We start from the raw sequence: 56306 nt of genomic DNA on the forward strand, positions 1-56306 counted from the left end.
CCGAACCATGCTAGCCACGCATGCCAGCCATGCAAGACAATCGTTGGTCGCATGGCGCATGCTCCCCTAGCGTCGTTCCCATGACAGCGATCACCGTTCTGGGCACCGGCCGGATGGGCACCGCCCTCGCCATCCGCCTGTACGAATCCGGTCACCAGGTCACGATCTGGAACCGCGACCAGTCCCGCACCACCGCGGCGGCCGCGACCGGTGCCAAGGTCGCCACCACGCCCGCCGAGGCGGTCGCCGCCGCGGACCTGGTGATCACCATGCTCACCGACGCTCGCGCCGTCGAGGCGGTCCTGTTCGGAACGAACGCCGCAGTGGCGGCGCTGCGGCCCGGCACCGTCCTGGTGCAGATGTCGACGATCGGTCCGGTGGAGACGACGGGGGTCGCGGACCGGCTGCCGGACGGGGTGCACTTCGTGGACGCCCCGGTCGGCGGAAGCGTCGACGCCGCAGCGGCCGGCACCCTGGTCATCCTGGCCGGCGGCACCTCCGAGGCGCTGCAGCGGGCCGAACCGGTCCTGCACCACCTCGGCACCGTCCGGCGATGTGGTGCGGCCGGCGCCGCGAGCAGCGTGAAGCTGATGCTGAACACCGCGATGCTGACCGCTCTCGGCGCGCTGCACGACACCCTGCTGACCGCGGAAGGGCTCGGCATCAACCGGGCCGTCGCGGCCGAACTGCTGACCGCCGGACCGCTGGGCGGAGCACTGCGCCGCGCGACAAGCACCACTGCCGACTTCCCGGTCGCCCTCGCCGTCAAGGACCTGCACCTGACGCACGACGAGCCGGCCGGCCGCCCCGTCGTCGCCGCCACCCTGCGCCTGCTCGAAGCGCTCCCCGACCACACCGCCGACCTGGCCACCCTGATCAACCCCGCCTGATTGTCAGCCCGGAGGACTTCGTGAAACTCACCCTCGACAACCCCGCCTCGGTGGCCGCGCCCTACGCGGACCGGTTCGCGAACGTCGCCCGCCTGGACCTGCCCGGCGGCGCCCTGCTCACCCTGGCCGGCCAGGTGGCGGTCGACGACGCCGGCGCGGTCGTCGCACCCGGTGACACCGGCGCCCAGGCCACCCGGATCTTCGAGATCATCGGCGGGCTGCTCGCCGCGCACGGCGCCGGGTTCGGCGACGTCCTGCACGTCCGGACGTACATGATGGATCTGGCCGATCTCCCGGCCTACGCCGCGGTCCGGCGCCGGATCTTCCCGGCGGACCCGCCGGCCAGCACCACGGTCCAGGTCAGCGGACTGTTCCTGCCCGGCCTCACCCTGGAGGTCGAAGTCGTCGCCGCGGCACCCGACCGCGGAACCGTTTAGCGCCCGGCCGAGTCACAGGTGGCATGCGGCCGACTTTGCCCACCGTTATCGCCCTCGTGACACTGCTCGGCTGCGCCGCCTGCGACTCCGTTGTCCCCGGCGAACCCGACAACGACCCGCCGATCACCACCACCCCGCCGGCCGTCGAGTTCACCTCGGCCGTCGAGGTCCGCGACCGGGCTGTCCACGTCACCTACCGGCTCACCAACCGCTCCGGCACCGACCTGATCGCCCTGAACCGCGACTCACCCGCCGGCGTCTACATCACCGGCTCCGGCCCCGGCCAGGTCACCATCGCGGAACGGGTCTTCCCTCGCCCCGACACCACAACAATGACATGGTACGTATCTCCGCAGGTCAGCGGCACCGTCCTCGCACCCGGTGACACCACCGGCGACGACTTCACCGTCCCGCTCCCGTTGGAGCGCCGCCACCCGTACGGCAACGACTACGGCGACGGCGTGATCCCGCTGCCCGACCCGGTGACCGAAATCCGCTTCTGCCTGGGTGTCATCCGCCCGGCCGACCTGCCCGTCCCGGCAGCTACGGCCTCGGCCGCCCCGGGATCCGCGCACCCCTCGGTCGTCCTGCCGCACCTGGGCGTCAACGCCCAGGTCCAGCACCTGTCCTGCACCGACCCTGCGCCCCTCTGACCGGCAAAAGGCTCCGACCACCGTCCGAGCGGTCGATGAGGGGAACAGTCAAGGACAGGACAGGTGCACATCAGGTATGGACCACCACGTCGAACGCCGGATACCCGGTGCCCTCTACGGGCGTGCCGCCACCGAACTCACCGGAGCACTCCAGCCGACGCGGGATCGCGTCGCCTACCGGACGGCGTACACCCGCCGCGATGACTGGACCCTGCGGGCGCTCGGCCTGCTGCACGTGAGTGCCGCCATGGCCCTGGCGATCTATCTGTTGATGCCGGGGAACCTGCCGGTGCTGAGGTCGGGGAATGCCGCCCTGGCGGTCTGCTCCGTGATCGGGCTGCTCGTCATGGTCGCCATGCAGGTGATCGTGGCGCTGCGGACGCTCGTGCTGACGTTCTTCGCCGCCCGGGCCCGGGACCCGATCCCGATGGTGCCCCCGCCCGGTCTGCGCGTGGCGGTGCTGACCACGATCGTGCCCGGCAAGGAACCTATCGAACTGGTCATGGCCACCCTGCGGGCGATGCGGCGGATCCGGCACGACGGCGTCCTCGACGTCTGGCTGCTCGACGAGGGCGACGACCCCGAGGTACGACGCCGATGCGAACGGCTCGGAGTGCGCCACTTCAGCCGCAAGGGCCGGCCGGATTGGAACCAGCCCAGCGGCGGGTTCAAGGCCCGTACCAAACACGGCAATCACAACGCCTGGCGCTCCGCACACGAGAGCGAGTACGACGTGGTCGCGCAGATGGACCCTGATCACGTCCCCTATCCGAACTTTCTGGAACGGACGCTCGGCTACTTCGCCGACCCGGACACCGCCTTCGTGGTGGCGCCCCAGGTGTACGCCAATCTGACGGAGTCGTTCGTCGCGCGCGGCGCCGCCGAACTCGCGTACCTGTTCCACGGGGTGATCCAGCGCGGCGGGAACGGGCGCGGCGCCCCGCTGCTGATCGGTACCAACCACCTCTATCGGCCCGCTGCCTTCCAGCAGATCGACGGGTACCAGGACTCGATCATCGAGGACCACCTCACCTCGATGGTGATCTTCGCAGCGGCCAACCCGGCCACCGGCAACGCCTGGCGCGGCGTGTACACCCCGGACGTGATCGCGGTCGGTGAGGGGCCGGCGACCTACTCCGACTTCTTCAGCCAACAGAAACGCTGGGCCTACGGGATCTGGCAGATCGCTCGCAACCACTCGCCGACGGTGTTGCGGCGCATGCCGCAGATGAGCCAGCGACTGTCCTTCGCGGCCTTGCAGACGCACTACCCGACCACCGCGATCTCCTGGCTCAGCGGTGTCTTCCTCACCGCCCTGTACCTGGTCGGCGGGGTCACCATCACCCGGCTGCCCAGCGTGATCTGGGCGCTGCTGTTCCTGATCAACGTCGCGGCCGGACTGGCTTTCGTCCAGTTCACCCGCCGGTTCAACCTGGTCGCCCACGAGCGCCGCTCGTGGGGCCTGAGCGGCATGGCGCTCGAGCTGGTCACCGCGCCGGTCTACCTGGCCGCGGCGGCTGCCCAGCTGGCGGGACGCCCGCTCGCCTACGTGGTCACGCCGAAGGGCTCCGCCGCGACCGGCGACACCTGGCGTACCTTCCGGCCACACCTGGCCTGGGCCGCGGTGAGCGGCGTCTGCATCGCCGTCGGCGTGGCCAGGCACCACGGCTTCGTGTCGTTGTACCTCTGGGCCGTGCTGACCATCGTCACCTGCCTGGCGCCGATCGCACATCTGGCACTGGGCCGCTGGTCCCGTGCCCAGCCGGTGGTCGCGGGTCGCCGGGTCGGCCAGCTGCTGATGACCGCGGGGCTGCTCACCGAGCAGCAGCTCGGCGAACTGCTCGACCTGCAGGTGATGACCGACGGGCCGTGGCGACGCCTGGGTGACCTGGCTGTCGAGGCAGGTTACGTGACCACAGCCGAGCTGGTGTCGGCCACCGGCACCAGGCCGGACCGGTCCCCGGATCAGCTGGCTCGGGCGGCCTGACCAGTGGCCGGTCCGGTGGCGGGGAGACGCGGGTCTCCCGGTTGCCGGCCGTTCAGCCGAGCAGGGCCCGGGCCACCGCACGGCCGGAGAGCCACGCGGTCTGGACGCGCGGGCGGCCGAAGGCGTCACCACAGAGCCAGACGCGGCCGTCCACGGCATAAGCGGCGTCGGTCGTGGCCACCGGCTGGGCATAAGTCCAGCGGTGCACGTGCACCTCGGGCTCGGCGGTGATGCCGAGCAGCTCCCCGACGGCCTCGGCGAGAATCGGCCCGGCCGACTCGGGGGCGGTCAGATGCCGGGCCGCCAGCGCGGCGGTCGAGTGAGCGACGAGCACCGGGGCGCCGTCGCCGCGACGGTCCCCGTCGTCGCACACCGTGGCGAGCAGTGGACTCTCGTTGACGAAGGCGCCGCGCAGATCGCCCCACTCACGGGACGGGTAGGTGAGGACGGCAGCGATCACCGGCTGCCAGGTCTGTGCACCTGCCGCAATGGCGATCGCCGGTGGCGGAGCCAGCCGCAGGGCCTGGGGACCGGGCATGGCCAGCACCACGGCGTCCGCGTCCTCGGGGACGGTGGTGATCGGCGTCGACAGCCGTACGTCGAGCCCGGCGGCGAGGTCGGCGGCCAGTGACCGCAGCCCGCCGGGCGCCGCCCACCGCACCGGTCCGGAGGTCTCCTGCCCGCCGGGATAGACCCGCAGGGCGGTGGTCCACGGCCGGGCGAGCCCGCGCGACTCCCACGAGGTGACCTGCGCGGTGAAATCCGGGTCGTCGGCGACCAGGTAGGCGGCGCCGATGTCGGCGTACCGGCCGTCGTACCGCTTGCTGGCCAACCGGCCGCCGGGCACCCGGCCTCGCTCGACCACGCGAACCCGAGCGCCGCCCTCGCGCAACGCCTGCGCACACGACAGCCCGGCGATCCCGGCGCCCACCACGACAACGTCCATGGTCAAGACCCTACCGACCGGCCAGTCACGGGACCTCGGACGAGGCCGTCAGCGAGGGCCGGTGCCGGACAGCGACGCGGGGAATTCCTCGGTGCCGAGGACCCGCAGGAGGTTGAGTCGGTCGCGGGTGTCGGCGTCGGCCGGGGTCAGGACCACCAGCTGCTGGCCCAGGTCCGGGGTCACGAGCGTCTCGCAGTCCATCAGGAGCGGGCCGACCCTCGGGTGGATCAGCGTTTTGCGGTCCGCGCGGCGGACGCCGACCTCGTGTTCGTCCCAGAGCTCGCGGAAGTGGGGGCTGGCTGCCTGCAGCCGAGTGAGCAGGCCGGTGACGACCGGGTCGCCGGAGCGGCGGCCGACGACGGCGCGCAGGTCGGAGACGATCTGGCGGGCGTGGCGATCAATTTCGGACTGGGGGTGACCGGCTCGGGCGTCGGGTTCGGTGAACCAGCGGTAGATCAGGTAGCGGCGGTCGCCGGTGAAGCCGCTGTGGTCGCCGGCTACCAGGATCGAGGTGCGGTTCTGGGCCAGGACCTCGCCGAGGTCGGAGATGACCATGGCGGGGGTGTCGCGGAGCAGGTCGAGCATGCGGACCAGGCCGGCGCGGGCCAGGCGGGCGACGCCGTCGGCGGGTGGTGGCTGGTGGCCGGCCAGGCGGAACAGGTGGTCGCGCTGGTCGTCGGAGAGGCGCAGGGCGCGGGCCAGGGCGGTGAGCAGCTGGGTCGACGGCTGGCTGCTGCGGCCCTGTTCGAGGCGGACCACGTAGTCGACCGACATGCCGGCGAGCATCGCCACCTCTTCGCGGCGCAGGCCGGTGGTGCGCCGGCGGGGTCCTTCGGCGATGCCGACCTCGGCCGGGCGGATCGCCTCGCGGCGGCGGCGCAGGAAGTCGGCGAGCTGGTCACGCTGCATGCCACCATGGTCCCTCGCCAGACCCGGGCGAGACAGGGAGTGGCTCTCCCACGATAAGCGCTCCGCTCCCGCACCCCCGGATCCCGGCGCAGGCTCAACGGCATGCAGACACGAATGCTGGGAAACACCGGTCCGGCCGTCTCCGCCCTCGGCCTCGGCGCGATGGGCATGTCGAACGGCGCCTACGGCGACGCCGACCGGGCCGAGAGCATCGCCACCGTGCACGCCGCGCTGGACGCCGGCGTAACGCTGATCGACACCGGCGACCACTACGCGACCGGGCACAACGAGATGCTGCTCGCCGAGGCGCTGCGGGGCCGCAAGCGCGAGGACTACCTGCTGAGCGTGAAGTTCGGCGGCCTGACCCAGCCCGGTGGCGGATTCAACGGGCAGGACGGGCGGCCGGTCGCGGTGAAGAACCTGCTGGCCTACTCGCTGACCCGGCTGGGCGTCGACTACATCGACGTCTACCGCCCGGCCCGGCTCGACCCGGCGGTGCCGATCGAGGAGACCGTCGGCGCGATCAAGGAGATGATCGACGCCGGGTACGTGCGGCACGTCGGGCTCTCCGAGGTCGGCGCCGAGACGATCCGGCGGGCGCACGCGGTGCACCCGATCGCCGACCTGCAGATCGAGTATTCGCTGATCAGCCGGGCGGTGGAGGCCGAGGTGCTGCCGGTGCTGCGGGAGCTGGGGATCGGGATGACCGCCTACGGTGTGCTGAGCCGCGGCCTGATCTCCGGGCACTGGAACCCGGCCGAGGTGCGCGCCGGCGACCACCGCGGGATGATGCCGCGATTCCAGGGCGAGAACGCCGACCACAACCTGGCCCTGGTCACCGCGCTGCGCCGGATCGCCGAGGCCAAGGGCTGCACGGTCGCTCAGCTCGCCATCGCCTGGGTCGCCGCGCAGGGCCAGGACATCGTGCCGGTGGTCGGCGCCCGCACCCGGGTGCGGCTGGCCGAGGCGCTGCCGGCCCTCGACGTGACGTTCACGGCGGAGGAGCTGGCCGAGATCGAGCGGGCGGTGCCGAAGGGCGCGGCGCGCGGCGACCGCTACCCGTCGGCGTTCATGGCCGGCGTCGGCGTCGGCAACTGACCGGCCGGCCTCCGCGCGGGGCCACGGACCGGCCGGCGTCGGCGTCGGCAACTCGCCGCGGCGCCCGTTGCGGTGGCCGGCTGGCTCTGCGGGGTGTCTCGAGGCGGGGATGACACCCCTGAGGGCCAGCCGGGGTCCGGACGTGCCGACGATAGATTGATTTGCATGCCTCTACTAGACAGGCGGCATGCGAAGAATCTTGGCCGCCGCGGTGGTGGCAAGCACTCTGCTGCTCGGAACGTCGGCTCCCGCCTGGGCCGATCCACCGGAACCGGCGGCTAGCGCGCTGCCACCCGGCTGGTCCCTCGACGGCGCCGACGGACAAAAGCAGGCCCTGACCTGGACCAGCGACCGGCTGATCCCGCCGGGTGACGCGGCTGTCGAGTTCTGGTCCGGTGATCGGCTGCTCGGCCGGGCCGAGGGCGCCGCCGACCTGCGCACGTTCACCCTGCCGCAGGGCCGGTCCGGCCCGCTGAGCGACCTGCAGGTCCGGGTCGGCGGCAAGCGGGTGGACGCGGCCGCGCCGAAGCAGCCCCAGCGCCGCGCGGCGACCGCACCCTCCGCCGGTCCCGCGCAACCGGCGAACCCGGTCGACCCCGGGGTCAAGGGACCGTACGCGACGACGACCGGTGAATACACGCTGCCCGGCGTGCACCTGTCGGACTATCCGGTGCCGGTCGAGATGCAGGCCGTCGTGGTCGCGCCGACGAACGCGCCGGGCCGCCGGCCGCTGGCGCTGTTCCTGCACGGCCGGCACTGGACGTGTTTCACCGGCAACGACCTGGACTCGATCAGCCTGGCCTGGCCCTGCGCCACCGGGTCCCAGCCGGTGCCCAGCTACCGCGGTTACCTGCAGGCGCAGCAGCTGCTCGCCTCGCAGGGCTACGTCACGGTGTCGATCTCGGCCAACGGCATCAACGCGTACGACAACGGCGACGACGACTACGGCGCGCAGGCCCGCTCGTCCCTGGTCCGCATGCACCTCGCGCACTGGGCCGACTGGGCCGGCAGCGGGCGCCGGAACGCACCCGCCATCGTGCGGAAGGCGCCGCGCGCGGACCTGTCGAAGGTCTTCCTGATGGGACACTCCCGCGGCGGCGAGGGCGTCAGCCGGGCCGCGCTGGACAGTCTCACCCCGCCGCCGGCCGCGCAGGACGACTACCACGGCCGGGTCCGCTGGACGATCCGCGGACTGCTGCTGATCGGGCCGACCATTTTCGGGCAGAACCCGCACCCCGAGGTGCCGTCGGCGACGATCCTGCCCGGCTGTGACGGCGACGTCTCCGACCTGCAGGGGCAGCTGTTCATCGACGCGTCCCGGGGCATCGGCGCCGGGCGAGCGCTGCACAGCGCGCTCTACGTGATCGGCGCCAACCACAACTACTTCAACACCGAGTGGACGCCGGGGCAGGCGATCGGGCCGGCCACCGACGACTTCGGCAGCGAAGAACCCGATCCGCTCTGCACGCCCGGCTTCGCTCCGACGCGGCTCACCCCGCAGCAGGAGCAGACGGTCGGCGCCACGTACATCGCGACCGCGGCGCGGCTGTTCGTCGGCGGGGACGACCGGGCTCGCCCGCTGCTGGACGGTTCCGGTGTCCGGGCGCGGTCGGCCGGCCCGGCGCGGGTGCTGACCCACGCGATCGGCGCCCGCCGCACTCCGGTGATCATTCCCAGTCAAGATCTGACGGTACGCAACGCCAAGCTCTGTGACCAGGTCGCCGACCAGCCGGAGAAGGCGTGCCTGGTCAACAACTCGTGGGTCGGTGGGTCGCCGCACTTCGTGGCGTTCGCCGGGCCGGAACCCGAGCGGGTCGCTGTCGCGCTCACCGGCGGCGCCACCGCCACGCTGCGACCGGCCACGGCGATGCCGGTGACCGGATCCAAGGCGCTGGCCCTGCGGCTGATCGTGCCGCCGAACGCTCCCGCCACCTCGTTCGCCGTGACCGTCACCGACGGCCGGGGCCGGCGCACCTCGCTGGGCAGCACCACGGTCACCGGGGTGCCCGGTACCGAGCTGACCACGTCGTACTGGGCGCAGGAGGTCCGGCTTCCGCTGCCGCGCTCCCTGCGTACCATCGCGGGGTTGGAAATCACCCCGCAGGGTTCCGGCCCGGCGTGGCTGATCGACGCCTGGGGATGGCAGCCGGGCAGCCCGGCGCCCCGACCGGCCGCACTCGACCGCGTCGACGTCGGTGGCCTGACCGTCGACGAGGGCGACGCGGGCTCCACGACCTACTCGGTGCCGGTGGTGTCGCACGGCCGGTTGAAGGCCAAGGTGCGGCTGTTCCTGAGCGACCCGGTCACCGGCGACATCCGGTCCTGGGTGGCGGCCGTCAAGCCGGGCGCGTCCCGGGTCCCGGTGCCGATCCCGGTGGTGGGCAACACCACCTACGGCGGTGACCAGCGCTATCCGCTCGCCGCGAAGGCGATCAGCAATGCGGTGGTGGGCGACTACATCGGCGGTCTGCACGTCCGCGAGGACGACCCGGTGCCGACCGTGACGGTCGCGCCGGCCACCGCGGCCGAGGGTTCGCCGCTGACCTGGACGCTGCACCTGTCGGCGCCCGCCGACAGCTATCTCTACCTGCTCCTGGCGCCGCAGGCGCCGGCGACCGGGCCGGAGTTGTCGTCGACCGACGTCGACCCGGAGTGGTTCCAGAACAACTCCGGCGAGGATCCGGAGCCGTCCCGGCCGCTGTCCGGCACCGGCCTGCAGCCGTTCGTCGAGATCGAGCCGGGCACCACGTCGGTGGAGTTCGCGGTGCCGACCGTCGCGGACGGCGTGGCCGAGGGCGCCGAGCACGTCCGCTTCCAGGTGCTGCTGTACCCGCCGGACTTCAGCGACCCGATCCCGGCCGCGATCGCCGACGGCACGCTCACCGACTGACCGGAAACGGCCCCGCAACCGTCACCGGTTGCGGGGCCGTTTGCTCGCGCGATGTCGCGGCCCGGTCCGGGCCGCGACGCGCCTCCCGATCCTGGCTGGTGCTCAGGGGTGTCTCAACGGCGTTGAGACACCCCTGAGCACCAGCCGCTGCCCTAGGCCCCGGCCGGGACCGAGGTCGAGGCGGGCGGGGGGCTGGTCGGGTCGAGACTGCGCACGGCGTCCTCGGCCCGGTCCTCCCGCTCGGCCTCGTCGTCGTCGGCCGGTTCGGTGCCCGGCGATTCGCGGTCCGGGGTGGGCTCGCCGTTCGGGTGGCTCACCAAATAGCGGATCGCGGTGTTCAGCACCGCGAGCAGCGGCACCGCGACCAGGCCGCCGACGATGCCGGCCACCACGATGCCGATCGCGATCGCCAGGATCACCGCGAGCGGGTGCAACGCCACCGCCCGGCCCATGATCAGCGGCTGCAGGACGTGGCCCTCCAGCTGCTGCACGGCGATCACCACGGCGAGCACGGCGAGCGCGGTCGCCGGGCCGTTCGCGACCAGCGCGATCAGCACCGCCGCCACGCCGCTGATGGCCGCACCGACCACCGGGATGAACGCGCCCAGGAAGACCAGGGCGGCCAGCGGGATCGCCATCGGCACCCGCAGCACGAGCAGGCCGATGCCGATACCGACCGCGTCCACGAAGGCCACCAGCACGGTGGCCCGCACGTACGACACCAGCGTGTGCCACGCGTAGTGCCCGGAGCGAGCGGTCGGCACCCGGGCCTCACGCGGCAGCAGCCGGCAGATGAACGCCCAGATCTGGCCGCCGTCACGCAGGAAGAAGAACAGCGTGAACAGCACCAGGAAGAACCCGGTGACCACCTCGCCGACGGTCGCCGCGGTGTTCAGCGCGCCCGTCGTGATGGAGCCCTGGCTCGACGTGATCGTCTCGCGGATCTTGTCGACGTACGTGTTCAGCTGCGCGTCGGTGACGTGCATCGGGCTGTTCGCCAGCCAGCGCTGCACCTCGCCGAGGCCGTCACCGACCTTCGCGGAGAGCGTGTCGAGCTGACCGATGAAGGTCCGCACGATCAGCCCGAGCCCGCCGAAGACCAGCACCAGCGCGGCGATCAGCACGACACCGGCGGCCAGGGATTTCTTGGCTCCTCGCCGGACCAGCGCGGCGGCGGCCGGCTGGAACATCGCGGCCAGCAGCAGCGCGACCGCGATCGGGATCAGCACCACCTGCAGCAGCGCGATGATCCGCAGCAGCAGGTAGCCCGCCACGATGAACAGGATGAACCGCCACGCCCAGGCGCCGGCCGTCCGGACCCCGCGGGGCAGCACGTCGGCGCTGTTCGGTGTCTGGTTGACCAGCACCACCGGCGCCACCGGCTCCTGCAGATCGGGGCCGACCGTGAACGGCGGTGGCACGTTGCGGTTCGCTGCCGCGGCGATCGAGGCCCGGGTACGCTCCCGGACCGTCTGTGTCCAGCTCATCGACTTCCCCTTCGGTTGCCGCTGAGATGCCCGGGGACGTGCGATTTCATGCTTGTCCGGCAGGTTTATGGTCGACGCATGGCTTCGGGTGGATCTTGGTGGCGCGCCGCACGGCTGATACTGATCGCGGCGTGGGTGGTGGCGGCCGGTGCGGCGTGGTGGAGTGCACCCCGGCAGACCGATGTCGAGCGGGCCACGGCGGACATCGCGGCCGGCCGGGTCGTCGCGTACGAGTGGGGTGCGCACTGGAACGACAACGGCCCGGACCGGTGGTTCTCGGTGCCGATGCTCTACGGCGGGGGCACCGCCCCGACCGTCTTCGCCTGGCGCACGCCGGACAACCGCACCCATTGGATCGACACCAACGGCGACGCCACCCAGATCGCCCAGCTGCGCGCGTCGGTGGCCGAGTCCCCGTCCGCCAACGTGCTGGCCCTGAGCACCCTGATCAACGGGATCGGCCTGCTGTTCACCGTGGTGTTCCTCGGCATGATCCTGGCCGGGCGCCCGCCGGTGATCGGCACCAAGTGGTACTGGTTCTGGCTGTTCGCCCTGGTCCCGTTCGGGCTGGGGTTGCTCTACTGGACGTTCCGTGAGGTGCCGTGGACCAAGCCGACCGTGTTCCCGCCGTTGAAGGACGACGGCTCGGAGCACCGGCTGCGCGGCCTGCGCGGTCTGGTCACGGCGTTCCTGATCTCGGTCGCCGTCTCGTTCGCGCTGTACGGGCTCCGGGCACTCCTGGGGGAGGGCATCATCCCCGACCTGCTCTCCCCCTGAAGCGACCCGCTCAGAGCGCGGCGATGAGCCCGGCCAGCTCGGCCGGGCTGGTCAGCATCGGCCAGTGCCCGGAGTCGATGTCGACGGTGTCGAGGTTCTTGACCGGGGTCAGCTCGGGCAGGTCACCGGCGGCGAGCCACTCCCGGGCCTGCTCCGGGGTGAACTCCGGGCAGATCAGCACGACCGGCACGTCGTAGCGTCGCTCGTCGGTGTAGGTGACGACGCCGGTGGCGACGTGCTCCGGGACGGCGACGGCCGCGGCGGTGAACGCCGCCCGGGCCGCCGCGTCCAGGTCGGCGGCGTCCGCCTCGAACTCGGCCCAGCCCGGGAACGGCATCTCGCCGTCCTTGATCGCGAAGAAGTCACCGTACGTCTGGCCACCGGCCCGGGGCCACCCGCCGATCATCGCCACCTTCGCCACCCGGTCCGGGCGGGCGTCGGCGGCGAGCCAGGCGAGGGTGCTGGCGGCCGAGTGGCCGACCACCACGGAGCGGCCGGGTGCCGCGTCCACGGCGGCGAGCACCGCCGCCGCCTGGTCGGCCAGGGTCGCGCCGGCGTGCACCGGCAGGCGCACCGCCACGACGTCGCGGCCCTGTTTCGTCAGGTCGGCGACGACCTCGTCCCACGCGGCCGCGTCGAGCCACAGGCCACCGACGAGGACAAGCTGTTCTGCAGTCATGCCGAGCAATCTAGAGCCCATTCCGGACGATCGGCTTCCGGTACCGTTCGCGACGTGTCGAACGGATCGAGTCCCACCGCGCGGGCGCTGCGCACCATGGAGATCCTGCGGGAGCGCCCGGGCACGACCGCCGAGCAGCTCGCCACCGCGCTGGGCGTGAGCGAGCGCGCGGCCCGGCGCTACGTCGCGATCCTGCGCGAGGCCGGCGTCCCGGTCGAGTCGGTGCGCGGGCCGTACGGCGGGTTCCGGCTGGGTCGCGGCGCCCGGCTGCCCCCGGTGGTGTTCACCGAGGAGCAGGCGCTCGGCCTGGTCATGACGGTGCTCGACGGGCTGCCGGGCGCGGCGGGCGCCGATGATCCGGTCGGGGCGGCGCTGGGCAAGGTGATCCGGGCGCTGCCGGACGGGATCGGGCGGCAGGCGGCGGCGCTCCGGGCGTACGCGGCAATTGCTCCTGACCCCGAAGCGGCCCGGACCGATCCGGCGACCGCGAGTGCCCTGGTCTCGGCGATCGCCGACAGGCGGAGCGTGGTGGTGACCTACCGGCGCGACCGTGCCGACGACTTCGAGGCCGAGGTCGATCCGTGGGCGGTCGTCGTCCGGTACGGCCGCTGGTACCTGCTGTGCCACTCCCACCGCGCCGCCGCGATCCGGACCTACCGGGTGGACCGGATCCGTGCCGTGCGGCGCACCGCGCACCGGTTCACCCCGCCGGAGGGCCTCGACCCGGTCGCGGTGCTCGAGGAGAACCTCGGCAAGGGCTGGGCCCACCCGACCCGCGTGGTGTTCCACGCCCCGATGGAGCAGGTGGCGCCGTGGGTGCGCCCGCCGATGGGTGTCCTCGAAGCGGCCGGTGACCGTTGCGTGCTGACCGGCAGCACCCAGAACCCGGCGATGTACGCCCAGGAGTGGCTGGCCACCATCCCGTTCGCGTTCACCGTCGAGGAGGGCCCGGAGCTGCGCGACGCCGTCGCGGTGGTGGCTGCCCGGTTCGGCGGAGCGCTCGGCTAAATTAGGGTATGCGACGTTCGTACCTTTTCTCCGCAGGGCTTCTGCTGATGGTTCCCGCGCCGGTAGCGGCGGGGCCGGACTTCGAGTGGGTGAACTTCGCGCCCGCCACCGCCATGCACCTCAACGGCAGCGCCGCGATCGCCAAGGCCGGACCGTCGCGCTGGCCGATCCTGCGGCTCACCGACGGCGGGCGGCGGCAGAACGGCTCGGCCTGGCTCGGCGAGCGGATCGACCTGACCGGCTCGTTCGACACCACCTTCGAGGTGCTGCTGCACCACGGTACCGCCGAGGCCGCCGACATCGCGTTCGTCCTGCGTGCCGATGGGCCGCAGCACAACCGGACCTTGGCGGTCGAGTTCGACGACCACGTCGCCCTGGTCCTCACCCGCGATCACCGGCAGCCGGTGGCCACCGCCGCGGCGCCGGTGCCGCTGTTCGGCGCGCCGTTCCGCGCCCGCGTCGTCTACCGGGGTGACACCCATGCCCTGCGGGTCTATGTGGGCGGCCCCGGCGGCGAGGCCGAACCACACCTGGTGATCAACCGGACCGTCGACCTGACCGACCGGCTCGGCGCGGCCACCGCCTGGATCGGATTCACCGGCGCCAGCGGCACCGCCACCGCGAAGCAGGACATCCTCAACTGGTCGCTGCACACGTAGCACTCAGGTCCGCGCCGTCACCGCCGATTTCGCGTCGTGGGGGGAGAAGCCGGGACGGAAGGAGGCGACGTGACACGGACGCCTTCACACCGGGCATGGTACGCACCGATCGCCCTGCTGATGGCCGTCGCCGAGGTCCTGCTGATCCTGTTCGGCCTGCACGTCCCGTTCTCGAACCTGCTGGTCTGGGCGCCCGCCGTGATCGGCCCGGGGCTGGCCGTCGCCGCGTTCCGCAGCGCCGCCGCGAGGACCGACGGCGACCTCCGGACGTTCTGGCGCCGCGAGTCGATCGCCATGGGTGGCGTGCTCGTCGCGTCGATGAGCCAGACCGTCGACATCCTCACCCGCCCCTACACCGACATGCCCCCGATCAGCGGTCACACGCTGCTGTTCTACGTGATCGGCACGCTCCTGGCGATCGCCGGGCTGCTGCGCCTGCCGGGCGGCGGCAGCTCGTGGCGGCAGGTCACCACCGCCGTGCTCGACGTGACGGTGGTCGTGGTGACCGGCGGGATCGCCGCCTCGGAGTACTCCGGCTGGTTCATCGAGCGGTTCGGCGTCAGCGCCGCCGCGTGGTGGCTGAACATCGCGATGATGGCGATCGCCGCGGCCGGCGTGGTCGTCGTCGTGAAGATCATGTCGGCGCAGCGCAGCCCGGTGCCGCGCGGCGCGCTGTGGTGGCTGGCGCCGATCGGGCTGGCCGGGCCGCTCTCCACGGTCTTCATGACCCTGCTGAAACCGTGGCCGCACCTCAACGGCAGTGCCGCGGTGCTGCCGTTCGTCGGGCTGTTCGGCACGCTCGCCGCGGCCGCCCAGTGCCGTCACGTCGCCCGCGGTCAGTCCCGGGCCCGGCAGCGGCTGGACCTGCCGGCGTACCGGCGGGGCACCGCGATCCCGCTGGTCGCGACCGGGCTGACCAGCGTTCTGGTGGCGACGCTCTTCATCCGTACCGGGCATCTGAGCACCACCCAGGTCGCCGGGACCACGCTGTTGCTGCTGCTCGTGGTGTCCCGGCAGGCGATCGCGCTGGCCGAGAACGGCACGCTGCTGGACACCGTCGCCCACCAGGCCATGCACGACGACCTGACCGGGTTGTTCAGCCGCCGCTACTTCACCGCCGCGGTCGCCGAGGTGACCGAACCGCACGCCGTGGTCCTGCTCGACCTCAAGGAGTTCAGATCGATAAACGACCAATTGGGTACGACAGCAGGCGACGCGCTGCTGACCGCCTTCGCCACCCGGTTGCTCGCCGTCGCCGGCCCACACGTGGTGGCACGACTCGGCGGTGACGAGTTCGGGGTGCTGCTGCCCGGAGCCGACGACTTCGTGTCCCGGCTGGCCACCGCGAACGCGGAACCGCTCACCGCGGCCGGCCACGACGTGCTCGTCGAGGTGTCGATCGGCATCGCCGAGGGCAGCACCGACCTCTACCGGCAGGCCGAGCTCGCCCTGCGCGAGGCGGCCACCGGGCTGGACGGCGGCCTGGTCCGCTACGACGCGTCCCTGGAACAGCGGCTCACCCAGCGCGCCACGATCGCCGCGGACCTGCGCCGGGCGCTCACCGCCGGCGAGTTCTACCTGCTCTACCAGCCGATCGTGGAGTTGCCGGGCGGCCGGATGCTCAGCGTCGAGTCGCTGGTGCGCTGGCGGCAGCCGGACGGCCGGGTGGTCTCCCCCGCCGACTTCATCCCGGTCACCGAGGACACCGGGCTGATCGTGGAACTCGGCGCGTGGATCCTCGACACCGCGTGCGCGCAGACCGCGGCGTGGCGCCGGGCGTACGGGCCGGACGCGCTGCGCTCGGTGGCGGTGAACGTCTCGGCCCGCCAGCTGCTCGACCCGGCGCTGCCCGAGGTGGTGGCCGCGGCGCTGGCCCGGCACGGCGTACCGGCCGCCCAGCTCACCATCGAGATCACCGAGACCGCGGTGTTCACCGGCGGCCGCGCCCTGTCCACCGTGCACGCGCTGTCCCGGCTGGGTGTCAGCATCGCCCTGGACGACTTCGGCACCGGCCACTCGTCGCTCGGCCTGTTGCGCACCTGCCCGGTGGACATCATCAAGGTCGACAAGTCGTTCGTCGACGGCCTCGGTGGCAGCCCGCAGCAGGAGGCCATCGCCATCGCCCTGACCGGCATCGCCGACACCATGGGCCTGCGCACGGTCGCCGAGGGCGTCGAGACCGCGGAGCAGGCCCGGCGGCTCTATGAACTGGGCTACCGCCAGGCCCAGGGCTTCCACTTCGCCCACCCGATGCCCCCGGCCGACATCAACGCGCTGCTGCAGCAGGCCCAGGACCGCGCGGCGGCGTGAGATCTGCGCATCGCGTGGTTTGCTAGCCTTCCGTCAGGCTATTTATCTGGCCTTTCGACGTAAGGCGGGTACCGGGTGCGCAGCGACGGAGTGGACAGCCGGCGGACCGACACCCGGGAGCGGGCGGTCGGGGTCGCGCTGAGCCTGTTCGCGCAGCGGGGGTACACCGCGACGTCGCTGCGGGAGATCGCCGAGCAGCTCGGGATCACCAAGGCCGCGCTGTATTTCCACTTCCGGACCAAAGAGGAGATCCTCACCGCGATCCTGCGCGGCTATCTGGACGGGATCAACGCCCTGGTGGTGGACGCCGCGCGGCCGCTGACCGCGGACGGGCAGGAGGCGCTGCTGCGCGGGTTCGCCGCGCACCAGGAGCGGTGGGGCCTCGACCTGGTCATGCTGGTCCGGCAGAACTACACCGAGATCCACGGCCTGCCGATCGGCGCGGAGATCAAGAGCGCCATGCGGTCGTTGATCGAGTCGCTGTCGCCGGAGGGCGCTGGTCCCGAGCAGCGGTTGCGGGTGCGGCTGGCGCTGTCGGCGTTCCAGATCGCCGCGGTCACCGCCTCGATCGAGGACGACGGCGACGAGGCCACGTTGCGAGCCTCCGCCTACCCCATAGCCCTGGAGATCCTCCGCGGCGGCAAGCCCGTGTGATCCGGCGAGCGCGCATCGTCGTCTCACGGCCGGTTCAGCTCGCCGGACCCGACCGGCGCGCGTCCATCGTGGTTTCCGGGCGCGGACCCCTGCCGCCCCGTCGGCGCCGAGCGCGGTCTGCCACGCCGCCCAGTCCGGCTGGTGCTGGTGGTCGTATCAACGCCGCTGATACGACCACCAGCACCAGCCGGGCACACCGCAATGCCGCTCAGCCCATTTTGATCTCGGTGGGGCCCTGCGGGGTCTTGGGGTGGTCCCGATGTGTTCGGGTGCAGGTGGGTAGGGGTGTCGTTGCGGGCCGGGATGTCCAGTCGCTCAGTGTTGGTGCACCAGTCAGCGTGAGTGATCAATGCCGGTGGGGCGGTGGCAGTCCACGCTCGGCGCCGACGGGGCGGCCGGAGTCCGCGCTCAGGGCTGAAGGGGCGGTGGAAGTCCGCGCTCGGCACCGGTGGGGCGGCCGGAGTCCGCGCTCGGCGTTGAAGGGGCGGCAGGGGTCCGCGGTGGGTCGGGTTCGGGGCGGTGGCGGTCCGCGGTCGGGTTGTGCGTGCGGCTACCGCCCCCAGGTGGGCGGCGAGCGCACGCGATCTGGCATTGCGGACTCTCACCGCCCCACCCCGCCCAGCAGTGGCAGGTGCATCCGAGCGGCATGTGCACCCTCGCCAGCGCCCGCATGCTCGGTGTTGGTGGCTGGCGCTCAGGGGTGCCTCGGGGGCGGGGAGGCACCCCTGAGCACCAGCCGGGAACCGGAACGCACGCTGGACCGACGAGCACGCTGCGACCGGGGTCGTTCACGTGGTGACGGCCGCACCCGGCACCGGCCGGCAAGCGTGAGCCCATACCGCCAGCGTCAGGTTTGATCACGGACGGAGCCCGGGTCGCCAAGACCGACGACGGAGCCTGCCGACCGCTGACTTCCGTGGGGGCGGACCGGGATGACCTCACGGGCCAGACGGTTCCGGCCGCCAACGACCCATCAAGATCCAGCGGTATTCGGGCACACCCAGCTGGCGCTGGCGGCCCCTAAGACCCGCGCGAAACGGCCGTGAGAACCAGCCGGGGCCTGGAGGCGCGCTGCGGTCCGGAGCGGGCCGCGACCTCGCGCTGCCACCCACGACCGAGCGGCGCGCCACGGTCCGGAGGGTGGGCGGCCCGGCGCGAGACCAGCACGGGACGTGGCTCGTAGCCTACGGACGGGCGCTCCGTAGTCGTACCGAAAGGAAAAACGCAGGGTCCGTCAGGAAACGACGGACCCTGCGTGGCAGAAAATGATCAGTGAGCGACCGGGACCGGGGTCTCGGCCGGCTTGACCGTGGCGACCGCCTTGCCGCCGCGGAGCGGGACGTGGGTGACGAACAGCGCCACCACGACGCCGAGCACCGCGACCGCGCTGCCCCAGACGAACAGGTTGCTGATGCCGTCGGTGACCGCGCGCTGGAAGACCTCGCGGACCGCTTCCGGCATGGCGCGCAGGGCCGCCGGGGTCATCGACGACGCCGAGATCGTGCCGCCCGCCGCCGACGCGCCCGAGTCCGCCAGGGACGTGGTCAGGTGGTGTGCGTAGATCGCGCCGAGGATCGAGACGCCGAGGGAGCTGCCCATGTTCCGCAGGAACGTGGAGACTCCGGTGCCGGCGCCCATGTCCCGCATCTCCAGGCTGTTCTGCGCGATCAGCGTGCTGGTCTGCATGATGCCGCCCATACCGGCGCCGAGGACCACCATGTAGAGCGCGGTGGCGGTCTTCGAGGTGTGCAGGTCGACCGTGCTGAACAGGAACATCCCGGCGACGACCAGGACACCGCCGATGATCGGGAAGATCCGGTAGCGGCCGGTGCGGCTGATCAGGTTGCCGACCACGATGCTGACCACCATGACCGAGGCCATCATCGGCATCAGCAGCAGGCCGCTGTTGGTGGCCGAGGAGCCCTGGACGAACTGCTGGTACTGCGGGAGGTAGCCGATCGCGCCGAACAGCGCGAAGCCGGACACGAACGCGATGCCACCGGCCAGCACGAAGTTGCGGTTCTTGAACACGCGCAGCGGCATGATCGGTTCCGGCTGGCGGCGCTCGACCACGATGAACGCGCCCAGACCGGCAACGGTCAGCGCGATCAGGCCGAGGATCTGCGGGGAGCCCCAGGCGTATTCGGTGCCGCCCCACGTGGCGACCAGGACCAGCGACGTGATCCAGACGGTGAGCAGGCCGGTGCCCCACCAGTCGATCTTGGCGTGGCCGGTGCCGCGCGGCAGGCGGGCCAGGGTGATCCAACTGACCACCAGGGCGACCAGGCCGAGCGGCAGGTTGACGTAGAACGCCCAGCGCCACGACAGGTGGTCGGTGATGGCGCCGCCGATCAGCGGGCCACCTATCATGGCGACCGGCATGACCGCCATCATGACGCCCTGGTACTTGCTGCGGTCCCGGGGCGGGATCATCTCGCCGATGATCGACAGCACGCCGACGATCAGGCCGCCGGCGCCGAGGCCCTGCACGGCGCGGAAGCCGATCAGCTCGGCCATGTTCTGCGCCATGCCGCACAGCATCGAACCGACCAGGAACAGCGCGACGGCGGCGACGAACGTGATCCGGCGGCCGTACAGGTCACCGAGCTTGCCCCAGATCGGCGTGGCGATCGTGGTGGCCAGGATGTAGCCGGTGGTCACCCAGGACAGGTGCTCGAGCCCGCCGAGGTCACCGACGATGGTCGGCAGCGCCGGAGCAACGATCATGTTGTCCAGCTGGGCGAGCAGCATCGCGATGACCAGGCCGCTCATCGTCACCAGGATCTCCCGGTGCGTGAACCCCAGCCCGGCCTTCTCGGGTGCCCGGGTGTCCGGTTCCGCCATGGATGGTTCCTTCTCTCGTCTCGGTCGTGCGGGGCCGCCGACGGGTGTTCCATCGGCCGGCCACGGGACCAATTTAGCCTGCCGCCCGGCTAGGTATCAGGTGACGAGAGTCACGCCTCGGGAATCAGCACTCCCTCGATCAGCAGACGCCGGGCCAGCACCAGCCGGTCGGCGTCATCGGGTAACGGCAGGTCACCGACCCGGTGCGGAGAGCCGTCAAGCGACATGCGCACCGCGGACTCGCAGCTGGCCGGCAACTCCAGGGTTCGGCCGGCGAGCTGCAGTGTCACCCGTTCCCCGGACCCGGTCATCGTCCAGCGCAGGCCGCCACGCACCACGATCACGTCGTCCGGGGTGAGCGCGCCGGCGAAATCGAGCTGCCTCATCGGGGAGATCGGCTCCGGGCGCTTCAAGACCCAGGACCGCTCGCGGAGACGTTCGGCGATCGCCGCCGGGTCCGCGGTCAGCAGCCAGGACCGCAGGGCGGCAACGGTCGCGGCAAGTTCGGCGCCGACCACATCCAGGTCCGTGACATCCATTCCGTACGGCAGGGAAGCCCGCAACCGGGGTTCCGCCGCGGCCGCGGTCAACAGCTCCTCGACCAGGTCGAAGCGGGTCAGCGCGCGCACACCGACCGTCAGGTGCAGTGATCTGCCGCTCTCGGTCCGCGCCGAGTGCAGCCAGCCGCGCGGCAGGTACAGCGCGTCGCCGGGGTGCAGTTCCACGTCGAGCAGCGGTTCACCCTCCGCGGTGGCGCCCACCTCGTCGGCCCGCCCGCCCCACGGCTGCCGCTCGAGCGGATCGGGCAGCACCGGCGGATGCACCCGCCAGCGTTTGACCCCCTCCACCTGCAGCACGAACACGTCGTGGGTGTCGTAGTGGGTGTCGAACCCCTGACTCGACGGCGGCGACAGGTACGCGTTGACCTGCAACGACTGCCGCAGCTCGGCGCCCAGCCGCCCGGCGAAGTCGATCACCGGCGGCCACAGCCGGTGCAGTCCCTGCAGGACCAGCGTGGCGCCACCGGCGAACAGCCGCAGCACCTTGTCGTCGTGCACCTGGTCGGCGATCTCGGCCCCGGCGCCGCCGCCACCGGTGTACTGCCCGACCGGCAGCACCTTGCCATGCTGCGCCACCCGCAGGAACGGGGTGCGCAGACCGCGGCGGCTCAGCAGCTCGTCGACGGCGGCCGAGGAGATCAGATCGTGGAACCCGTCCGGGCCGCCGAGATCGGCGGCCCGGGACAGCAACGGGAGACGCCCCCAGAAGGTGGCGGCGAACTCGTCGCGGTCGGCGGCGACGGCACGGGCCAGGGTGGAGGTCATCCGTTCCGGCTCAGACAGCCGGTCCGTCGGCGGCACCGTCATGGCCGGCGGCGTTCGCTCCCCCGTCCGCCGGACCCTCGCCGGAGGCGCCACCGTCGGCACCGCCGTCGACCGCGTCGGTGTCGGCACCGCCGTCGGCCGGTCCTTCCTGGCCCGCTCCCCCGTCGGCGCCGCCGTCGTGGCCCAGCGGGTTCGCGCCGCCGTCCGCGGGGCCCTCACCGGCCTGGCCGGCCGGGTCCGAGCTGATGATTTCCTGGTCGCTGAGTCCCATGCTGATCCCCTACTTTTTCGCGCTGCGTATGACCGTCACGGGATACCCGGAAAGATCAGATTTAACCGAGCTCGTCCCACGGGACCTCGCGCCAGGCCCGCCACAACAGCCCGGTCAGGGGCTCGTGGGCGGCCAGGTCCGTACCGTCCACCGCCGCGATCGGCTGGGCCGGGCAGTGTGAGTTGGCCGCCGCCGCGCTCAGCCCCGCCAGGGACGCGGTGGTGAGAACCCGGTGCTCCGCCGGGACGCCGAGCTTGGCCAGGCCGCGCCGCAGCACCTGGATCGTCACGCCGGTCAGCATCGGCGCGTCCGGCCAGATCACCCGCTCGCCGTCGAAGGCCACCAGGTTCCAGACCGAGCCCTCGCGCACGTTCCCGTCACGTCCGGCGAAGAGCACGTCGTCGAAGCCGTCGCGGCGAGCGGCCAGGTAGTGGTGGGTCAGACCGAGCGTGGCGACGTGCTTGAGCTGCGGCAGCTCCCGTTCGTAGGTGATGGTCCGCAGCCGCAGCGGTGCCTGCGCGGCATCCGGGGCCGGCTCGGCGACCGACACCATCACGGTCGCGCCGGGCAGCACGGTGACCCGCACCGACGCGTCCCGCTCCGCACCCAGCGCGTGCCCGATCAGGTCGAGGACACGCTGGTCGGCGGGCGGCGTCTCACCGGGGAACAGCACGGCCGACGCCTCCCGCAACCGGCGCAGGTGGAACTCCAGCCCGGCCACCGCCCGCCCGCGCACCTGCATCGAGGTGAAGTGCCCGAAGTTCCAGGTCGCCGCCCGGTACAGGGCGTCGAGCGAGGCCGGCGCACCGTCGATCTCCACATGAGCCATGCACCGCACCCTAGGCGGCGGGCAGTGGCCTCCATCCGTCGGCGTCGATCAGGTAGGCCGGGTCGGTGCCGGTCAGGGCGAGGATGTCCCGGCCGGTGGACTCCGGGGTCGCGGCCGCGGTCAGCCTTCCGGTGAACTCGTCCCGGGAGATTTTCGAGGCTTTCGCGTACGCCCGGATCGCGGTCTCACCCACCCCGGTGCCGGGAGTGATCCCCGGCAGCACGGTGGTGACCGTGATGCCCAGGTCGCGAGCCTCACCGGCCGCGTAGCCCGCGATCAGCCGGACCGTGGCCTTGGCACCCGCGTACCCGCCGCTGAGCGGGGAACCGCGCAGCTCGGCGGCGCTGCCGAAGACCACCACCCGGGAGCCGGGCGCCAGCGGCAGGGTCAGGGCGGCGCGCAGCCAGGTGAAGGCGATCCGTACGTCGCTGTGCCAGTTCGCCGAGAAGCTCTCCCAGGTGTGCCCGGTCAGCGGCAGCATCTCCGGCGCCGCCCCCGCCGTGATCACCAGCAGGTCGGGGCGGTGTTCGGCGAGCACCTTCGCCGCGAAGAGCTCGTCGGTGGCGTCGCCGGGCACCCCGTCGGCCGGGCTGATCCCGCGGGCCACCACGGTCACCCGGGCGCCCGCCGCCCGGGCCGCGCCGGCCACACCGAGCCCCAGACCGCGGCTGCCGCCGACCACCACTACGGACTTTCCGTTCATCGTTTCCTCCACAGCACTTGTCGGGTCAGCTGTGCAGATCCCGAGTGGCGGCGAGAGTCATCGGGTGGCCGAAGACCGGGAACAGGTCCGGTTGCAGGAAGATGTGGATCCGCCGGATCCCGCCCGGCTCGAGGTCCAGCACGTGCAGGGCATGCGCCTCGCCGCCCGCGTACATGGCGAACGTGGGCTGACCGTTGGCGCCCGGCGTCACCGGGTGCATGGTGAACAGGTCCGGCTCGCGCAGCACGTGCGCGCCGAGGAAGCCCAGCACCGGGGTGCGGCCGGCGAACCAGGTGACGTGCGGCGGCATCTCCAGGGTGACGTCGTCGCGGACCACCGTGGCCAGCGCGGTGACGTCGGCCCTTTCGAACGCTTCGACGTACCGTCGCAATCGCTCTTGATCCTCGAAACCGTCGCGGGAACTCATCAGATCCGGGTCGGGCGCCTGGCGGGCGATCCGCTCGCGGGCCCGCAGCAGGGCACTGTTGACCGCGACCGTCGTGGTGTCCAGCATCGTCGCCACCTGGTCGGCGGGCAGGTCGGCGACGTCGCGCAGGAGCAGGACCGCGCGCTGACGGGCCGGCAGGTGCTGCAGTGCGGCGGTGAACGCCAGCCGGACCCGCTCGCGCGCACCGGCCTGGTCGGCGGGGTCGGCGGGCAGCGGCAGGATCCACCGGGTGTCCGCGGGCGCGGGGCGCGCGGGCCGGTGCCAGTCCGGTTCCGGTGCGCCGAGCCCGGCCGGGAGCGCGCGACGCCCACGCTGCTCGATCAGCCGCAGGCAGACGTTGGTGGCGATCTGGTGCAGCCACGTGCGCACTGACGAGCGCCCCTCGAACCGGTCGAAGGCCCGCCACGCCCGGACGAACGTGTCCTGCACCGCGTCCTCGGCGTCGGCCGCCGACCCCAGCATCCGATAGCAGTGCGCCAGGATCTCCCGCCGCAGCGGCCCGGCCGTCTCGGTGAACCCGGCATCCATCCGAACACCCCCTTCGAGGTACGGACCCGCGCGCCGCCCGGAACTCACCGGGTCACGGCGTGCCGAGTTCCTGCTCCAACCGTCGCATCAGGTGCGAGCGCCAGCCCCGGCCCATCATCTCCAGCGCGGCCCGCTGCAGCGGGTCCGACGGGTCGAAGCCCTCGTGCCGCAGCAACAGCCGGGTGCCGTGCCCCTCGGCCTGCAGCGTCCAGGTGACCGTGCTGTCCAGGGTGCCGCCGCGCCACGCCCAGCGCATCAGCCGTTCCGGGTCCAGGGCGAGCACCTCGCAGCGCACGATGCCGTCGAAACCCGGGCGCGGGCCGGTGCGGAAGGTGAACCGGTGCCCGACCGCCGGGGCGAAATCGGTCGGCATCAGCCAGCGGGAGAGCCGCTCCGGGTCGGTCAGCGCCCGCCACACCTTGGCGGGCGGGTGCCGCAGGAACTGGTCGACCTCGATGGTCACGGGTTCAGTCATCCTCGGCCTCCAGCAGGGCTGCCAGGTCACCGAGGCGGGCTGACCAGAAGCTCTCGTACGGCGCCAGCCAGCCGGCCAGCTCGTGCAGCGGTTCGGCGCGCAGCGAGTACACCCGTTCACGGCCGTCCCGGCGCTCGGTGACCAGGCCGGCGTCCTTGAGCAGGCGCAGGTGCTCGGAGAAGCTGGGCCGGCGCATGTCGAACCGGCCGGCCAGCCGGTTCACCGGGTGCGGGCCGTCCTCACGGAGCAGCCGGAGCACCTCGCGCCGGGTCGGGTTGGCCAGCGCGGTGAAGACGTCGACGTCAGGCACGCGGCGGCCGCCCACTCAGGACGAGGCGGTTGCCGTCCGGGTCGGTGACGACCGCGAACCGGCCCCACGGCGCGTCCTGCACCCCGTCCGGCACCGGCACACCCTTCGCGGCGAGCGCCGCGACCTCGGCGTCGAGGTCGTCGGTGTGCAGGACAAGGCCCTGCAGCGAGCCCGGCGGCATGGTGTCGAACCAGGTGACCAGGGTGATCGAGGTCTGCCCGCCCTTCGGCGCGACCTGGATCCACTGCTGGGCGGGGCCCATCGCGTTCTGCCGGAGCAGCTCGAAGCCCAGAGTGCCGACGTAGAAGTCCCGGGCCCGCTCCTGGTCGCTGACCGGCAGGGAGACCACGTCGAGGTGAGTGATAGCCATGCCGGACACAATAGGTAGGAAAAAACCTACGGGTCAACCCTGCTCCCGCTCGAAGAACTTCTCCGCGCGGTCGGTGGTCCGCTGCCAGCCGTTGATGCCCACCCGGGCGTTCGGGGCGGCCGCACCGACCCGATCGGCGAAGTCGACGAGGCCCGGCCCGGCGAGCACGTTCCACGAGCGGCCGTCGCGGTGTTTCACCGAGACCAGGTTCTGCCGGGTCGGCGCGCCGATCGACGCCAGGTCGGCCAGCGGGATCCGCCACCGGCCGAGCAGTGCCCGCAGGCGCAGCTCGGTATCGGTCAGTTCGAGGCGATAGACCAGCTCACGCAGCGTGTAGAACCACAACAGCGGTACAGCTGTCAGCGGCGCGAGCACACGCTGCCACCATGGCACATCCGGAAACACCACTGCGATCACCGGGACGGCCACGCTCAGCGCGAGCGTGAGCAGGACTATCAGATGAATCCGTCCTCGATAGACAGTCGTCATCATCGTGGGGTTCCCGCCCGGCCCGCCGCTAATCACGGAGGTGGACAGCTTTTGGTAGACCTCTCACGTATGCAACGGATCGTGGTGTTTCTCGCCCTCGCCCTCGTCGCCGTCACCCTCGGCGGCGCAGCACCGGCGCATGCCATCGCGAACGGCGACACCGTGCCCGACGGCACGTACGGCTTCGCGGTCAAGCTGACCGATTACGACATCCCCGTGCTCGGCGGTGGCACCCGGGACAGCTCCTGCTCCGGCGGCCTGATCTCGCCGCACTGGGTGCTCACGGCCGGCCACTGCTTCCGCGACACCCGCGGCAACCGGGTGTCCCGGCCGGTCGCCCGCAAGACCGTCGCCACGGTCGGCCGGGCCTCGCTGAGCGGGTCCGGCGGGCACGACGTCCGCGTGGTTGAGGTACGTCAGCAGGGCACTCTCGACATTGCGCTGGCCCGGATGGACAAGGCGGTCACCGACGTGAAGCCGCTGCGGCTGAGCCGGTCGGCGCCCAAGTCCGGTGCCCGGGTGCGGCTGGCCGGCTTCGGACTGCTGCGAGCGACTGACGCGAAGACACCCAACCGGCTGCGCACCGGCCTGTTCAAGGTCACCTCAGTGTCGAAAACCGAGATCGGGATGACCGGTATTGATCCGGCCGGGAACACCAGCCCGTGCGAGCACGACTCGGGTGGGCCCTATTTCACCGTCGCCAAGGACGGCACCGCCACCGTGGTCGGCGTGGTCAGCCACGGCCCGGACTGCCCGCACACCGGCCCCGACCAGGCCGGCCGGATCGACAAGGTGGCCGCCTGGATCCAGTCGGTGATCCGCGACGACGTGCTCCCGTCCCCGACACCGTCCCGCACCCGGGCCGGCACGTCCCCGCCCGCCGCCGCGGCACCGCCGGACTCGTCGAACAGCCTGGTCGGCTTCGCGATCCCGTGGGCGTATCTGGGCGCCGGCCTCGCCGGAGTCCTGTTCTGCATCGGCCTGCTCCAGTCCGCCCGGGGCTCCCGCCGCCGCGCCAGCGCCCGCCGCAAACCCCCGCACCGCCGCCGCCACTGACCACCGCCGCGTGGCCCGGCTGGTTGTCAGGGGTGCCTCGGGGCCCCTGAGACACCCCTCAGCACCAGCCGACCGCGCGCCGCCGCCGGGTAGCCGGCTGGCTGTCAGGGGTGCCTCGGGGCACTTGAGACACCCCCCAGCACCAGCCGACCGCGCACCGCCGCCGGGTTGCCGGCTGGTGCTGGCGGCTGCCTCACCACCTCCGAGACGACCCTCAGCACCAGCTGCCCCCGCGCTGCGCGAGACCGCGCGCCGGGAACGACTACCGCGGGGGGCGTTCGCCGGAGCCGCGGGCGATCAGGGTCGTCGGGATCACGACGGTGCGCGGCGGGCCGGTGTGGCCGCCGATCCGCTCGTGCGCCAGCCGCGCGGCCTGCCGGCCCAGCTCGGTCATGTCGTGCGCGATCACCGTGGTGCCGACCACGTCGGCCAACTCGAAGTCGTCGAAGCCGACCAGCGCGGGTGGCCGGTCCAGCCCGCGCAGGGCCCGCAGCGCGCCGGTGGTGAGCCGGTTGTTCGTGGTGAACAGGGCGGTCGGCGGGTCGTCGAGGGCGAGCAGGTCGCCGATCGTGCGTTCGGCGGTGGCCGCGTCGTGCACGCCGGTGCGCAGGTACGGCTCCCAGTCCGGGTTGCCGGCCGCCTCCATCGCCGCGGTGAAGCCGTCGATCCGGGCCTGCTGCGAGGTGGTGCGCACCAGGTCGGCGACGAGCGCGATCCGCCGGTGCCCGCCGGCGAGCAGGTGCGCGGCGGCCTGCTGGGTGCCGCCGGCGTTGTCGATCAGCACGCTGTCGGCGGCCAGCCCGGCCGGTGGGCGGTCGAGGAACACGAACGGGACGCCGTGGTCGTCCCGGACCCGCTGGTATTCCCGGCTGTCGCCGCCCGGCACCACGAGCAGGGCGCGCACCCGGCGTTCCAGCAGCGCCTCGACCAGGCTGCGTTCCAGCTGGCCGTCCTCGTCGCTGTTCGCGGTGACCAGCAGCAGGCCGTGCCGGCGCAGCTCGCGTTCGACACCGCTGGCCACCGCCGAGTAGAACGGGTTGGCCAGGTCGCCGCTGATCAGGCCGACCAGCGGCGAGGTGCCGCCGGTGCGCAGGTCGCGGGCCAGGCTGTTGAGGCGGTAGCCGAGCTCGTCGGCGGCCTCGCGGACCCGCTGGCCGGTGGCGCCGGAGACGTACGGCTCGCCGTTGAGCGCGCGGGACGCGGTCTTGAGGCTCACCCCGGCTCGCGCGGCGACCTGGCTGAGGGTGGGCGGCCGGGTGTGCATCCCTGAAGTATGCCGGGTCCACAAGTCACGCTGGTGAATCCGTTGACAGGGCTGTAACTGATAGGGCACTTTACTGACAACGATGTCATCGATGGAGGTCGCTTCATGAAGCTGCTCGGTGTCGCGGCCCTGCTCAGCGGGTTCCTGGTCGCCCTGCCCGCCACTCCGGCAGCCGCGGCGGCGGGTGATTTCAGCTCCGGCTTCGAGACCGGGCAGACCGCGCCGACCTGGAGCAACAGCACCGAGGCGAGTGCCGGGATCGGCGGTTACTGCTGCGCGCTGACCGGGATGGAGAGCGCGGTGCGCACCGAGAGCGCGCACACCGGCACGGCCGCGCTGATGTACTCCGGCAACGACCTGAGCGCGACGACTTCGTACTCGTACCAGAAAGTCTTTGATGTTGATCTTCCGGTGACCACCGGGTCCACGCTGTCCTACTGGGTCTATCCGCAGTCCGGCGGGCACCTGGACGTGGCCGTGGACCTGGCGTTCACCGACGGCACGTTCCTGCGCGACTCCGGCGCCGTCGACCAGCACGGGGTCCGGCTGCACCCGTCGTTCCAGGGCAACGGCAGCGTGCTCGCGTTCAACACCTGGAACAACGTCACGTCGGCGATCGGCGTCTACGCGGCCGGCAAGACCGTCGACCGGATCCTGATCGGCTACGACCAGCCAGCCAACACCGGAACGTTCCGCGGCTACTTCGACGACATCACGATCCAGCAGAACGAGTCCAGCGGGCGGCTCAGCGACTACGTCGAGACCCGGCGCGGCTCCGACTCGACGAGTTCCTACTCGCGCGGCAACACGTTCCCCGGCGCGACGGTGCCGCACGGCTTCAACTTCTGGACCCCGATCACGAACGGTAACAGCGACAACTGGCTCTACGACTGGCCGGACACCACGGTGCAGGGCTTCGGGATCAGCCACGAGCCGAGCCCGTGGATCGCCGACTACGCCCAGTTGCAGGTGATGCCGATGACCGGGGCGGTGAAGTCCACGCCGGACGCGCGCAAGTCCACGTTCAGCCACGCCGACGAGGTGGCCAAGGCGCACTACTACCGCACGAAACTCTCCACCTACGGCATCACCGCCGAGATGGCGCCCACCGACCACGCCGGGGTGATGCGGTTCGCGTTCCCGGCGACCAGCGAGGCGGTGATCCTGTTCGACACCGTGGACAGCGCCACCGGCTCACTGTCCGTCGACACCGCCAACCGGGTGATCTCCGGCGAGATCACCCACCGTAACCAGCGGATGTTCGTCTACGCCACGGTCGACAAGGCGATCACCGCGTCCGGCACGATCACCGGCCAGGGCGCGACCAGCTGGGTGCGCTTCGCCACCGGCGCCGGCGAGCAGGTCAGCCTGCGGATGGCGACGAGTTTCATCAGCGTCGCCCAGGCGCACAGCAATCTCGATCAGGAAGTCGGTACCAAAAACCTCGATAGCGTACGGGAGGAAGCCGCCGCGCTCTGGGACGCCCAGCTGGGCACGGTACGTATCGACGGCGCGTCCACCGACCGCCTGATCACGTTCTACTCGAACCTCTACCGCGCGTTCATGTACCCGAACAACCGTTCCGAGCTGGTCGGCGGCGTGCGCAAACACCAGAGCCCGTACGACAACCAGGTCCACGACGGCCAGATGTACGTCAACAACGGCTTCTGGGACACGTCCCGAGCCGCCTGGCCGCTCTACACCCTGCTCACCCCGACGCGGACCGGGGAGATGCTGGACGGGTTCGTCAACGCATACAAGCAGAGCGGCTGGACACCCCGCTGGTCCGGCCCGCACAACGTCGGCATGATGGTCGGCAGCAACCAGGACCTGGCCTTCGCCGACGCCTACGTCAAGGGTGTGCGCAACTTCGACTACCAGGCCGCGTACGCCTCGATGGTCAAGAACGCGTCGGTCTACTCGGCGAACAACGCCAACGGCCGCAACGGCACCCAGGTGTCGACGTTCAAGGGCTACGTGCCCACCGACGTCGCGGGTGAGTCGGCGGCCTGGACCCTCGAGGACGCCAACGACGACTTCGGCATCGCCCAGCTCGGCGGCGCGCTCGGCTACACCGAGGACGCGGCGTACTTCCGCAACAAGGCCCTCGACTACGCCAACCTCTACTCGCCGTCGGTCGGCTTCTTCCGCGGCAAGCAGTCCAACGGCAGCTGGCGCACCAGCGACGCCGACTTCAAACCCGAGCTCTGGGGCTGTGAGTTCACCGAGGGCGCGCCCTGGCACTACGCCACCCCGGCCCCGCAGGACCCGCAGGGCATGGCCAACCTGTACGGCGGCCGCGCCGCCCTGGCCGCGAAGATCGACTCGGTCTTCGCCGCACCCCGTGACTACCTGCCCGGCTGCTACGGCGGCGTCATCCACGAGATGCGTGAGGCCTACGACGCGAACCTCGGCCAGTACGCGCACTCCAACGAGCCGATCCACCACATGATCTACATGTACAACTACGCCGGCGCCCCGGCGAAGACCCAGGACAAGATCCGCACCGTCCTCACCACCCAGTACGGCCCCGGCCCCGGCGGCGGTTACCTCGGCGACGAGGACAACGGCCAGATGTCCGCCTGGTACGTCTTCTCCGCCCTCGGCTTCTACCCGGCGCGGATGGGCAGCACCGACTACACGATCGGCGCCCCGCTGCACCCGAGCGCCACGATCACCCTGGAGAACGGCCGAACGTTCTCGGTCATCGCACCCGGGGTGAGCGACACGAACCGCTACATCCAGAGCGCGAAGCTCAACGGCGTCACGTACCCGAAGAACTTCCTGACCCACGCGGACCTGACCGCCGGCGGCACCCTGGAGTTCGTGATGGGCCCGAACCCGTCGTCGTGGGGCTCGGCCGCCGCGGACCTGCCGCCGTCGCTGACCACCGGCACCGGCACACCGGCGCAGCTCACCGACCGCGCCACCGGCGGCACGCTGACGGTCACCGGCGAGAACCCGCCCAGCGAGGGCAAGGCCGCCCTGACCGACGACACGTCCCTGACGAAGTGGTTGGTTTCGGCCACCACGGCCACGCTGACGGACCGGCTGGCGGGCAGTCCGGCCGCGGTCAAGCAGTACACGCTGACCTCGGCGAACGACGCTCCGGAGCGGGATCCGCGCAGCTGGACGTTGCAGGGCTCGGCCGACGGGGTGACCTGGACGACCCTGGACACCCGCAGCAACCTGGACTTCGCGGATCGGCGGCAGACGCGGGCCTTCGTGGTGCCGGGCAGCCCGGGCGCCTACCAGCACTACCGCCTCCAGATCACCGCCAACCACGGCGCCCCGCTGACCCAGCTCGCCGAGTGGCAACTCCTGTCCTGACCAGCATCGGTCAGTGCCCGGCCGGCGGTCCCGTCCGGCCGGGCACTGACCGCCGGGTTCGCCCGGTTGGTTGCGGACCCCCGGTCGGTTGCCGATCGTTTCCGGGCACGGCCATCCCCGAGGTCCGCGTTCGGTCCGGGCAGGCGGTCCGCCAGCCGCCCGCCCGGACCACAACCCCTTTCCGGTACGCCGTAAGCCCAGGACCGCCCCACTCCCCCGCCCGGCACCTCCCCGGCGCCCGGACCGCACGCACGCTCCGCGTTCCCGGCTGGTCCTGAGCGGCATGGCGACGGTGCCGGCTGGTGCTCGCGGCCCTCACAACGCCCTCGACAGGACCGTGAGGACCAGCCGAGGGGCGGGAGGCGCGTTGCTGCAGCGTTTCAGCCGATGAGGACCAGGCGGTAGGGGCCGCCGTCGGTGTCGAAGCTGATCCGCAGCTCCTCCGGGCCGGGCACGAAGCCGCCGGAGACCCAGCCCCCGCCCGGACCGAAGGTGGTCGCGGTCATGTCGACGTCCGGGGCGATCGGGTTCACGACCGTGAACGAGGCCGGGCCCTGATGCGCCGGGAGCTCGACCACGAACTTGCGGGCGGACTGCAGGGCGGCGGCCGGAGCGGCGATACGCGTCATGGCGCCCAGCCTCGGCGACCGGCCGATCGGAGCGGTCCGGAAAACGGCGAATGTCACCCTCGCGGCGCCGACATCGCCAGGTCGGGTGACCGGCCGCGCCGCGCCGAGGAGGCACGGGCAGCGCTCCGCGAGCGCGGGGATCGGGAACGGGCCCAGCCACCGGGACGAACTGTCACGTCCATGTCTCCGCCCTCCGAATCCGGGTGGCACCGGATCGGTGGCGCGGCGTTAGGGTTGGCCATGGAGATCCTGGATGATCTGGTGGCTGAGCAGGATCAGCTGGACACCGTGCTCGCCGGGCTGACCCCGGACGACTGGGCCCGGCCCTCGGCGGCGGAGGGCTGGACCGTCGCGGACGTGGTGCTGCACCTGGCGCAGACCGAAGAAGCCGTGGCCGCCTCGGCGGGCGGCGACCCCAGCGGCATCGACTGGCATCGTTTCGGCGAGACCGTGGACGGCGCGATGGACGCGATGGTCCGCGCCGAACGGGACGCGCCGGCCGAGATCTTCGCGCGCTGGCGGGCCGCCCGGCGCGACGCGGTGCGGGCGTTGCGGGCGGCCGATCCCGGGCAGCCGCTGCGCTGGGTCACCGCGTCGTTGCGGCCGCGCACGCTGGCGACCACCCGGCTGGCCGAGCACTGGGCGCACGCGCTGGACATCACCGGGCCGCTCGGGATCGTCTACCCGGACACCGATCGGTTGCGACACGTGGCCTGGCTCGGGCACAGCACGCTGCCGTACGCGTTCCACCTGGCCGGGCGGCCGTCCGTACCGATCAGGTGTTCGCTGACCGCGCCGGACGGATCCCGGTGGGAGTTCGGCGATCCGGCCGCGGAGTCGGTGATCGTCGGCGCGGCCGGCGCGTTCTGCCGGGTCGGCGCGCAACGCCTGAGCCCGGCCGAGTCCGGCCTGCAGACCCGCGGCCCGCACGCCGCCGAAGCCCTCCGGTTGCTCCGCAACTACGCGGTGGTCTAACTCCAGGTGGCCAGGACCCGGGCCTGGCCGCCGGAGCCGCCCTCGTACGGGATCAGGCCCACGAAGATCGTCGCGCCGTGCCGCGGGATGCTCTCCAGATGGGCGAGGTTCTCGATCCCGTAGCGATCAGCACCGGTCAGCGCATGATGCGTGTCGAACGTCGCCGACACCCCCGGGTCGATGCTGAGCGTGTCCACGCCCAGGCTGCGGATCCGCCGGTGCCGCAGCAACCACTCGCAGGCGTCCACCCCGAAACCCGGGAAGTGCAGGGTCCCGGCCGCGTCGGTCCCCCGGTACGCGTCGGCGTCGCCGGCCTTCGCACCCCAGCCGGAATACATCAGCACCGCGGCCCCGTCCGGGATCCGGCCGTGCCGACGCTCGAACGCCAGCAGATCAGCAACGGTCACCACGGTGTCCGCGTCCCGGGCCGCCCGCGCCGCGATGTCGATCACGACGGCCGGCACGACCAGCTCGGCCGGCTGCAGCTCGGTCGAGGTCCGGCCGCCCGCGGTGAAGTGCGCGGGCGCGTCGACGTGCGTGCCGATGTGCTCGATGACCCGCCATTCCTGCATGTAGTACCCGTCGTCGGCGATCGTCGCCACGGTCCGGCGCACCGCCTCCTCACCGGGCTCGAACGCCGGGGTGCCCGGCCCCAGCGGGTAGGTGAGATCACGCAGCCCGCGGCGTCCGGCGGCCTGCGCGGGCTCGCCCAGGGCGACGGCCGCGGCGGCTCCCGCGCCGCCGAACAGGGCCGCGCGGCGGCTGAGACCGGGTTTGCTCGGTTCGGTGCACATCAGCTGGACTCCCTCGGGTCGTCGGACCATCACGGTGGCGACGATCAGGGCCGCGACCGGATCCGCCACTCATCGTGCCGGTCCGCGAGCCGCGACGGCAGCCCATCCCCAGTGGAATCCGCGATCGATCAGCCTGCCGCGCGGAGTCTTTTGCGGGTTTCGGCCAGCAGGTCGTCCGCGGTCTTCCCCCGCGCGTCCCGGGCGTCCGCCGGAGCGCCGGCCGCCACCAGCACCGCCATCAGCTCCGCGTTGCCGGCCAGCGCCGCCGCGTGCAGCGCCGTCCGCCCGTCCACGTCCGGTTCCGCGATCGGCAGCCCGGCGGTGAGCAGCACCGGCAACACCCGTCGATGGTCCAGGTGGGCGAGCCAGTGCAGCAACGTCCGGCCCAGCCCGTCCCGGAAAAGCGGATCGGTCCCGGCCGCGAGATCGGTGAGCACACCGTCGGTGTCACCGTGCAAAGCCCGCGCGAGATGGTGCTGCCGCAACTTGCGGATGTCCTTCGGTACGGGCTTCCCGCCGGTACGGAAGCCCACCCGAGCCCGGGCGCACCCGCTGACCCGTCCCCCGAGCGCCCCGAGCAGCGCCTCCCGCTGCAGCTCCGCCTCGTCGTGGTGCGGCGTGCTCACCGCCGCCCCGATCACCTCCACCACGTGCCACTGCCCACCGCACCGCACTCTGACCTGCGCGTACGGCTCGTGCAGCACCGGCCGCCAGTCCTGCGCCCGCCCCGGGAACAACGCCTCGTGCACCAGCGGGTGCAACTCCTCAGGCGTCAGCACCCCCCAGCGCAGCAACGCCGCGTCCAGGGGCGCCGCCACCCCGAACCCCACCGGCCCGGTCTTGTCCTGTCCCGCCGACCACGCCCCCGGGCTCACCACGACCGACCCGTCGGGGCGCACCGTGAGATCCAGCCCGCTCCACCCGAACGGCCGGAACGTCGCACCACCCAGCATCTCCCGGTACCGCCCGGCCAGCCGATGCGCCTCCACGGACAGCACCGGCAGGTTCGCCTGCGCGCGGGCGAACGCGTACGAGTGCCAGGCCCGCCCGTCCGGCTCCGCCACCTCGACACCGGCCGACCGGAACAGATCCTCCAGCCGGTCCCCGCCGGTCTCGGCCAGCAGCCGCTCGAACTCGGACGCCCGATCCCCCGGCCCGTCCCCACCGTCCCAGGGCAGCCGGGACGCCGACGCCCCGTACGCCCAGCGCCGCTCGGTCACCGCCGCGTCGAACCACGCCCAGGCCGGCATGTCCACCCACCACCCGGTGAGCTCATGAACGTCGGCGACCCGCAACGCCAGCCGCTGCGGCGCGTCCACGCTCGGCGGCAGCGTCACCACCAGCACCGGGGTGCCGCGCCGGCGCAGCAGCCGGCCGGGTGTGCGGAACGGCTCCGGCCGGCGGGACAGCACCAGGCGTACCCCGGGCTCCAGCGCCGCCGAGTCGACCCGGGGCAGGTGCCGGCGCAGGAAGTCCGGCGCGAACCCGGCCAGATCGGCCTCGATCATCGACGCCTGGGCGGTGCCGAACCTGGCGGCCACGTCCCGCAGGTCGACGTGCACGTCCACGCCGGCCGCCGTGCACGCCGCGCGCCAGTCCCCGGCTTCCCGGGCCACGGTGGCATCCATGATCATTGCGGCCGGGGTCGCGTGGGTGAGCTGCCTCGCGTACCGCTCCCGGTCCCGCCGCCGCGTCAGATCCACCCGTGTCCGTTCCGCCGTGTCCTGAGGGTGGCGGGCCGACCGGATTCGAACCGGTGTCCTTCCCCGTGAGAGGGAGACGCGACGACCTCTGCGCTACGACCCGCCACCGCGCAGTGTAGTCACGCCCCCGCGACCGGGATCAGGCGGAAGATCCGGATCGTACGATGCTGGGCCTGATCGCGGTAGCGACGGTATCCCGGCCACTGTGCGACGAACGCCTGCCACAACTGCTCCCGGTCGTCGCCGGTCGCCTCGCGGGCCTCGACGGCCACGTCCCGCCCGCCGATGGTCACCGTGGCCTGCGGGTGGTCGCCCAGGTTGTGCACCCAGGCGGGCGCGGTGGCGCCGCCCCAGTTGGACCCGACCACGACGTAGGTGTCGCCCTCCGCGACGTACTGCAGCGGGTTCTGCCGCGGCAGCCCGCTGCGCCGCCCGGTGGTGGTCAGCAGCAGCGCCGGGGCCATGCCCAGCGCCACCACGCGGCCCCGGGTGAGCCGGCTGAGCCACCGGTCGACGGTGACCGTGCGCCGCGCCAGCGGGGTGAAGACCGACGCGGTGCCGACCGACCGCCAGAAACTCTTCCAGGACAACGCGAGCCTCCACTCGTCACAGCAAACGGCTCAGCGTAGCGGCACAACCGGACCGCACCCGGACGCCACCGGTTTGTCACTTCACCAGGGCGGATCGTTCCGGTCATGGCCACCACCAAGCAGGCCCGCCGGGCCGCCGCTCTCACTGTCGTCACCGCTGCCGCTGTCACGTTCGCCGGTGCGCCGGCGAGTCAGGCGGCCGTCCCCGTGGACCGGGTCGCCCGTCCCGTCACCGCGCAGGCCGACGCCGCCAAACCGACCGCGACCCAGCTCACCCCGGCGTCCGGGGCGCTCGCCGGTGGCACCACGGTCACGGTCACCGGCACCGGCTTCTCCGCGGTGAACAAGGAGAACCGGGCCGCGGTCAAGTTCGGCGACGTCAACGCGTCCTCGTTCACCGTCGTGTCGGACAGCAAGATCACCGCGGTGGCACCGGCCGGCAGCGCCGGTGCCGTCAAGGTCACCGTCACCAGCACCGCCGGGACCAGCTCCGGGGAGGTGACGTTCACCTACAAGTCGGCGCTCGGCGCCCAGTTCGACGCGGTGACCGGGGCGAAGATGGCCGGTGGCACGATCGTGCCGGTCACCGTGACCGGTGGCACCGTCGGTGACACCGCGAAGGACTTCACCGCCGAGAAGATCACCGCGAGGGTCGGCGAGGTCGCCGCGACGGCGGTCGCCTGGGTCGACGCCACGCACGTCAAGGTGACCGCGCCGAAGAGCACCAAGGCGACCACCGTGCCGATCACCCTGATCCGCGACGGCATCGCCGGCACCCCCTCGACCGCGACCGTCGGGTACGCCCCGGCGATCGGGCTGCTCGCCCCGGCCAAGGTGTCCACCGTCGGCGGCACCACGGTCACGATCAGCGGTACCGGGTTCTCGGAGGTCAAGGCGGACGACCCGACCGCGGTCCGGTTCGGCGACAAGAACGCCACCAGCTTCACCGTGAAGTCCGCGACCTCGATCGAGGCGGTCGCCCCGGCCGGCGTCAACGGCGTCACCGCGGTGACCGTGAAGACCGCCGGCGGCGCGGGCAGTCTGCCGTTCGCGTACCGCGCGCCGCTGGGCATCGAGGTCACCGACGGCGCCGTGGTCAAGGCGTCCGGCGGCTCGGTGCTCGTCAAGGTCACCGGCGGCACCGCCGGGGCGACCGCGAAGGATTTCACCACCGAGGCGATCACCGCCACGGTCGGCACCGCCAAGGTCACCCCGCTCTGGGTCGACGCCACCCACATCCGGGTGCCGGTACCCTCGTCGGCCGCGGCCTCGGCCGGCATCACCCTGATCCACGACGGGGTGCCCGGCACCGTCGGCACGGTCCCCTACGTGCCGGTGGTGGTGAGCCTGTCCGCCGAGGGCGACAAGCTCGCCGGCGGCGCGAAGGTCACCGTGAAGATCGCCGGTGGCGACATCACGACCGCGACCGGCTTCAAGTTCGGTGACAAGGCCGCCGAGTGCACCGCGCAGGGCAAGGCCAGCGGGACCACCTGGCTGTGCACCGTCCCGGCGGGCGCACGGTCCGGCCCGACCTGGGTGTCGTTCACCGCGAGCAGCGGCACGGCCAGCCGCTTCACCATCGCGGCCGCCTTCTCCTACTCCGAGCTGGACTGAGTCACGGGCGTCACGGCAGCACCCGAACCTCCCCGCCAGTTGGCGGGGAGGTTCCGCCGTGTGGCGGTGTGCGGAATCACCGGGTGGCCACAGGATGGTCACACGCTCGCAACACCAGGAGGCACCTCGTGACGCTCGACATCGGCCCTCCCCCGCCCTTCGACCCCGAACTGGCCGCCGCGCTCGACGTGCTCGCCGTCGGCCTGCCGCCCGCACTGACCGCCGACATGATCGAGCCGATGCGGTCCGGCTCGCTGCTCGCCGAGGTCAGCGACGACGACCTGGCCCGCGGCGGCGCGTTCACCGTCACCCGGCGCACCGTGCCCGGCCCGGCCGGCGACCCGGACGTCGAGTTGCTCGTCCTGACCCCGGCCGGCGCCGGTCCCGGGCTGCCCGGTCTCTACCACGTGCACGGCGGCGGCATGATCCTCGGCGACAACCGGACCGGCGTCGAGGTGCTGCAGGACTGGGCCACCGAGGTGCCGTCGGTGATCGTGTCGGTGGAGTACCGGCTCGCCCCCGAGCACCCGCATCCGGCCCCGGTCGAGGACTGCTACGCCGGCCTGGTCTGGACCGCCAAGAACGCCACCGAGCTGGGCATCGACCCGCAGCGCCTGATCATCGCGGGGGCCAGCGCGGGCGGCGGGCTCTCCGCGGCGACCGCCCTGCTGGCCCGCGACCGCGGCGGGCCGGAGCTGGCCGGTCAGATGCTGCTCTGCCCGATGCTCGACGACCGCAACGACACCCCGTCGGCGGTGCAGATGGCCGGCCGTGGTGTGTGGGACCGGACCGCGAACGACACCGGCTGGACCGCGCTGCTCGGTGCGGACCGCGGCGGTCCGGACGTGTCACCGTACGCCGCGCCGGCCCGGGCCACCGACCTGTCCGGGTTGCCGCCGGCTTTCATCGACGTCGGTTCGGCGGAGACGTTCCGGGACGAGGACGTCGCCTACGCCAGCCGGATCTGGCAGGCCGGCGGCCGGGCCGAGCTGCACGTCTGGCCGGGCGGGTTCCACGGGTTCGACATGCTGGCCCCGCAGGCCGCGGTGTCACAGGAGGCTCGCGCCGCCCGGGTCCGCTGGCTGCGCCGGCTGCTCGGGAGCTGACCCTTCCTTCGTGCTGGGCGGCGGGAGAGGATGCCACCGTGAGAGATCTCGCCGCCCGGCTCACCGCTCTCGACCCCGACGCGGGCGCGGCGCTGCAGGTCATCGCGTATTTCGACCGCCTGGTCGAGGGCCGCGCCGGCCTGCCCGCGATCATCCGCGGCGCCGCCGTCCTGGCCGGCTGCCCGGCCCGGCTCACCGACCCGCGCCGCCGCATCTCGCTCCGGGTCCAGCCCGACGGCACGAACACGACCCCGGCCCCGTCAGCCCAGGCCGACTCGGGCCGGGCCGCCTCGGACCAGGCCGCGGCCTTCGGCGGATCCGCGGCCAGCGAGGGTCCGGCGTGGATGTCCGTCGAGGTCACCGACGGTGCCGTCCTCCGGCTGGAACGCATCGGCCCACCCGGCCCGGTCGACGCAATGATCTTGGAACGGGCCGCGGCCGCCGCCCGCGCGGTCCTCGACCGCACCCCAGCACCGCCCACCGACTCCCTCAAGATCGTCGTAAACCCCGACGCCACGGAAGCGGTCCGGCTGCAGGCCGCCTCCCGTCTCGGCCTCACAACCACCGATTTCGTACGGGCAATCGCGCGCCCCGACGGCCACATCCACCTGGCCACCGACCGGGATCCCCCACCCGGCCCGCAGCAGCGGACCGGCGTCGGCCCCCTCGGCCCAGTCCTCACCCTCCCCGAGTCCTGGGCAGCCGCCCGGACCGCGCTGCGCTTCACCGCGGACGGCACCGAGCCCGACCCGGGCCCGCGCATCGTGCACGCCGAGCACCTCGGCGGCCTGGCCCTGCTCGCCGCCGTGATCACCCCGGACGCCGTGCCCGTCCCGGACGTCCGCGCGCTCGACCGGGTCGCGGCCACCGCTCCGTGGGCCCTGGCCACCCTGAACGCCGCCGCCGAGGCACCCAGCCTGCGCGCCGCCGCCGCGACCCTGCGCCTCCACCACTCCACGATGCAGGAGCGGCTCTCCCACATCGACCACCAGCTCGGCTGGGACTTCCGCACTCCCCCGGGCCGGCTACGTCTGCAGCTGGCGTTCGCCCTCCGGCGCCTTCATCACAACCCCGCCGACTGAGCAGATTTTGTCACCGGGTCAGCACTCGATGACGTTCACGGCGAGGCCGCCGCGCGACGTCTCCTTGTACTTGACCTTCATGTCCGCCCCGGTCTCCTTCATGGTCTTGATGACCTTGTCGAGCGAGACGTGGTGCCGGCCGTCGCCGCGCAGTGCCAGCTTCGCCGCGGTCACCGCCTTGACCGCCGCCATCCCGTTGCGTTCGATGCACGGGATCTGCACCAGCCCGCCGATCGGGTCGCAGGTCAGCCCCAGGTTGTGCTCCATGCCGATCTCGGCGGCGTTCTCCACCTGCTCCGGCGTGCCACCGAGCACCTCGGCGAGCCCGCCGGCCGCCATCGCGCACGCCGACCCGACCTCGCCCTGGCAGCCGACCTCGGCGCCGGAGATCGAGGCGTTCTCCTTGAAGAGCAGCCCGATCGCCCCGGCCGTCAGCAGGAAGCGGACCACCCCGTCCGGCGACGCCCCCGGCACGAACCCGAGGTAGTAGGTGAGCACCGACGGGATGATCCCCGCGGCGCCGTTGGTGGGCGCGGTCACCACACGACCGCCGGCCGCGTTCTGCTCGTTGACCGCCATCGCGTAGGCGGTGAGCCACTCCATCGCGTGCACCGCGGGATCACCGGCCACCCGCAGCTGGCGGGCGGTGGCGGCGGCCCGGCGGCGCACCTTCAGCCCGCCCGGGAGCACCCCCTCGGCGTCCAGACCGGCGGTGACGCACTCCTGCATGACGTCCCAGATCCCGAGCAGCCCGGCCCGCACCTCCGCCTCGGGACGCCACACGGTCTCGTTGGCCAGCATCAGCCGGGAGATCGAGAGCCCGGTCGACCGGGTCAGTGCCAGCAGCTCCGCCCCCGACGTGAAGGGGTAGGGCTGCGGCGTCTCGTCCGTACGCACGTGGAAGCCACCCTGACCCACGATGAACCCGCCGCCGACCGAGAAGTAGCTCTTGCGCAGCAGTTCGGTGCCGTCGGCGCCGAGCGCCGTGAAGGTCATCCCGTTGGGGTGCTCGGGCAGCGATCGGCGCCGGTGCAGCACCACCTCGACGGCGACGCTGCGCCCGGTGGGCAGGGTGATCCGCCCGTCGGCCGGCGGGTCGAGCGTGGTGTCGACCGTCTCCGGGTCCTCGCCCATCAGCCCGAGCAGCACCGCCCGCGGCGTGCCGTGGCCGTGCCCGGTGGCACCCAGCGAGCCGAAGAGCTCGGCCCGGATGCTCACCACGCCCTCGTCACAGAGGCGGGTGAACATCCGCGCCGCCCGCATCGGGCCGACGGTGTGCGAGCTGGACGGCCCGATGCCGATCGAGAACAGGTCGAAGACGGAGACGGCCATGTCGTCAGTCCCTCAGGTCGCGCGGTCGGATGGTCAGGATCATGCGCTGTCCCCGGCGATCAAGGCGGCGTAACCGGCCTCGTCGAGGGTCTCCGGCCCGCCGGTGACCCGCAGTTTGTAGAGCCATCCGGCGCCGAACGGATCGCTGTTGATCAGGGCCGGGTCGTCGACCACGGCCTGGTTGACCTCGACGATCTCGCCGTCCGCGGGTGCGTAGATCTCGCTCACCGACTTGGTCGACTCGATCTCGCCGGACGGGTCGCCGGCCGTGACGGTCGTGCCCGGTTCGGGCAGCTCGACGAAGACGACGTCACCGAGCGCGTCCGCGGCGTAGGCGGTGATGCCGACCGTCGCGACCGGGTCCTCGGTCAGCCATTCGTGGTCTTTGGTGTAACGCAACGGATGCCTCTATCGCTTGTAGAAGGGGAGCGGGACGATGTCGGCTTCCTCGCGGGTGCCACGCACATCGACCAGGAGTTTCGTCAGGTTGAGGTTTTTCGCCACGTAGGCCATCGCGATCGGGTGCCCGAGCGTCGGCGACGGCGCGCCGCTGGTCACCTCGCCGACCTTGGCGCCGGTCGCCGGGTCGAGCACGGCGTGCCCGGCGCGCGGCGAACGGCGGCCCTTGGTGACCAGGCCGACCAGCACCGACTCGGGTTCGACCGCGCGCAGCGCCTCGGCGCCGACGAAGTCGCGCTTGTCCAGCGCCACCACCCGGCCCAGCCCGGCGTGCATCGGCGTGGTGCGCACGGTCAGCTCGTGGCCGTAAAGCGGCATGCCGGCTTCCAGGCGCAGCGTGTCCCGGCAGGCCAGCCCGGCCGGGGCGGCACCGGCGGCGGCCGCCCAGTCCCAGATCGCCTCGGCGTCGGCGTTCTCGCAGTAGATCTCGAAGCCGTCCTCGCCGGTGTACCCGGTCCTGGCCAGCAGCACGTCCCGGCCGGCCAGCCGCTCCGGCTTGATCGCGTAATAACGCAGGTCGGGGTGCTCGCCGACGATCGAGACGGCCTGCGGGCCCTGCACCGCGATCAGCGCCCGGTCGGCGGCGGTGATCGTCACCGGGTAGCCCCCGGAGTACTCCCCGAGCATGGCAAGCACGACCGGCGTGTTCGCGGCGTTCGCCACGACCAGGAAGTGCTGCTCGGCGAGCCGGTAGACGACCAGGTCGTCGAGGACGCCGCCGGTGGTGTGGCACAGCATGGTGTATTTGGCGCGGCCGACCGGCACCGCGGAGAGCCGCCCGACCAGGGCGTAGTCCAGGAACGCGGCGGCCTCGGGGCCGGTGACGTCGATCTGGCCCATGTGTCCCAGGTCGAACAGTCCGGCGGCTTTGCGGACCGAGTGGTGTTCGGCGACGTCACTGCCGTAACGCAGCGGCATCTCCCAGCCGGCGAAGCTGGTCAGGTTGGCGCCGAGGCGCCGGTGGACGTCGTGCAGCGCGGTGCGTCTCAACAGGGAGGCTCCTTGGTCGTCGGGCCTCCCTCGCTCTGTCACGGATGCCTGAGAGGTTCACCGCCCGGCGTCGGGCGGCTTGCACCTTGGGCGCAGCGCCCTGGGAGGGCGCTGACTTTCCAGAGTCGCCTGACCGTTGCGGTACGTGGGCCTGAGAGATTCTGAGGGAGAAGTTGCTCCTTCGGCGACCCGCCCGGTTTCGGCGAGTGCTCTCCCGCAGCGGTTGTCGCGGCGAAAATCTTCACTTGTGGCTCGGAAGCTATCAGGCCCAGCCAGCCTCATCAAGATCGACTGCCCGCAGTGCCCGTCTGTTCCCCCAGAGTTCTACCCGCCTCCCCCACCTCTAACCCACGGCGGCCACCGCTTCACCGCTAGCCGGCGCTTTCTTTCTCGCCCGCCTCGGCCAGGCGAGAAAGGGCCGGCAACGCCTGAACGATCGCCGCGCTGTCATCCGCGTCCAACTGCTCGAAGAGCCGGTCGAACGTCGCGGCATAGTGCGCGTAGGTCCGGGCCAGCAGATCCCGCCCGCCCTGGGTCACCTCGACCAGCACCCCGCGCCCGTCGTTCGGATCCGGCACCCGTCGGACCAGGGCGGACTTCTCCAACCGGCCGACCAGCTGGGTCATCCCCGGCTGCGACGCCCGGGTCAGCCGGGCCAGATCGGTCACCCGCCCCGGCCCCTCGTCGACGAGCCGGCGCAGCACCGCGAGCGCGATCGAGCTCGGGTTGTCCGGCCCTTCCAGCTGGCGCAGATAGCGAACCAGTTGCGCGAGCACCGGCAGCAACTGTGACCCACGACTTTCCCCGGCCACCATGTCCATAACCTCATTACGCATTCAGTGTCGAGCCACGGCGGCCCCACCCGCCACCGACCCCGCTGCGCGGAGGCGATCCCGGTCCACCATTGTTCCCACAGCCCCACCCGGTCTCAGCAGTCGCCTTCACCCCCGGGCCGATGCCCGGTCTTCACCGTCCCGGGCGACGATGTGGCGCCTCCCGAGGAAGTAACCTGGACGCGAACCGTTCAGCAATCCGGGAGGTGGCCGCGGTGAGCGCTGCCCCGTCCGGCCCGGGCCGGCCCCGGGATCCCGAGGTCGACCGCCGGATCACCCAGGCCGCTCTGGACGTGTTCGGCGAGGCCGGCTGGGCCGGTTTCGCGATGGAGACCGTCGCCCGCCGCGCCGGGATCGGCAAGGCCACCCTCTACTTGCGCTGGAGCAGCAAGGAACTCCTGCTCACCGACGCGCTGACGGCCGGGCTCCCGCGGGTCTCCGACGTCGACACCGGCACCCTGCACGGTGACCTGGTCGAGCTGGCCACCCAGATCCTCACCCTCTACATCGGCCCGGGCAGCCGCGCCGCCCTCCGCCTGAACCTCGAGGCGGCCACCATCCCCGGCATCGCCGAGCACTACGCCCGGATCCGCTCCTCGCAGATCTCGGCCGCCCGCGACATCGTCCGCCGCGGCGTCACCCGCGGCGAACTCCCCGACTCGGTCCCGATAACGCTCCTCGTCGACACCCTCACCGGCGGCGCCATGATGCACGCCCTCACCACCCCACCCGACGAGCGAGCCACCCGCCTCAAGGCCGCACCCCACCACGCCCAGCAGCTGGTCACCTTCCTGCTCCACTCGGTCAGCTGACCCCAGCCGGCTGGCACCCACGGCTCCCTCGCGGCTCTCGAGACGACCGTCAGCGCCAGCCGGGGCCGTGACCAGGGCCGGACCGCGGCGCGGGCCGGCGTTCCGGCTGGTTCACGGGGGTGTCTCCGGGTCCCTGACACACCCCCGTGAACCAGCAGGCCGGATCGAGCTGGACGTCAGGGGTCCCTCCGAGCTCGGGAGGCACCCCTGAGGACCAGCCGGGAGAGGCGGGAGGCGCGCAGCGGTCCGGGCCCCGCTGCGGGCATCGCGCCGGGTGACTCGCACGGGGGTTCAGGCGGGCCAGTGGTAGGTGCCTTCGGTCAGCTCCACGGGGGGATGACCGGTCAGGGAGAGGATGCCGGTTACTCCGGGTGGGAGGGTTGTGGTGACCTCCAGGGCGCCATCCGTAAGGGTCCAGGACACCGCGATCCGGCCGTGGCGGGTGTCCAGGGAGGAGCGGCACCAGGTCAGAGCGCCGCCGGGGCGCGGCGCGATCGACACTCGCGCATATCCCGGGGAAAGAGGAGCGATACCCCCGACGGTACGGTGCATCCAGTCCGCCACCGCCCCGAGTGCGTAGTGGTTGAAACTGGTCATCTCCCCCGGGTTGACCGAGCCGTCGGGCAGCATCGAGTCCCATCGTTCCCAGATCGTGGTCGCCCCCATCGTGACCGGGTAGAGCCACGACGGGCACGAACGCTCCGTCAGCAGCCGGTACGCGTCCTCCAGGTGACCGGTCCTGGTCAGCGCCTCGGTGATGTACGGCGTCCCCGCGAACCCGGTCGACACCCGGTACCCACTCGCGGCCACGAGCGCCGCCAGCCGCTGCCCGGCGGAATCCGCAGCGGCAGTGGAGAGCAGCCCGAACACGATCGCCAACGTGTACACCGTCGTGCAGTCGGAGCGGATCGTGCCGTCCGCCGCGACATACTCCGCGTTGAACGCCGCCCGGGTCCGCGCGGCCAGCGCACCGAACTCCGCGGCGTCCTCCGCAAAGCCCAGCAACGCGGCCGTCGCCGCCACCGTCGTGAGCGACCGGTAGTAGGCCGCCGTCGCCACCACCCCCGGATCGGCCTTGGCCTTGGCCGGCGCGTCCGGCGGCGCGTCCGGGTCGAGCCAGTCCCCGAACTGGAACGACCCGTCCCACACTCCGGACGGCGACAGCAGAGTACGCACCCGCCGCACGTGCGCGGCCATCGATGGATACTGCCGTTCCAGCAGGTCACGAGACCCATACGCCTCCCACAGCGTCCACGGCACCCACACTGCGGCGTCCGACCAGAACGCGGTGCTGTCCGGGTCGGGGAACTCCGGCGGGTGCGGCTGGAACTTCAGGATGTCCGGGATCACGAACGGGACGAGCCCGTCGGCGGCCTGCTGCTCGGCGGCCAGGTCGGCGAGCCAGTCGGCCAGGAACGCCTCGACGTCGAACAGGTACGCCGCCGACGGGGCGAAAACGGCCAGGTCACCGGTCCAGCCGAGCCGCTCGTTGCGTTGCGGGCAGTCGGTGGGCAGGTCCAGGAAGTTGCCCTTGGTGCTCCACACCACGTTGCGGTGCAGCTGGTTGAGCAACTCGTCGGAGCAGGCGAACTCGCCGGTGCGCCGCAGTTGCGAGTGCACGACGACGGCTTCCAGCTGATCGGCTTCGGCCAGCGACAGACCGGTGGCCTCCACGTACCGGAAGCCGTGGAACGTCATGGTCGGCTCGAAGAAGTCCACGCCGCCGCTGCGGATGAACCGGTCGGTGGCCTGGGCGTCGCGCAGCGGCCGCACGCCGAGCTCGCCGTCCTCGAGGACCTCGGCGTGCCGCAGCCGGACCTCCGAGCCGGCCGGTCCGGTGGTGGTGAACCGCACCCAGCCGACAAGGTTCTGCCCGAAATCGATCAGGATCCGCCCGGTGGGCGACTCCCAGACCTTGCTGGGCGCGACGAGATCCTGCCGGGTCACTGCCGGTCCGATGTACGGCGTGAGCCGCCCCCGATCGAAGTCCAGCACCCGCACCGGCAGCGACCACCCGGGCGCGGCCGTACGGCGGCGCGCGTCGATGGTCTGCCCGTCGTACAGATCATCGGCGATGACGTCGGACCCGCCGGCGGTCCAGCTCTCGTCGGTGACCACCACCTGCCGGTGCCCGTCCGCGAAGCGGATCTCGAGGTCGGCGATCACCCCGAGCCGGTCCCCGTAGAACGCCCGGCCGCCCATGAAGCCCAGCCGCCCGCGGTACCACCCGTTGCCGACCTGCACGGTCAGCACGGAACCGGCCGTGAGCAGCCCGGTCACGTCGTGGCTCAGATAGCGGAGCCGGTGCTCGTAGGAACTCCAGCCCGGGCTGAGCACGTCGGCGCCGACCGGCTGCCCGTCGATCCGGGCCTCGTGCACGCCCAGGCTGCTGATCCGCAGTGTCGCCGCGACGACGTCGCCGTGGCCGGTGTCGAGGTCGATCTCGGTCCGAAAGCACGGGGCACTGCCCAGCTCGGTGGCTGGCGTGATCATCCGCGCGGTCGAGTCGTGCATCATGAAACCTTTCATTGATGGGACCGAGCTAGCCCTTGACCGAGCCGGAGACCATCCCCGAGACGATCTGCCGCTGGAAGATCGCGAACAGGATCAGCGGCGGGATCGTCACCAGCAGGACGTCCATGAACAGCAGGTTGTAGGCGTTGTTGTACTGGCCCTGGAACGTGAAGAGGGTGAGCTGCACGGTGGCGTTCTCGTCGCCGGGCAGGAAGTACAGCGGGCTGGCGAAGTCGTTCCAGATGAACACCGACTGCACCACCACGACGGTCACGATGATCGGCCGCAGCAGCGGGAACACCACCCGGAAGAACAGGCTCACCGGCCCGGCCCCGTCGATGGTCGCCGCCTCGTCCAGCTCGCGCGGGACGCTGGCGATGAACGCCTGGAACAGCAGCACGCAGAACGCCATCGCGTAGGCGATCTCGACCAGGATCAGCCCCGGCATGGTCTTGAACAGCTGGGTCTTCTGCAGCACCCAGATGGTCGGCACCACGGCCGGCGGGATGACCAGCCCGGACAGTACGATCAGGTTGAGCGCGCCGGTCCAGCGCGACTTGCGCCGCTGCAGCACGAACGCGGCCATCGCGGCCAGGACGACCACCACGGCGACGCTGACCACGGTCAGGATGGTGCTGTTGATGAACGCGATGATCAGCAGGTAGTCGCGGGCCTCGATCACGGCCTGCAGGTTCTGCACGAACGCCCACTGGGTGGGCCAGGAGAAGTCCAGCAGCGCCGAGGCCGACTGGGTCTTCGCGGCGGTCAGCAGGATGAACGCGAACGGCACCAGGAACACCACGGCGAACAGCGTGATCGCCAGGCCACTGAGCGCGATCCGGGAACGATTCACGACTCCTCCCTGCGGTTGAAGAACCAGAACAGCGGCAGGACGATCAGGATGACCAGCAGGAACAGCACCACGTTGCCGGCCGTGGACAGCCCGTAGAAGCCGGCCTGGTACTGCTTGTAGACCACCGAGGCCATCACGTCGGACGTGAAGCCCGGACCACCCTTGGTCATCGCCCAGATCAGGTCGAACTTCCGCAGCCCGCCGATCAGCGACAGGATGATCACTGAGATGGTGGCCGGTTTGGCGAGCGGCAGCGTGACGTGCCGGAACCGGTGCCAGGCGCTGGCTCCGTCCATCTTGGCCGCTTCGAAGTACTCGCCGGGGATGGTCAGGATGCCGGCCATGTAGATCACGGTGGCCAGCCCGACGCCCTGCCAGACGTCGACGAGCGCGACCGACAGCAGCGCCCAGCTCGGGTCGACGAGCCAGGCCGGCCCGTCGATGCCGATCACGGCGAGCGCCTGGTTGATCAGCCCCTTGGTCGGGTGCATGAGCACCTGGAAGGTCAGGCCGACCCCGATCGTGCTGACCAGTACCGGGAAGAACGCCACCGAGCGCATGAAGCCGCGCCCGATGATCGGCCCGGTCAGCAGGATGGCCAGCGCCATCCCGAGGACCACCTTCAACCCCGAGGTGACCAGGGCGTAGATCAGGGTGTGCGTCAGCCCGGAGGCCAGCGCCGGTTCCCGGAAGAACTGGACGTAGTTGTCCAGGCCGATGAACTCCTGGTCGAACAGGGTCCACCGGGTCAGGCTGAAGTAGAACGCCATCACCGACGGGACCAGGAAGAACACCGTGAAGATGAGCCCGCCGGGGATCAGGAACCAGTACGGGTACGTACTCCGCCGGCCAGCCGTCGCGGTCGCCATCACCAGCCCTTGAGGCCGAGCTGCTGGGCCTGCTTCTTGACGTCCTCGTCGTACAGTTTCGCGCCGGCCTCGGCGGACCGGATCCCGGACCCGACCTCGACGGTGATCTGCTCCAGCGCCGGGCCCTTGATCGGTGAGAGGAATTCGAGCGCGGGACTGGCGGCGCCCGCGTCGACGTACGCACTCAGGTCCTTGACCGCGGGAGCGACGTCGTCGGGCAGCTTGCAGGTCTTGACCGCGAACGGACCGCCCACCGGGGTGGCGGCGGCCTCGGCCGCGCAGCCGTCCGGGGAGGCCAGGAACGCCTGGAACTTCTTGGCCGCCGCGAGCTTGTCGCCCTCGGTGCTCTTCGGGATGTAGATGCCGGACGGCTCCCAGAGCGTCACGCCGTTCTTGGCCGCGTCGGTGCCGGGCATCGCGAAGAAGCCCACGTCACCGACCTTGCCGGGCGCCGCCGTCTCGATCGCGGTGACCCCGAAGGTGATCATCGGGTAGTGCCCGGCCTTGCCGGTGGCGACTGCGGCCAGGCCCTCGTTGTACTTGGCCGAGGCGTAGTCGGCGTTCCAGTACCCGGCCTTCTTCAGCTCCTCGAGGCGCTGGAAGCCGGCCAGCGCTTGCGGCGTGGTGGCGAACTTGGCCTGGTTGTTCGTGTACTTGTCGGCGAAGCCGGGATCGGCGGCGGCCACGTTGTGGTAGTCGGCGAGCACCAGCACCTGCGAGGTCCACGACTCGCTGTAGGTCTGCTCGACCGGGGTGACCCCCTCGGCCTTGAGCTTGGCGTTGTTGGCCATGAAGTCGGCCCAGGTCTTGGGCACCTGCAGGCCGAGCTTGGCGTAGAGCGGCTTGTTGTAGAAGATCCCGCCGCCGGTGATGTTCTGCCACGGCGAGCCGTAGACCTCGTTGTTCGCCGAGACGACCTGCTTGAACGTGGGGTCGAGGTCGCCGACCCAGGACTCGCCGGTGATCGGGGTGAGGTTCGCCTGCGGCGCGATGGCCTGGAACAGCGAGCCGGAGTTGTATTCGAAGACGTCGGCCATGTCCCCGGTGGCCAGGCGGGTCTTGACGAGGTTGTCGCCCTCGCTGCCCTGCGGCCGGGTGTCCAGCTTGACGGTGATGTCGGTGTTCCTGGCGGCGAAGGCGGCGATGACCCCTTCGGCCACCTTCACGTTCGCCGGGTCGTTGTTGGTCAGGAAGGTGATCGAGGTCTTGCCGGACCCGTCGTCGTCGTTCGACCCGAGCGAGCCGGCGCTGCAGGCCGACAGGGTGAGCACGCCCGCGAGCAGGACCGCGGCACTGTATCTCATCGGTGAACCTCCGGTTTCGCGCATGTTTGTAGATCGGTCTCCGCGTGTAACTGGCGTCACAGTAGACCGATCTACGCATGGCACACAAGGGCGATTTCGAAACGTTTCAAAAGATGCGGAGCGGTCTACAGTTGCGGCTATGTCGATCACGAAGGGCCGCTCGGTCACGATCAGCGACGTAGCTCGGACCGCGGGCGTCTCCCGGGCCGCGGTGTCCAAGGTGATCCGCAATGCGTACGGCGTGAGCCCCGCCATGCGCGAACGTGTCGAAGCCGCCATCGGCGAGCTCGGCTACCGCCCCAGTGTCGCCGCGCGGGCCCTGCGCGGCTCCAGCTATCGCCTCGGGCTCGAGATACCGCACGTCAGCGCCCGGTTCATGACGCAGATCATGGAGGGCGCCAAGCAGGCCGTCGCCGGCACCCCGTACCAATTGGTCCTCGCCCCGGCGCACGGCCCGGAGTACGACACCCTGGAGTCCCTGGCCGACGGCCTCGTCGACGGCATCATCGCGATCTCCCCGCTGGTCGACCCGGCCTGGCTGGAGGACCTGGGTCGCCGGATCCCGGTGGTGATGCTCGGCCGCCACGACCACCCGACCGGCTACGACACGGTGGTCGGCGACGACATCGGCGGCACCCGCGCGATCATGACGCACCTGTTCGAACTCGGTCACCGCCGGATCGCCCACCTGACCGAGCCGGAGGCCGTCACCCGGCCCGGCTGCGGCACCCCGCACGCGGTCCGCCTGGAGACCTACCGCACCGTGATGACCGAGGCCGGTCTCGCCGACCTGATCCAGGTCGCCCGCCGCGAGGACGTACCGGACCTGGCCCGCGCTGCCACCGCCGAACTGCTGGCCAGCCCGGAACCCCCGACCGCGATCGTCGCGGGCCACGACGACATCGCGATGGGCGTGCTCGCCGAGATCGCCGCCACCGGCCGGCACGGCGAGATCGCGGTGACCGGTTATGACAACACCGACCTGGCCGCGCACCCCTTGATCGACCTCACCTCGGTCGACCAGCAGGGCATGGAGATGGGCGCCCAGGCCGCGACGATGCTGCTCGAACGCCTGCAGGGCCGCACCGAGCCGCGCCGCTACCGTGCCACCGCCACCCTGCGGATCCGCGGCTCGTCGGTCCGGTCACCCGGGTAGCGCGGCCACCACGGTTTCCGCGCCCGCCGCCGCCGCGGCCTGCCGCAGGGTGCGCCCCTGCGGATCGCGCAGCAACGGATCACAACCGGCCGCCAGGTCCGCCAGGACGGTCGCGCTGTCGCCGTGGACTAGGCGGGCGAAGAAATGCCGCCGCCACTTGCGGATCTCTTTGGGCATCGGTTTCTTTCCGGTACGGAACGCGGCCAGCGCCGCCGCACACCCGGAGCTGCGTCCCCCGAGCACGGCGAGCATGGTCTCCCGCCGCACCTCGGCCTCGTCGTGGTCCGGCAGTCGCAGGCTCGCCCCGGCGATCTCGACGAGGTGCCAGTCCGCGCCGCACCGGACCCGGATCGCCGCGGACGAGTTGTGCCCGACCGGCCGCCACCGCTGCACCCGCCCGGGGAACAGCGCCGCGTGCACCAGCGGATGCAGCTCGTCGCGGCTCAGCGCGCCCCAGCGCAGCAGCGCCACGTCCAGCGGCGCCGCGAGGCCGAGCCCGTAAGGACTGGGCGGGCCACCCCGGCGCCGCCGCCGGTTCCAGATGCCGACCACCGGCGTCCCTTCCTCGGACACCCGCAGCTCCAGCCCGCCGGCGACGAGCGTCGGGAACACCGTCGCCAGCTCGCCGTACCGGCCGGCCAGCCGGCGCGTCTCGGCGGCCAGCAACGGGAGCCGGTCCTGCTCGGCGGTGAGCAGCCGCGAGTACCACTCCGACCGGTATCGGTCATCGGTGTCGAGCCCGGCCGACCGGTACAGCTCCTCCATCCCCTCCTCCATCCCCTCCGGCGCGATGGGGCGGAGAAGCCGCTCGAACTCGGCGGCACGATCCGGCGCCGGGTCCGCAGTCCCTCGCAGGTCCGCCGGGGTCAGGGTTTCTTCCTGGTCCGGCACCGGGTCCGCCGGGGTCGACGTTCCTTGGGGGTACGCCGTTCCGTCCGCGAAGTGCCACGCCACCCGCTCCGCCGAAGCCCCGTACGCCCAGCGCCGGTCGGCCACCTCGCTCGCGTGCCACGTCCAGGGCGGCAGGTCCAGCCAGTCGCGGTCGAGCTCCGCCAGGCAGCTGACCGTGAGCTCCAGCCGCTGCGACGCGGTCACGGTCGCCGGGGTGGTCAGCAGCAGCACCGGGGTGCGGGGTTCCACGGTGGCCCGCCGGGACAGCACCACGGACAGCGCCGGCCGCACCGCGTGGTTGCCGGCCCGGGGCAGGTGCCGGCGCAACAGGTCAGGCGCCAGACCGGCGAGATCCGCGTCGAGGAAGGCCGCGTCGCTCGGGTCGATCCGGACGTCCACCCCGGCGGCCGCGCAGGCGCCCCGCCAGTCCCCGGCGAGCCGGGCCGCCGTCGCAGCCGCCACCATCCCGGACGGCGCCGCGTAGGCGAGTTCGCGCGCGTACCGTTCCCGGTCCCGCCGCCGTTGCAGATCCACCGCTACCTTTTCCCGATCGTGCTGAGGGCGGCGGACCGGCGTCCTTCTTCCTCAGCAGGAAGATCTGTGCTGCGGCCCGCCACCCGCAGAGTGTATTCAGCCGCCGATCTGGCCGGACACGTCGATGGCGATAGCGTCGAGCTGGGCGCGGGTGAGCACCGGGACCGAGGCGACCGGCGGGCTGCCGTCGCCGCCGAAGTAGTTCACCGCCTGCAGCCGCATGGCGTACCTGCCACCGCGCAGCAGCACGTCGGCACCGTAGAAGTTCCAGCCGTTGCCCGGTTGCTCCCGCCAGTGCACCAATGCCAGACCGATGTCCGTACGGGTCACCGCGCAGTCCGGAATCGTCCTGTCGCACTCGGCGAGCGGTGAGCAGGACTCCCCCGCCGCGCAGGTGGCGGGGCGGATCGACAGGTAGAAGCCGCCCTTACGGCCACCGGCGGTGAGCCCGGACCGGGCCTCGAACGACACCGGATCCCGGTTGAGCCACATGGCCGGGTGCCCGTCCGGTGTCCGCTTCTCCCCCGGCGAGTCCGGCATGTAGATCCATCTCGTGCCGGGCGCGTGCTCGGCGGTCGCCTTCTCCAGCGCGACCCGCAGTCGGGACAGCGTGCGCTGCTGCCCGGCCGCGGTGCCGGCCTCCACCGCGAACGCGCTGACCGCGGTGTGCCGCACCCCGGACGGCGTGACCGGCGTGGCCACGGGCGGGGCGGCCGGCTGCGGGGTGACCGGTCGCGGCGGGCCGCCGGTCAGACTCACTCCGACCAGCGCCGCCAGGACGACGGCCACCCCGGCCGACCCGGTCGCCGCCAGCCGCTGAAACCGGCGCCGGCGCCGCACCCGGGTGATCACGGTGTCGATGTCGACCGTCGACGGCGGTGCGGCCCCGATGAGCCGATCAAGCATCTCCTGGGTCATTTTCGGCTCTCCGTCGTGTAGGACAGCGTGCGCAGCAACTCCAGCGCCCGCTTCGATTGACTCTTGACCGTGCCCGGCGAGATGCCGAGCAGCTCTGCGGTCTCCTCGACCGACCGATCGAAGTAGAAGCGCAGGACGATCACCGCCCGTTGCCGCCGCCCGAGATGCCCGAGCAGGGTGTCCAGCTGATCCCGGTCACCGGCCCGATCCGGCGGTGTCCACCCGTGCTCCGGCAGCACCTCGGCCGGTTGCTCGCGCCGCCACGGCCGGCGCCGTTCGTCGATCCAGGACGTGGTCAGCACGCGTTGGGCGTACGCATCAGGGTTGTCCGCCGCAGCGACCGTGCGCCAATGCGCATACAGCTTGCCGACGACGGTCCCGACCAGGTCATCGGCCAGATGCCAGTCTCGGCACAGCAGGTAGGCGGCCCGCCGCCAGCGCTCCATCCGTGCCCCGACGAACGCCCGGAAATCGTCCTCCTCGGACCTGTCCAACGATGCCCTCCCCCTCGCGCTCCTGCCGGCACGACAGACACGCGCCCCTGCCGGCACGACGAACACGCGCTCCTGCTGGCACGACGGAGCACGGCTACCGCAGGGTTGCATCCGCGATCGTCATCGCGATGTTCTCAGTCCGGGCGGCTGATGACGGCGGCGCGCCCAGATGCAGAGCGGGCTGTGGAACCCCGCACCACGTCCTGGTCACCGAGCCGGCCTCGACTCACCAGATGATCGGCGGCGGTGACGGCTCGGAGAACCCGCCGAGCTGGCAGATGACGAATTTCTCCACCGGGTCGAGGGACGGCTGCGCGAGGTCGAAGCGCCGGGGGCGGCGGGCGCACGCTCACTTCCGTGCCGACCGGCACGTAGATGAGCTGGTGCGGCGAGTAGCTCATGAACGTCGGCTTGTTCTCCCGCAGGTCCCCGAAGAGCAGCAGCCGGCCGTCCTCCGGCAGCGGCAGACCGATCGCGTCCCGCGGGATAGCCGCCAGGTCCACCGAGACCAGCAGTGGCAGCCCCGGCGGCCACGCCTGCACCGGCAGCAGCGGGCGCCCACCGGCCGTGCCGACCACCGGCGCACCCTCCGGCGCCTGTTCCGGCAGGTAGAGCAGCGCACAGGGCAGGGCGAACTCCGCGATCCAGCGCTCGATCTCCGCCTCGGGCACCCCACTCCCGCGCGCCTCGGCCCGGAACGCCGCCAGACTGTCCACCTTCGCCATGCCCGCCAGTGTCCTGACCGATATCGACAGACGATTGACGGCGGACGAACCCGCCGCCGTGAAGGCGGTCCTGGGGTTCGGGCATTCATGGTTGTCCGATCCACACGGAGCCTGGGAGGCCCGCCTCGTGAACCATCTGTGACCGCCCTCGACGCCCACCGGCTGCGGCACGACCCGGTCAGCAGCGACCCGGACGTCACCACCCTGCTCGGCTCGCGGGCCGACCCCGACCTGTTCGCGGTGCTGTTCGACAGGTACTTCGCCGAGCTGCGGCACTACGCGGCCAGCCGGCTCGGCGGCGAGCGCGGCGACGACCTGGCCGCCGAGACGTTCCTGGTCGCGTTCCGCACCCGCGACCGGTTCCGCACCGACGGGCCGGGTGGCGGCAACGTCCGCGCCTGGCTCTACGGCATCGCCACCAACCTGATCCACCGCCAGCGCCGCGACGAGCAGCGCCGGTATCGCGCGCTGGCCCGGGCCGGCGCCGTCGCCGACCGCGGAACGTCCGGTGACGACGCGACGGTCGCCCGGGTCACCGCCGGTGCGCTGCAACCGGCGCTGGCCCGGGCGCTGGCCGCCCTGCCCGCCCGGGACCGCGACGTGCTGCTGCTCACCGCGGTCGCCCAGCTCGACTACGCCGAGGTGTCGGCCGCGCTCGGTGTGCCGCCGGGCACTGTCGGATCCCGGCTCACCCGCGCCCGCCGTGCCGTCCGCGCGGCGTTCGGCGGCGACGACCCCACCCGCATCGACGAAGGGACATCATGATGCACACCGAAGACCATGTCATCCGTACGCTGCTCGCCGAGCCCTCGGCGGCCGCGCACACCACGGCGGCCGCCCGCCGGCAGCTCACCGACGCGATCGCGGGCCGGCGTCCGGCCCGGCGGCGTGCGCCCTCGTGGCGGGTGTCGCTGGCCGGTGGCGGCCTGGTCGCGGCGGCCGCCGGCGTCGCGCTGGTGATGGCGGCCGGCACCGGTGGCCCGGCCGGGCTCGGCGCGACCGGCAGCGGTGGCGCCCCCGGGGTGGCGGCGCCCCCGGCCGGCCCGCGCGCCGATGCCGGCGCGCCGCAACTGCTGCTGGCCGCGGCCGAGCGGGCCGAGGTCACGGCCGGCACCGGCCGGTACTGGCGGGTCGCCACGGTCACCGAGGGCGCGCTGTACCTGCCGGTGCACGTCAAGGGCGAGACGTTCTACGTCGCCGAGCGCCGGCTGACCGAGACCTGGACGCCGCGCGACCCCGGCGGGCAGGCCTGGGAGGGCCGGCAGTCGCTGGGCTTCCAGCCCCGCACCGTCGAAGACGAGGCGGCGTGGAAGCGCGCCGGTTCGCCCCGCACGTTCGACCTCGGCCCGGCCGACTCCCCGCGGGGCGGCCACGTCATCCGCCGGATGGGCCCGGGCAGGGCCGAACTGACCCGGTCCACCGGTGACAGCGACAACGCCGGGCTGGCCGCACTGCCGGCCGACCCGGCGAGGCTGCGCGCCGAGGTGGACACGCTGATCACCG

At 72.0% G+C, this 56306-nt stretch carries 53 protein-coding genes, 1 tRNA gene and 2 riboswitches (2 of these 56 running past the window's edge); of the genes, 21 read left to right on the forward strand and 33 right to left on the reverse strand.

Translation table 11 applies throughout. From position 1 onward, the window contains the following. Position 1, reverse strand: partial view of a LysR family transcriptional regulator gene (locus ADL15_RS18480; protein WP_067692292.1) — a 1-nt sliver only. It extends 896 nt beyond the left edge of the window; just 1 of its 897 coding nucleotides falls inside the window; only part of the start codon is in view: it crosses the left edge, with 1 base visible at position 1; its stop codon lies off the left edge, out of view. Between the two features lie 79 nt (positions 2 to 80). Here ADL15_RS18480 and ADL15_RS55400 point away from each other — a divergent pair, with 79 nt between their 5' ends. The 4 genes from ADL15_RS55400 to ADL15_RS18500 all read left to right on the forward strand — a co-directional run bounded on the left by ADL15_RS55400 (position 81) and on the right by ADL15_RS18500 (position 3967). Continuing rightward, complete coding sequence (locus tag ADL15_RS55400; protein ID WP_067692295.1) at positions 81 to 890, forward strand: NAD(P)-dependent oxidoreductase; 810 nt, start codon at positions 81 to 83, stop codon at positions 888 to 890. 20 nt (positions 891 to 910) lie between these two features. Further along, positions 911 to 1327, forward strand: coding sequence for a RidA family protein (locus ADL15_RS55405; protein ID WP_067692298.1), 417 nt, complete (start codon positions 911 to 913; stop codon positions 1325 to 1327). Positions 1328 to 1383: 56 nt separating this feature from the next. Continuing rightward, positions 1384 to 1980, forward strand: a complete 597-nt coding sequence (locus ADL15_RS18495) for a hypothetical protein (RefSeq protein WP_067692301.1) — start codon at positions 1384 to 1386, stop codon at positions 1978 to 1980. A 76-nt stretch (positions 1981 to 2056) separates the two neighbouring features. Beyond that, on the forward strand, positions 2057 to 3967 hold the full coding sequence (locus ADL15_RS18500; protein ID WP_067692304.1) for a glycosyltransferase family 2 protein: 1911 nt from the start codon (positions 2057 to 2059) through the stop codon (positions 3965 to 3967). 52 nt (positions 3968 to 4019) lie between these two features. Here ADL15_RS18500 and ADL15_RS18505 read toward each other — a convergent pair whose 3' ends face one another. Further along, a complete protein-coding gene (locus tag ADL15_RS18505; RefSeq protein ID WP_083971417.1) occupies positions 4020 to 4913 on the reverse strand; it encodes an NAD(P)/FAD-dependent oxidoreductase in 894 nt (297 codons plus the stop codon). A gap of 48 nt (positions 4914 to 4961) precedes the next feature. Continuing rightward, on the reverse strand, positions 4962 to 5822 hold the full coding sequence (locus ADL15_RS18510) for a helix-turn-helix transcriptional regulator (protein WP_067692311.1): 861 nt from the start codon (positions 5820 to 5822) through the stop codon (positions 4962 to 4964). Positions 5823 to 5924: 102 nt separating this feature from the next. On the opposite strand from ADL15_RS18510, the gene ADL15_RS18515 reads away from it, so the two are divergent. Both ADL15_RS18515 and ADL15_RS18520 read left to right on the forward strand, forming a co-directional pair. Then, a complete protein-coding gene (locus ADL15_RS18515) occupies positions 5925 to 6920 on the forward strand; it encodes an aldo/keto reductase (RefSeq protein WP_067692313.1) in 996 nt (331 codons plus the stop codon). Between the two features lie 187 nt (positions 6921 to 7107). After that, positions 7108 to 9810 (forward strand): alpha/beta hydrolase family protein, encoded by a 2703-nt coding sequence (locus ADL15_RS18520; protein WP_067692315.1) that lies wholly within the window; start codon positions 7108 to 7110, stop codon positions 9808 to 9810. Positions 9811 to 9962: 152 nt separating this feature from the next. Here ADL15_RS18520 and ADL15_RS18525 read toward each other — a convergent pair whose 3' ends face one another. Then, a complete protein-coding gene (locus ADL15_RS18525; protein ID WP_067692320.1) occupies positions 9963 to 11297 on the reverse strand; it encodes an AI-2E family transporter in 1335 nt (444 codons plus the stop codon). A 78-nt stretch (positions 11298 to 11375) separates the two neighbouring features. On the opposite strand from ADL15_RS18525, the gene ADL15_RS18530 reads away from it, so the two are divergent. Then, a complete protein-coding gene (locus ADL15_RS18530; protein ID WP_067692323.1) occupies positions 11376 to 12074 on the forward strand; it encodes a hypothetical protein in 699 nt (232 codons plus the stop codon). Between the two features lie 10 nt (positions 12075 to 12084). Here the strand turns inward: ADL15_RS18530 and ADL15_RS18535 are convergent, their stop codons facing one another. Next, the gene (locus ADL15_RS18535; RefSeq protein ID WP_067692326.1) at positions 12085 to 12753 is read right to left on the reverse strand and encodes an alpha/beta fold hydrolase; all 669 of its coding nucleotides are present in this window, start codon (positions 12751 to 12753) and stop codon (positions 12085 to 12087) included. 54 nt (positions 12754 to 12807) lie between these two features. On the opposite strand from ADL15_RS18535, the gene ADL15_RS18540 reads away from it, so the two are divergent. From ADL15_RS18540 to ADL15_RS18555, 4 genes are all read left to right on the forward strand, one after another. Next, positions 12808 to 13761, forward strand: a complete 954-nt coding sequence (locus ADL15_RS18540) for a helix-turn-helix transcriptional regulator (protein WP_067692328.1) — start codon at positions 12808 to 12810, stop codon at positions 13759 to 13761. 47 nt (positions 13762 to 13808) lie between these two features. Continuing rightward, entirely contained in the window at positions 13809 to 14420 is a 612-nt protein-coding gene (locus ADL15_RS18545; protein ID WP_067692331.1) for an L-type lectin-domain containing protein, read from the forward strand. A 69-nt stretch (positions 14421 to 14489) separates the two neighbouring features. After that, positions 14490 to 16730 carry a putative bifunctional diguanylate cyclase/phosphodiesterase gene (locus ADL15_RS18550; protein ID WP_232344203.1) on the forward strand — a complete coding sequence of 747 codons (2241 nt, stop codon included), beginning with the start codon at positions 14490 to 14492 and terminating at the stop codon, positions 16728 to 16730. Positions 16731 to 16805: 75 nt separating this feature from the next. Then, positions 16806 to 17384 carry a TetR/AcrR family transcriptional regulator gene (locus tag ADL15_RS18555; protein WP_083971420.1) on the forward strand — a complete coding sequence of 193 codons (579 nt, stop codon included), beginning with the start codon at positions 16806 to 16808 and terminating at the stop codon, positions 17382 to 17384. Positions 17385 to 18653: 1269 nt separating this feature from the next. Here the strand turns inward: ADL15_RS18555 and ADL15_RS18560 are convergent. From ADL15_RS18560 to ADL15_RS18605, 10 genes are all read right to left on the reverse strand, one after another. Next, a complete protein-coding gene (locus ADL15_RS18560) occupies positions 18654 to 20228 on the reverse strand; it encodes an MDR family MFS transporter (RefSeq protein ID WP_067692340.1) in 1575 nt (524 codons plus the stop codon). Positions 20229 to 20338: 110 nt separating this feature from the next. Then, positions 20339 to 21595 carry a cupin domain-containing protein gene (locus ADL15_RS18565; RefSeq protein ID WP_067692343.1) on the reverse strand — a complete coding sequence of 419 codons (1257 nt, stop codon included), beginning with the start codon at positions 21593 to 21595 and terminating at the stop codon, positions 20339 to 20341. Beyond that, a complete protein-coding gene (locus tag ADL15_RS18570) occupies positions 21564 to 21824 on the reverse strand; it encodes a BatC protein (RefSeq protein ID WP_067692346.1) in 261 nt (86 codons plus the stop codon). Before ADL15_RS18570 ends, ADL15_RS18565 begins: the two co-directional genes overlap by 32 nt. Before the next feature lie 61 nt (positions 21825 to 21885). After that, on the reverse strand, positions 21886 to 22653 hold the full coding sequence (locus tag ADL15_RS18575) for an aminotransferase class IV (protein ID WP_067692349.1): 768 nt from the start codon (positions 22651 to 22653) through the stop codon (positions 21886 to 21888). A gap of 10 nt (positions 22654 to 22663) precedes the next feature. Further along, positions 22664 to 23356, reverse strand: coding sequence for an SDR family NAD(P)-dependent oxidoreductase (locus tag ADL15_RS18580; RefSeq protein WP_067692352.1), 693 nt, complete (start codon positions 23354 to 23356; stop codon positions 22664 to 22666). A 25-nt stretch (positions 23357 to 23381) separates the two neighbouring features. Continuing rightward, positions 23382 to 24332: an RNA polymerase subunit sigma-70 gene (locus tag ADL15_RS18585; RefSeq protein ID WP_067692355.1), complete on the reverse strand. Its 951-nt coding sequence runs from the start codon at positions 24330 to 24332 to the stop codon at positions 23382 to 23384. A 52-nt stretch (positions 24333 to 24384) separates the two neighbouring features. Then, positions 24385 to 24807: an SRPBCC family protein gene (locus ADL15_RS18590; RefSeq protein ID WP_067692358.1), complete on the reverse strand. Its 423-nt coding sequence runs from the start codon at positions 24805 to 24807 to the stop codon at positions 24385 to 24387. Then, a complete protein-coding gene (locus ADL15_RS18595) occupies positions 24800 to 25117 on the reverse strand; it encodes an ArsR/SmtB family transcription factor (protein WP_067692465.1) in 318 nt (105 codons plus the stop codon). Before ADL15_RS18595 ends, ADL15_RS18590 begins: the two co-directional genes overlap by 8 nt. Further along, positions 25110 to 25487, reverse strand: coding sequence for a VOC family protein (locus tag ADL15_RS18600; RefSeq protein ID WP_067692361.1), 378 nt, complete (start codon positions 25485 to 25487; stop codon positions 25110 to 25112). The genes ADL15_RS18595 and ADL15_RS18600 overlap by 8 nt, the downstream gene beginning before the upstream one ends. A gap of 33 nt (positions 25488 to 25520) precedes the next feature. Next, positions 25521 to 25979 carry a hypothetical protein gene (locus ADL15_RS18605; protein WP_157441455.1) on the reverse strand — a complete coding sequence of 153 codons (459 nt, stop codon included), beginning with the start codon at positions 25977 to 25979 and terminating at the stop codon, positions 25521 to 25523. Between the two features lie 66 nt (positions 25980 to 26045). Between ADL15_RS18605 and ADL15_RS18610 the strand changes: the two genes are divergently transcribed. Further along, positions 26046 to 27032: a S1 family peptidase gene (locus ADL15_RS18610; protein WP_067692367.1), complete on the forward strand. Its 987-nt coding sequence runs from the start codon at positions 26046 to 26048 to the stop codon at positions 27030 to 27032. A gap of 262 nt (positions 27033 to 27294) precedes the next feature. Here ADL15_RS18610 and ADL15_RS18615 read toward each other — a convergent pair whose 3' ends face one another. Next, positions 27295 to 28296: a LacI family DNA-binding transcriptional regulator gene (locus ADL15_RS18615; protein ID WP_067692370.1), complete on the reverse strand. Its 1002-nt coding sequence runs from the start codon at positions 28294 to 28296 to the stop codon at positions 27295 to 27297. A gap of 105 nt (positions 28297 to 28401) precedes the next feature. Between ADL15_RS18615 and ADL15_RS18620 the strand changes: the two genes are divergently transcribed. Beyond that, positions 28402 to 31626 (forward strand): GH92 family glycosyl hydrolase, encoded by a 3225-nt coding sequence (locus ADL15_RS18620; RefSeq protein WP_067692373.1) that lies wholly within the window; start codon positions 28402 to 28404, stop codon positions 31624 to 31626. 380 nt (positions 31627 to 32006) lie between these two features. Here ADL15_RS18620 and ADL15_RS18625 read toward each other — a convergent pair whose 3' ends face one another. Next, the gene (locus tag ADL15_RS18625) at positions 32007 to 32255 is read right to left on the reverse strand and encodes a hypothetical protein (RefSeq protein WP_157441456.1); all 249 of its coding nucleotides are present in this window, start codon (positions 32253 to 32255) and stop codon (positions 32007 to 32009) included. Between the two features lie 240 nt (positions 32256 to 32495). Here ADL15_RS18625 and ADL15_RS18630 point away from each other — a divergent pair, with 240 nt between their 5' ends. Beyond that, complete coding sequence (locus ADL15_RS18630) at positions 32496 to 33230, forward strand: maleylpyruvate isomerase family mycothiol-dependent enzyme (protein ID WP_067692389.1); 735 nt, start codon at positions 32496 to 32498, stop codon at positions 33228 to 33230. Here ADL15_RS18630 and ADL15_RS18635 read toward each other — a convergent pair. The 4 genes from ADL15_RS18635 to ADL15_RS18650 all read right to left on the reverse strand — a co-directional run bounded on the left by ADL15_RS18635 (position 33227) and on the right by ADL15_RS18650 (position 36317). Further along, on the reverse strand, positions 33227 to 34024 hold the full coding sequence (locus ADL15_RS18635) for a cyclase family protein (RefSeq protein WP_067692468.1): 798 nt from the start codon (positions 34022 to 34024) through the stop codon (positions 33227 to 33229). The genes ADL15_RS18630 and ADL15_RS18635 overlap by 4 nt on opposite strands. Before the next feature lie 128 nt (positions 34025 to 34152). Next, positions 34153 to 35727: an ankyrin repeat domain-containing protein gene (locus ADL15_RS18640; RefSeq protein WP_067692392.1), complete on the reverse strand. Its 1575-nt coding sequence runs from the start codon at positions 35725 to 35727 to the stop codon at positions 34153 to 34155. A gap of 30 nt (positions 35728 to 35757) precedes the next feature. Then, a tRNA-Glu gene (locus ADL15_RS18645) sits at positions 35758 to 35830 on the reverse strand. A 16-nt stretch (positions 35831 to 35846) separates the two neighbouring features. Further along, positions 35847 to 36317: a nitroreductase family deazaflavin-dependent oxidoreductase gene (locus tag ADL15_RS18650; protein ID WP_067692395.1), complete on the reverse strand. Its 471-nt coding sequence runs from the start codon at positions 36315 to 36317 to the stop codon at positions 35847 to 35849. Between the two features lie 105 nt (positions 36318 to 36422). Between ADL15_RS18650 and ADL15_RS18655 the strand changes: the two genes are divergently transcribed. From ADL15_RS18655 to ADL15_RS18665, 3 genes are all read left to right on the forward strand, one after another. Further along, positions 36423 to 37931: an IPT/TIG domain-containing protein gene (locus ADL15_RS18655; RefSeq protein WP_067692397.1), complete on the forward strand. Its 1509-nt coding sequence runs from the start codon at positions 36423 to 36425 to the stop codon at positions 37929 to 37931. A 128-nt stretch (positions 37932 to 38059) separates the two neighbouring features. Continuing rightward, positions 38060 to 39037: an alpha/beta hydrolase gene (locus ADL15_RS18660; protein ID WP_232344204.1), complete on the forward strand. Its 978-nt coding sequence runs from the start codon at positions 38060 to 38062 to the stop codon at positions 39035 to 39037. A gap of 38 nt (positions 39038 to 39075) precedes the next feature. After that, positions 39076 to 40119, forward strand: coding sequence for a helix-turn-helix domain-containing protein (locus ADL15_RS18665; protein ID WP_067692400.1), 1044 nt, complete (start codon positions 39076 to 39078; stop codon positions 40117 to 40119). A gap of 18 nt (positions 40120 to 40137) precedes the next feature. On the opposite strand, the gene ADL15_RS18670 is transcribed toward ADL15_RS18665, so the two are convergent. The 4 genes from ADL15_RS18670 to ADL15_RS18685 form a co-directional block, all read right to left on the reverse strand. Further along, a complete protein-coding gene (locus ADL15_RS18670) occupies positions 40138 to 41451 on the reverse strand; it encodes an L-serine ammonia-lyase (protein WP_067692403.1) in 1314 nt (437 codons plus the stop codon). A 39-nt stretch (positions 41452 to 41490) separates the two neighbouring features. After that, a complete protein-coding gene (gene gcvH, locus ADL15_RS18675) occupies positions 41491 to 41850 on the reverse strand; it encodes a glycine cleavage system protein GcvH (protein ID WP_067692406.1) in 360 nt (119 codons plus the stop codon). 9 nt (positions 41851 to 41859) lie between these two features. Then, positions 41860 to 42900, reverse strand: coding sequence for a glycine cleavage system aminomethyltransferase GcvT (gcvT, locus tag ADL15_RS18680; protein WP_067692409.1), 1041 nt, complete (start codon positions 42898 to 42900; stop codon positions 41860 to 41862). A gap of 33 nt (positions 42901 to 42933) precedes the next feature. Further along, positions 42934 to 43025, reverse strand: a riboswitch (glycine riboswitch). A gap of 4 nt (positions 43026 to 43029) precedes the next feature. Further along, positions 43030 to 43127: riboswitch (glycine riboswitch) on the reverse strand. Positions 43128 to 43271: 144 nt separating this feature from the next. After that, a complete protein-coding gene (locus ADL15_RS18685) occupies positions 43272 to 43676 on the reverse strand; it encodes a MarR family winged helix-turn-helix transcriptional regulator (RefSeq protein WP_232344205.1) in 405 nt (134 codons plus the stop codon). Between the two features lie 272 nt (positions 43677 to 43948). On the opposite strand from ADL15_RS18685, the gene ADL15_RS18690 reads away from it, so the two are divergent. Next, a complete protein-coding gene (locus tag ADL15_RS18690) occupies positions 43949 to 44545 on the forward strand; it encodes a TetR/AcrR family transcriptional regulator (protein WP_067692476.1) in 597 nt (198 codons plus the stop codon). 291 nt (positions 44546 to 44836) lie between these two features. Here the strand turns inward: ADL15_RS18690 and ADL15_RS18695 are convergent, their stop codons facing one another. From ADL15_RS18695 to ADL15_RS18710, 4 genes are read right to left on the reverse strand one after another with little or no spacing between them, the layout of a single operon-like run. Next, complete coding sequence (locus tag ADL15_RS18695) at positions 44837 to 47062, reverse strand: alpha-L-rhamnosidase (protein ID WP_067692416.1); 2226 nt, start codon at positions 47060 to 47062, stop codon at positions 44837 to 44839. Between the two features lie 25 nt (positions 47063 to 47087). Continuing rightward, positions 47088 to 47912, reverse strand: coding sequence for a carbohydrate ABC transporter permease (locus ADL15_RS18700; protein WP_232344206.1), 825 nt, complete (start codon positions 47910 to 47912; stop codon positions 47088 to 47090). Next, complete coding sequence (locus tag ADL15_RS18705) at positions 47909 to 48781, reverse strand: carbohydrate ABC transporter permease (RefSeq protein ID WP_067692419.1); 873 nt, start codon at positions 48779 to 48781, stop codon at positions 47909 to 47911. The genes ADL15_RS18700 and ADL15_RS18705 overlap by 4 nt, the downstream gene beginning before the upstream one ends. Continuing rightward, positions 48781 to 50085 (reverse strand): ABC transporter substrate-binding protein, encoded by a 1305-nt coding sequence (locus ADL15_RS18710; protein ID WP_067692422.1) that lies wholly within the window; start codon positions 50083 to 50085, stop codon positions 48781 to 48783. The genes ADL15_RS18705 and ADL15_RS18710 overlap by 1 nt, the downstream gene beginning before the upstream one ends. 139 nt (positions 50086 to 50224) lie before the next feature. On the opposite strand from ADL15_RS18710, the gene ADL15_RS18715 reads away from it, so the two are divergent. Further along, positions 50225 to 51241, forward strand: a complete 1017-nt coding sequence (locus ADL15_RS18715) for a LacI family DNA-binding transcriptional regulator (protein ID WP_067692424.1) — start codon at positions 50225 to 50227, stop codon at positions 51239 to 51241. Here the strand turns inward: ADL15_RS18715 and ADL15_RS18720 are convergent. The 4 genes from ADL15_RS18720 to ADL15_RS18735 form a co-directional block, all read right to left on the reverse strand. Continuing rightward, positions 51230 to 52666: a hypothetical protein gene (locus ADL15_RS18720; RefSeq protein WP_067692426.1), complete on the reverse strand. Its 1437-nt coding sequence runs from the start codon at positions 52664 to 52666 to the stop codon at positions 51230 to 51232. The two genes, ADL15_RS18715 and ADL15_RS18720, sit on opposite strands and share 12 nt — an antisense overlap. Positions 52667 to 52762: 96 nt before the next feature. Next, positions 52763 to 53584: a hypothetical protein gene (locus ADL15_RS18725; RefSeq protein WP_067692428.1), complete on the reverse strand. Its 822-nt coding sequence runs from the start codon at positions 53582 to 53584 to the stop codon at positions 52763 to 52765. After that, the gene (locus tag ADL15_RS18730) at positions 53581 to 54078 is read right to left on the reverse strand and encodes a SigE family RNA polymerase sigma factor (protein ID WP_232344207.1); all 498 of its coding nucleotides are present in this window, start codon (positions 54076 to 54078) and stop codon (positions 53581 to 53583) included. The genes ADL15_RS18725 and ADL15_RS18730 overlap by 4 nt, the downstream gene beginning before the upstream one ends. A gap of 134 nt (positions 54079 to 54212) precedes the next feature. Further along, on the reverse strand, positions 54213 to 54803 hold the full coding sequence (locus tag ADL15_RS18735; RefSeq protein ID WP_067692431.1) for a YwqG family protein: 591 nt from the start codon (positions 54801 to 54803) through the stop codon (positions 54213 to 54215). 138 nt (positions 54804 to 54941) lie between these two features. Between ADL15_RS18735 and ADL15_RS18740 the strand changes: the two genes are divergently transcribed. Beyond that, entirely contained in the window at positions 54942 to 55568 is a 627-nt protein-coding gene (locus ADL15_RS18740; RefSeq protein WP_232344208.1) for an RNA polymerase sigma factor, read from the forward strand. After that, positions 55565 to 56306 carry the 5' portion of a CU044_5270 family protein gene (locus ADL15_RS18745; protein WP_067692434.1) on the forward strand. 386 nt of this gene lie beyond the right edge of the window, so the window shows 742 of its 1128 coding nt (coding positions 1-742); its start codon is at positions 55565 to 55567; its stop codon lies off the right edge, out of view. Before ADL15_RS18740 ends, ADL15_RS18745 begins: the two co-directional genes overlap by 4 nt.

This window comes from Actinoplanes awajinensis subsp. mycoplanecinus (assembly GCF_001509495.1).
GTDB lineage: Bacteria > Actinomycetota > Actinomycetes > Mycobacteriales > Micromonosporaceae > Actinoplanes > Actinoplanes palleronii.

Excerpts from the sequence above, each read along its gene's own strand:
- ADL15_RS55400 (WP_067692295.1), top strand. The coding sequence starts at position 81 with ATGACAGCGATCACCGTTCTGGGCACCGGCCGGATGGGCACCGCCCTC.
- ADL15_RS18500 (WP_067692304.1), top strand. The coding sequence starts at position 2,057 with ATGGACCACCACGTCGAACGCCGGATACCCGGTGCCCTCTACGGGCGT.
- ADL15_RS18505 (WP_083971417.1), bottom strand. The coding sequence starts at position 4,913 with ATGGACGTTGTCGTGGTGGGCGCCGGGATCGCCGGGCTGTCGTGTGCG.
- ADL15_RS18510 (WP_067692311.1), bottom strand. The coding sequence starts at position 5,822 with ATGCAGCGTGACCAGCTCGCCGACTTCCTGCGCCGCCGCCGCGAGGCG.
- ADL15_RS18515 (WP_067692313.1), top strand. The coding sequence starts at position 5,925 with ATGCAGACACGAATGCTGGGAAACACCGGTCCGGCCGTCTCCGCCCTC.
- ADL15_RS18520 (WP_067692315.1), top strand. The coding sequence starts at position 7,108 with ATGCGAAGAATCTTGGCCGCCGCGGTGGTGGCAAGCACTCTGCTGCTC.
- ADL15_RS18525 (WP_067692320.1), bottom strand. The coding sequence starts at position 11,297 with ATGAGCTGGACACAGACGGTCCGGGAGCGTACCCGGGCCTCGATCGCC.
- ADL15_RS18530 (WP_067692323.1), top strand. The coding sequence starts at position 11,376 with ATGGCTTCGGGTGGATCTTGGTGGCGCGCCGCACGGCTGATACTGATC.
- ADL15_RS18535 (WP_067692326.1), bottom strand. The coding sequence starts at position 12,753 with ATGACTGCAGAACAGCTTGTCCTCGTCGGTGGCCTGTGGCTCGACGCG.
- ADL15_RS18545 (WP_067692331.1), top strand. The coding sequence starts at position 13,809 with ATGGTTCCCGCGCCGGTAGCGGCGGGGCCGGACTTCGAGTGGGTGAAC.
- ADL15_RS18560 (WP_067692340.1), bottom strand. The coding sequence starts at position 20,228 with ATGGCGGAACCGGACACCCGGGCACCCGAGAAGGCCGGGCTGGGGTTC.
- ADL15_RS18565 (WP_067692343.1), bottom strand. The coding sequence starts at position 21,595 with ATGACGGTGCCGCCGACGGACCGGCTGTCTGAGCCGGAACGGATGACC.
- ADL15_RS18570 (WP_067692346.1), bottom strand. The coding sequence starts at position 21,824 with ATGGGACTCAGCGACCAGGAAATCATCAGCTCGGACCCGGCCGGCCAG.
- ADL15_RS18575 (WP_067692349.1), bottom strand. The coding sequence starts at position 22,653 with ATGGCTCATGTGGAGATCGACGGTGCGCCGGCCTCGCTCGACGCCCTG.
- ADL15_RS18580 (WP_067692352.1), bottom strand. The coding sequence starts at position 23,356 with ATGAACGGAAAGTCCGTAGTGGTGGTCGGCGGCAGCCGCGGTCTGGGG.
- ADL15_RS18585 (WP_067692355.1), bottom strand. The coding sequence starts at position 24,332 with ATGGATGCCGGGTTCACCGAGACGGCCGGGCCGCTGCGGCGGGAGATC.
- ADL15_RS18590 (WP_067692358.1), bottom strand. The coding sequence starts at position 24,807 with ATGACTGAACCCGTGACCATCGAGGTCGACCAGTTCCTGCGGCACCCG.
- ADL15_RS18600 (WP_067692361.1), bottom strand. The coding sequence starts at position 25,487 with ATGGCTATCACTCACCTCGACGTGGTCTCCCTGCCGGTCAGCGACCAG.
- ADL15_RS18605 (WP_157441455.1), bottom strand. The coding sequence starts at position 25,979 with ATGATGACGACTGTCTATCGAGGACGGATTCATCTGATAGTCCTGCTC.
- ADL15_RS18610 (WP_067692367.1), top strand. The coding sequence starts at position 26,046 with ATGCAACGGATCGTGGTGTTTCTCGCCCTCGCCCTCGTCGCCGTCACC.
- ADL15_RS18615 (WP_067692370.1), bottom strand. The coding sequence starts at position 28,296 with ATGCACACCCGGCCGCCCACCCTCAGCCAGGTCGCCGCGCGAGCCGGG.
- ADL15_RS18620 (WP_067692373.1), top strand. The coding sequence starts at position 28,402 with ATGAAGCTGCTCGGTGTCGCGGCCCTGCTCAGCGGGTTCCTGGTCGCC.
- ADL15_RS18625 (WP_157441456.1), bottom strand. The coding sequence starts at position 32,255 with ATGACGCGTATCGCCGCTCCGGCCGCCGCCCTGCAGTCCGCCCGCAAG.
- ADL15_RS18630 (WP_067692389.1), top strand. The coding sequence starts at position 32,496 with ATGGAGATCCTGGATGATCTGGTGGCTGAGCAGGATCAGCTGGACACC.
- ADL15_RS18635 (WP_067692468.1), bottom strand. The coding sequence starts at position 34,024 with ATGTGCACCGAACCGAGCAAACCCGGTCTCAGCCGCCGCGCGGCCCTG.
- ADL15_RS18655 (WP_067692397.1), top strand. The coding sequence starts at position 36,423 with ATGGCCACCACCAAGCAGGCCCGCCGGGCCGCCGCTCTCACTGTCGTC.
- ADL15_RS18670 (WP_067692403.1), bottom strand. The coding sequence starts at position 41,451 with ATGGCCGTCTCCGTCTTCGACCTGTTCTCGATCGGCATCGGGCCGTCC.
- ADL15_RS18695 (WP_067692416.1), bottom strand. The coding sequence starts at position 47,062 with ATGATGCACGACTCGACCGCGCGGATGATCACGCCAGCCACCGAGCTG.
- ADL15_RS18705 (WP_067692419.1), bottom strand. The coding sequence starts at position 48,781 with ATGGCGACCGCGACGGCTGGCCGGCGGAGTACGTACCCGTACTGGTTC.
- ADL15_RS18710 (WP_067692422.1), bottom strand. The coding sequence starts at position 50,085 with ATGAGATACAGTGCCGCGGTCCTGCTCGCGGGCGTGCTCACCCTGTCG.
- ADL15_RS18715 (WP_067692424.1), top strand. The coding sequence starts at position 50,225 with ATGTCGATCACGAAGGGCCGCTCGGTCACGATCAGCGACGTAGCTCGG.
- ADL15_RS18725 (WP_067692428.1), bottom strand. The coding sequence starts at position 53,584 with ATGACCCAGGAGATGCTTGATCGGCTCATCGGGGCCGCACCGCCGTCG.
- ADL15_RS18735 (WP_067692431.1), bottom strand. The coding sequence starts at position 54,803 with ATGGCGAAGGTGGACAGTCTGGCGGCGTTCCGGGCCGAGGCGCGCGGG.